Raw genomic sequence first — 57,671 nt, forward strand, 5'->3', positions numbered from 1 at the left:
CTCGTCCGAGATCACCGACCTGCTGAACGAGTACGGGGACCCGTCATGAGCGTGAATCTCCAGTCAGCGCCCGCCGCCGTCAGGGACAACGCTCCCGCCCGGCGGGAGGGCCCGCGCAAGGCCCGTGGCCTGTCCCGTGTGGGCGCGCTGTTCGTGTCGCCCTACGTGCTGTTCCTCGTGGTGGTCTTCGCCGTCCCGCTGGTCTACACGGTGTGGATCTCCTTCCACCGCTTCTACTTCACGGCTCCGGGCACCGACGTCGACTCGCCCTGGGTGGGCCTGTCGAACTACAAGGACGTCTTCACCGATCCCGTGGTCGGCCGGGCATTCCTCAACATCGTGATCTTCCTGGTCATCAACGTGCCGCTCACCGTGGGCGTCGCGCTGGTCCTGGCCACGGCACTGAACGCGAAGATACGGGGCCGCGCGTTCTTCCGCGCCGCTTTCTACCTCCCGTACGTGACCGCGAGCGTCGCACTGGTCGCGGTGTGGCAGTTCCTGTTCGGCTCGGACGGGTTCGTCAACCACCTGCTGGGCTCGCACGCTCCCGATCCGTCGTGGCTGGTGAACTCGCATCTCGCGATGCCGATGATCGCCGTCTTCGTGACCTGGAAGCAGCTCGGCTTCTTCGTGATGCTGTACCTGGCTTCGCTGCAGAACGTCGGCAAGGAGCTGTACGAGGCGTCCGCCATGGACGGCGCGGGCCGCGTGCGGCAGTTCTTCTCGGTGACCGTGCCCGGTGTGCGGCCGGCGACGACGCTCGTCGTGATCTACGCGATCATCACCGGCGCCAACCTGTTCAGCGAGCCCTATCTGCTGACCGGGGGCGGCGGTCCCGACCATGCCTCCACCTCGCCGGTGCTGCTGATGTACCAGAAGGGCATCGAGCAGGGGCACCCCGACTTCGCGGCCGCGCTCGGCGTCGTCCTCGTCGCGTTCGTCATGGTCGTCTCACTCGCCGCCCGCAAGCTCACCGAGAGGGGCAACTGACATGAGTGACACCCTGGAGACCCGCCACCGCGGAGGGAGCGCGGTCCGCTACATCCTGCTGTCGCTCGGTGCGGTCGCCTTCCTGTTCCCCTTCTACTACATGGTCGTCGGCTCGCTGCGCGGGACGACGGTCGGTGATCTGTCCGCCGCGGTCCCGTCCGGGCTGACCGGCGCCAACTACACGGCCGTCAACGGCGCGATCTCGCTGGGCCGTTCCCTGCTCAACTCGGGGATCATGACCATCGGCGTCCTGGTCTGCACGCTCATCTTCGGCGTACTCGCCGGATACGCGCTCGCCCAGTTGCGCTTCCGCGGCAAGGGCGCCGTCTTCGCCGCACTGCTCCTCGTACAGATGATCCCGTTCCAGCTGCTCACGCTGCCGTTGTACGTGCTCGTCGTCCGCGACTACGGGCTCGGCGACAACTACCTCGGCATGATCCTGCCGTTCGCGATCAACTCGACGGCTGTGTTCCTCTTCCGCCAGTTCTTCTCCCAGCTGCCGCAGTCCCTCTTCGAGGCGGCGCGGATCGACGGGGCGAGCGAGCTGCGGATCCTGTGGCAGATCGCACTGCCGATGGCACGTCCGGCGGTGCTGACCGCGCTGCTGCTGACCTTCATCGGGCCGTGGAACGAGTTCCTGTGGCCGTTCCTGGTCACCAAGAACGCCGATATGCAGCCGCTGGCCGTCTCGCTGGCCAGCTTCCTCTCCAACCTCCAGGGCACGGTCGCCAACCCGGCCGGTGCTCTGCTGGCCGGCGCATGTGTGCTGGCCGTCCCCGCGGTGGCCCTGTTCCTCCTGTTCCAGCGCCACTTCACCACTACCGACATCGACTCCGGAGTAAAGGGCTAATCGCCATGAGCAACACCACCGTCGCCACCGACATCCCCTACCGCATGGTGCGCAAAGGCGTGGTCATGTCCCCACTGGCCGGTGAGGCGCACGAGGTCGAGGGCGTCCTGAACCCCGCCTCCGGCCGCACCCCGGACGGCACGCTGCACCTGCTGCCGCGCCTGGTCGCCGAGGGCAATGTCTCCCGCGTCGGCCTCGCCGAGGTCACCTTCGACGAGACGGGCGTGCCCAGCGCCGTCGAGCGCCGCGGCGTCGTCCTCTCCCCCGACGAGGGCTGGGAGCGCGGCAAGAACAACGCCGGCGTGGAGGACCCCCGCATCACCTGGGTCCCCTCGCTCGGCAAGCACGTCATGAGTTACGTCGCTTACGGCCCGCTCGGCCCGAAGCCGGCGCTCGCCGTCTCCGAGAACCTCACCGACTGGACCCGTCTCGGGCCGATCCAGTTCCAGTACCAGGCCGACCTGGACACCGACCTCAACCTCTTCCCGAACAAGGACGTCGTCCACTTCCCCGAGCCCGTCCCGGGCCCGGACGGCGAGATGGCCTACGCGATGCTGCACCGCCCGATGTGGGACCTGGGCTGGTTCCGTCCGGGCGAGGGCGTGCACCTGCCCGCCGGTGTCACCGACGAGCGTCCCGGCATCTGGATCTCGTACGTTCCGGTCGCCGAGGTCGAGGCCGACATCCGCGCCCTGACCCGCCCGCGCGACCACCGTCTGCTGGCTCTGTCCGAGTTCCCGTGGGAGTCGCTGAAGATCGGGGGCGGCCCGGCCCCGATCCGCGTGCCCGAGGGCTGGCTGCTCATCCACCACGGTGTCTCCGGATCCATCGAGGACCCGTGGGCGCAGAACCAGAAGGTGTCGTACGCCGCCGGCGCGATGATCCTCGACCCGGCCGACCCGTCGAAGGTGCTCGCACGCTCCGACAAGCCGCTCATGGCCCCCGAGACCGAGGAGGAGATCTCGGGCACCGTCCCGAACGTCGTCTTCCCGACGGCGATCGAGGAGATCGACGGCAAGCTCTACGTCTTCTACGGCATGGCCGACGCGCACATCGGCGTCGCCCTCCTGGAGCGCACGGCATGACCGGCGGCGCCCTCGCACCTCTCGGAGTCGGCCTGGTCGGTTGCGGCGGGTTCGCCGAGTTCGTCCTGGACGCCGTCGCGGACCTGCCCGGCCTGCACCTCGCGGCCGTCGCCGACCCCTCGCGCGAACGCGCCGAGCGGCTCGGCGCGCGGCACGGCGTCCCGGCGCTCGCTTCCCTCGACGAGCTGCTCGAGCGGCACGACGTGGCGGCCGTGCTGATCGCCACGCCGCCTGCCACCCATGCCGCGATGGCCATCACCGCGCTGCGTGCGGGGCGCCATGTCTTCTGCGAGAAGCCTCTCGCCACCACGACCGAGGACGCCTCGGCGGTCGCCCACGAGGCGCGGCTCGCCGGGCGCGTCCTGGTCGTGGACCACGTGCTGCGCTACAACCCGCTGCTGCGGGCCGTGCGGCACCTGACCGAGCGGGGACTGCTCGCGCCCCCGCGCCGGTTCCTGTTCGAGAACGACGCCTCCGACGAGGACCTGGGACCCGACCACTGGTTCTGGGACCCGGCGCACAGCGGCGGCATCTTCGTCGAGCACGGTGTCCACTTCTTCGACGCCGCCCGCACATTGCTGGGCTCGGACCCCGTCAGCGTGCGGGCGACCGCCGTGGCCCGGCCCGGAGGCCCGGTCGACATGGTGAGCGCGGACGTCGTCCACCCCGGCGGCGTCCTCGCCTCCCACCTGCACTCCTTCACGCACGCCCACCGCGCCGAGCGTCAACTCATGCGTCTGGACCACGGGTTCGCCGAGGCGCGGATCAGCGGCTGGATCCCCGTGCGGGCGGAGATCTCGGCGTGGACCGACGAGGCGGGCGCCCGCCGTTGGGAGCAACTACCTGACGAACTGGGTGAGTTGCTGTCCGTCGACGGCTTCCGGCCGCACGGCGAGGAGCGGATCACCGTCCGCGTCGAGCGGGACGCCGGCTCCGCCGCCCCGGCCCGCGGGCGCGGCGAACAGCACACGGTCCCGCACCACGTCACCGCCGTCCTCGACCTGGGCGGTGAGGCCCGCAAGCCGTACGTGTACGCGCAGAGCGTGCGCGCCGCGATGGCCGATCTCGTCCGGGCCGTCCGTGAGGGCACCCCGCCGGTCGCGGACGCCGTCAGCGGATTCGCCGCGGTCGCCGTCGCCGAGGCGGCCACCATCGCCGCCTCCACCGGCACCGAACAGCGTGTCCCCTCCTCCGACCTGGCCGTCTCCGAGGGAGCCTCCGCATGAGCTGGTGGCAGGACATGGTCTGCTACGAGGTGTACCCGCGCGCCTTCGCCGACTCGGACGGCGACGGGATCGGCGACCTGCCGGGCCTGACCCATCGCCTCGAGCACATCAGGGATCTGGGCGCGGACGCCGTGTGGTGCACCCCGTTCTACCCGTCACCACTGGCCGACGGCGGCTACGACATCGCCGACCACACCGGCGTGGCCGCGGACCTGGGAACGGACGACGACGTCACCCAACTGACTGTCCGCGCACACGAGTTGGGCCTGTGGTTCATCATCGACCTGGTGCCGAACCACACCTCGGACCAGCACCCCTGGTTCCAGGAGGCTCTGGCCGCGGGGCCCGGTTCGGCGGAGCGGGAGATGTACCTGTTCCGACCCGGCCGGGGCGCGGACGGCGAACTGCCGCCCAACGACTGGCAGTCGGCGTTCGGCGGCCCCGCCTGGACCCGGGTCGCGGACGGCGAGTGGTACTGCCATCTCCACGCCGCCGAGCAGCCCGACCTCGACTGGCGCAACCCCAAGGTGCAGGGCGCCTTCACCGAGGTACTGCGGTACTGGCTCGACCGCGGCGTGGACGGCTTCCGCGTGGACGTCGCCCATGCCCTGTTCAAGGCGGAAGGGCTGCCCGACGCGGGCCCCGACCAGCACACCGACCCGCTGCGCAACCACCTGATGCCGTACTACGACCAGGAGGAGCTGCACCCGCTCTACCGCGAATGGCGCGCGCTGCTCGACACCCATCCCGCACCCGCCGGCGCGGTGGCGCCTCAGGACCGGGTGATGGTCGCCGAGTCCGCCGTCTTCGACCCGGCCCGCCTCAGCCGCTACATCCGGCCCGACGAGATGCACCAGGCCTTCAACTTCGCCTTTCTGGAGGCACCTTGGGAGGCGGCGGGGCTGCGCCGGGTCGTCGACGGCTCCTTCACCGTGCCGGGCAGCGCGGTCACCTGGCTGCTGTCCAGCCACGACGCGGTCCGCCCGGTCACCCGGTACGGCTCCCTGGCACGCGCCCGTGCGGCCGCGCTGCTGATGCTGGCCCTGCCCGGCTCCGCGTACCTCTTTCAGGGCGAGGAGCTGGGACTGCCGCAGGCCGACGTGCCCATCGACCGCATCCTCGACCCGCTGTGGGAACGCTCGGGCCACACGAAGCGCGGGCGTGACGGAGCGCGAGTGCCGCTGCCGTGGACCGGTGAGCACGCACCGTACGGATTCAGCACAGTGACGCCCGAGCAAACCTGGCTGCCCCAGCCGGACGACTGGTCGGGCCTGACTGTCGCCGCGCAGCAGCGGGACCCCGACTCGACGCTCACGCTGTACCGGGCGGCACTGCGCCTTCGCCGCGCCCATCCGGCGCCGGACCCGGCGACCCCGCCGACCTGGCTGTCCGCACCCGACGCCCCCTACCTCGCCTTCCGCCGCGGCGCGCTGGTCTGCGTCGTCAACCTGGGCGCCGAGCCCCTGCACCTGGCCCCACTTGGTCTGCCCGGCCGACCGACACTCAGCAGCGGACCGCTCGACGGCGACACGTTGCCGCCCGACACCGCGCTGTGGCTCCTCGCCCCGACCGCCCCCGCCCATCTCGCCGAAAGCGACACCGATGACACGCGCGACTGACGCAACGCACCGCACCGACCTGTCCGGACTCGTCAAGGCGTACGACGTTCGGGGCGTGGTCCCCGACCAGTGGGACGAGACGACGGCCGAGCTCTTCGGCGCCGCGTTCGTCCAGGTCACCGGCGCGGACGCGATCGTGACGGGCCATGACATGCGCCCCTCGTCCCCCGGCCTGGCCCGCGCCTTCGCCCACGGCGCGACCGCGCAGGGCGCCGACGTCACCGAGATCGGCCTCTGCTCGACGGACCAGCTGTACTACGCCTCCGGCTCTTTCGGCCTCCCCGGCGCGATGTTCACGGCCTCGCACAACCCGGCCCGGTACAACGGCATCAAGCTGTGCCGCGCCGGCGCCGAACCGGTCGGCCAGGACACGGGCCTCGTCGAGCTCCGCACCTTGGTCGAAGAGTGGACGGACAACGGCGCCCCGGCGACGGCCGACCGAACGGGCGCCGTCACCACCAGGGACACGCTCGCCGACTACGCCACGTACCTGCACTCCCTCGTGGACCTGTCGGCGATCCGCCCGCTGAAGGTCGTGGTCGACGCCGGCAACGGCATGGGCGGGCACACCGTGCCGACGGTCCTCGCCGGTCTGCCGCTGGACATCGTCCCGATGTACTTCGAGCTGGACGGTACGTTCCCGAACCACGAGGCCAATCCGCTGGACCCGGCCAACATCGTCGACCTGCAGGCACGCGTGCGCGCCGAGGGCGCCGACATAGGCCTCGCCTTCGACGGCGACGCGGACCGCTGCTTCGTCGTCGACGAGCACGGCGACCCGGTCTCGCCCTCCGCGGTCACCGCGCTCGTCGCCTCACGCGAACTTGCGCGGCATCCCGGGGCCACCGTCATCCACAACCTCATCACCTCCCGCACGGTCTCCGAGGTGATCCGCGAAGCGGGCGGCACCCCGGTCCGCACCCGCGTCGGCCACTCCTTCATCAAGCGGGAAATGGCCCGCACCGGCGCCGTCTTCGGCGGCGAGCACTCCGCCCACTACTACTTCCGCGACTTCTGGAACGCCGACACCGGCATGCTCGCGGCCCTCCACGTTCTCGCCGCCCTGGGCACACAGAGCGCCCCCCTGTCCGACCTGACCAGCAGCTTCGAGCGCTACGCCGCCTCCGGCGAGATCAACTCCGCCGTCGACGACCCGGGCTCACGCACCGCAGCGGTGCGGGCGGCGTGGACCGGCCGCCCAGACGTCACGCTCGACGACCTCGACGGCCTGACCGTCAGCGGCACCGACTGGTGGTTCAACGTCCGCCCCTCGAACACGGAGCCGCTTTTGCGACTCAACGTGGAAGCCCAGACCGAGTCGGCGATGCGCGCCCTGCGAGACGAGGTACTGGCGACGATCCGCACCTGAGCCCACGAAATCATGGAGGAGGCCCTGGCTATCCGGGCTCGCTTGTCAGCAGATTCGTTGCGGCTTCGTGTTCCGGGCGAAGCTCCGTGTGGAGGATGCCTCGCCTGCCACGGGTACAGGACCACGTCAGCTGTCTGGCCGTTGCCCCAGCAGGCGGGCCTGTTCCCTCTTCAGCTGGGCGAACCCCTTGCGCGCGTACGCGGCTATTTCCTCGCTGGGGAACGCGACGACTGAGAGGTGCTGGTCGTAGCTGCCCTGTGCCCATCGAGCGGCCGTGATCTCGTAGCCCGACACATGCGCGCACAGCTGAAGCAGGAGCGGCGGCATCGCTGGTTCGCTCAAGAGGTCGGCGTGTTTGATGACGAGGTCGCGCATGGCCCGGATGTTCGGGAGGAAGACAGTGATGACCCACAGTCGCCACTCGGCGAGTTCCTCCTCGGTGGGCGGCGTCTCATGGACAAAGGGTGACCTGCCGTCAGAGCGAGCATTGCGCTCCATGAACGCACCGAAGATGCGGCTGTTGGCTTCCGTGAGGGCGAACAAGGGGCCGTAGAAGTCGCTGAGCTGGCGATTCAAGCGGGCGAGGCGTTCTTGACGCTGCGACAGGCGCAACCCGTTGAGATAGGTGACGACATAGCCGGCGAACGCCAGCCCGATAGTGACAACCACTGCGATCATGAAGGGCGATGCTAATGGGCCTCGCGTTCCCTGGTCAGCCTGCGGTACCAGATCACCTACACTCCGACTCTTCGCTCAACCAGAAGAGCGTACGGGCCGTACCGGGACGCGGCGGCGGCTGGTCGTTCGACCCTCAGATGACCCTTCCCCCGATCCGGTTCACCACCGATGAGGCCGCGGCGACCGATGAGGCCGCGGCGCTGGCCGTGGCCCTCGCCGCGGCCGACGCCACCGCCCCGTACGCAGGCGCGGCCCGCACAGCAGCCCAGAAGATCGCCGCGACCATGACGGGCCCAGCCTCGACGGCAGCTCAGGAACTCGCCGCACGCATCGTCACGCTCCCGGCCCCACCGACACCACAGTCCGTACCGCCGTCGAACAAGCCCTCACCACCAACACGGTGCTACAGCTGACCTACACCGACGCAGCCGGGCACAAAAGCGACCGCACAGTCGAACCCGACGGACTCCTCACCGCCAACGGCCGCTGGTACCTCATCGGTTGGTGCCGCACGCGGCAAGCCGGCCGAGGCTTCCGACTCGACCGCATCACAACAGCAACTCCAACCGGCGAGCAAGCACAGCCCCATGACCTGACCGAACTACTACTCGGCTCCACCGCAGCCCATGCGGTGCAGCCCAACGCCCTCGCCGCGCTCACTCCCCCACCATGAAGGAACCCGAGCCCTCCACGATCGGCGTCGGGGCATGCTGGTCGACCATTACGTCACCGCCCGCGCGAAGACGTGGTCAGGCCGGCTGCCACAGCTCGACCCGATGGCCCTCAGGATCGGTGACCCAGCCGAACCGACCGACACCCTCCATGTCCTGCGTCTCCTCGGCCACGTCCGCTCCCTTGGCGCGCAACTGCGCGAGCATCGCATCCAGGTCGCGGACCCGGAAGTTGAGCATGGTCTGCTGATCGCGGGACCCGAAGTAGTCGGTGCCGGACTCGAACGCCGCGAACACCGTGGGCCCGGCTCCCTGACGCCACAGGCCGTTGTCATCGGCGTCCAGGCCGAGGCACTCGCGATACCACGCGCTCAGGGCCGCTGGGTCGTCGGCCCGCATGAAATACCCACCAATACCAAGCACACGTTCCATGCCGCCATCTTGCCAGGACTGCGATCGGGCGGACTGTCACCACACCATCGGCCGTATCACCTCTGGATGGGAATGACCTCTGATTCCCAAGACCCTTTACGGAGCGTTTTTGTGTGCGAAGTGCGCCAACTCCCCGGCGGACTCTGGGGTGAGACGGTAGAACCCTCGGAGGCTGATCGAGCAGTCGAGTCGGCCGTCCACCACGTGTTTCGGATTCCGGGTCCGCCCTCGGCGGTTGCGCCCGGTGAGCTCTGTCAGAAGTTCGCCAGGGATGACGTCTGCGGAGGAAAGAACTCGCTCAGTCCCCGGCGGACAGTCTCGCTGTCGTCGGCGACCAGGACACGGATCGCCATGGGTGACCACGGGTCGGAAACTCACGGTCACTCAGGGGCGCCTGTATCTCTTCACCAAGGCCACACACCCGCCGTCGCCGGATCCGCGCCCTCCCACGCCGCGCGCAGCAAGCCTCGTACGCCGTCGGCCGTGACCGGACGGGGATTGTCTGCCGGGGCCGCCTCGAGGATCGCCGGCACCGCGTCGTCGATGTCCGGTTCGGCGAGGCCGTAGTCCCGCAATGCCGTCGGCGCGTCCACGGCCCGGCGCAGCCGCTGCAGCCCCTCGAGCGCCGAGCCCGTGCCGAAGGCCTCCGCGATCCTGCGCTCGGCGTGCGGTGCGGCGGGGGCGTTGAAGGCGAGCACGTACGGCAGGACGACGGCGTGCGTCTGGGCGTGCGGCAGGTCGTAGCGGCCGCCGAGTACATGGCAGATCTTGTGGTGCAGGCCCGACCCCGCCGACGAGAACGCGACCGCCGACAGGTACGCCCCGTACAGCATCTGCTCGCGGCCCTCGATGGCGGAGGGGTCGGCGACGACCGGGGGAAGTCCGGCGGCGAGCGCGCGGATGCCTTCCCCGGCCAGTGTCTGGTCGACCGGGTCGGTGCGCGGGGCCCACATCGAATCGACGCAGTGGGCAAGGGCGTTGAGGCCGGATGCGACGCTCATCGGCACGGGAAGCGTGAGGGTGAGCGTCGCGTCGTAGACAATCGCGCGCGGCAGCACGCGGGCGTTCACGCCCGTCGTCTTGCGGCCGCCCTCGGTGAGCCCCCAGACGCTGGTCGCCTCCGACCCCGCGTATGTGGTCGGGACGGCCACGATCGGCAGCCCCGACGTGAGCGCGACGGCCTTGGCCAGGCCGGTCGTCGAGCCGCCGCCGACGCAGACCAGCACGTCCGCATCGTGCCGGGCCGCTGCCGCCCGGGCCCGTTCGGCCGTGGCGAGTGGGACGTGCATCGCCACGTCGTCGTGGTGCGCGACCACCGGGGCGTCCGACGTGACCGACTTGGCACCTTCGACGTCGCGGGTCGTCGCGATGACCATCACGCGGGTGCCGCCGAGCCGTTCGACCTCGGTGCGCACGGCCGCGCGTGCGTCGCCGGAGGCGAAGTGGACGCGCTGTGGCAGCGTCTCGTGCTCGAATCGCATGGGCCGGTCTCCTTCACGCTCCGGTTCCTGCTCTGATTCCTGCTCCGACGGTCGCGTCACGCGCGCCGCAGCACGATGTCGAAGCGGACGCGGGTCCAGCTCAGGTCGGTGAGAGTACGGCCGTCGGGGGCCGGTGTGCCGGGTGGCTGCCGGTCGAACCTCTTGACGAGGGAGTCCTTGACGCCGAACACAGCGTCCTGCGTGAGCAGTTGGTCGCCTTCGACGAAGATGTGAGTGATCACGGCGCGGTGGCCGGGGGCGGTCGCCTTGAAGTGCAGGTGGGAGGCGCGCAGTGGGGAGCGTCCGGTCTTCTCCAGGAGTTCACCGACCGGCCCGTCGTACGGGATCGGATACGGGGTGGGGGTGAGTCCCCAGAACGCGTAACGTCCTTGGTCATCGGTGAAGAGATGTCCGCGGCCCGCCGTGCGGTCCGGCCCGTACTGCACGTCGTAGAGGCCGTCCTCATCGGCTTCCCATACGTCGAGTCGGGCTCGCGCGACCGGTTTTCCGTCGGCGTCGGTGACGGTGCCCTCGACCCAGCAGGGCTCTCCCGGGGCTCCGCCCGCCAGGTCGCCGCCGATGGGGATCTCCGGAGCGCCGTCCACGAAGAACGGGCCGACCACCGTCGCCTCGGTCGCGCTCCCGGCGGCCTCATGGTTGACGTTGATGGTCTGCATGGAGGCCCCGAGCACGTCGGACAGGAGCACGAACTCCTGACGCCGGTCGGTGGTGATGTGCCCGGCCGCGGTGAGGAAGGCGACGGCCTGCTGCCATTCCGCCTCCGTCAGTCGCACGTCACGGATGAACCCGTGCAGGTGCCGGACCAGTGACTGCATCAGCTCCTTGAGGCGCGGGTCGGGTGTGTCACGGAACGACGCCAGGACCGCATCGATCAATTCGTCCTCGACCTGGCGCTGTTGCTGCGGCACGACGATGCGGCCTCCGGAACCGCCTTCGGAATGGCCTTCGGGTCGGGCTGCGGAACGGCCGTCGGAATGACCTTCGGGATGTCCTGCGGTATCTGCTGCGTTCTGCGGCGCGGACATGGAGCGGCTCCTCCTGCTCGTTCGGCGTAGTCTCCGTTCACACGGTGGCAGACCGATCGGCTTCGTAGCCGTAGATCCACCCACTGCTCACCGGCGGATCGGCCTCGGCCTCCACCGACACGGCGTCGCGGGCTCGCGGACGCCGGCCCGCGATCAGCCTCGCGGCTTCGGCGGGTCCAAGAGCGACACCAGCAATGCGGTGAACTCCATTGCCGCCCACGGCAGCCGTCGGCCCAGCATGGTCTGCACTTGCGCCTCGCGCTGGCGGAAGACCGGGTGGTCGACGCGTACATGGGTGACCCCCTCCGTCGCCGAGTCCTGGTGCAGGTCGCCGAGGTCGCCGACGAGTGCGACGCCGCCTCCGGAGCGGACGAATTCATACTGCGGAGCAAGTCCGTCACACACCAGTGCCGGACGGGCCGTCAGGCCCTCCAACTGCACACCGATATCGAAGAGTTCGCGCTGGCTGGTCCCGACCGAACCGATACCGAGGGGATATTCGCACAGTTCCGCCAGGCTGATCCGATCCCGCCCGGCCAGTTCGTGGTCCAGAGGCACGACGGCGGCCACGGGTATCACGACGGCGCATTCCACTCGTACGTCGTGTTGCGGACCCATCGTGTAGGTGGCCGCTACGTCGGCGATGCCCTCGACCACGCGGCGGGTTGCCTCCTGGCGGGGTACGACGTCGAGCCGGAAGGTCACCTCAGGGTGGTCCCGTCGGAAGGCCGCCATCGCGCGCGGCAGGATGCGACGCCCGAATCCCTCCGAGCAGACCACGTTGATGTGGTGGACATCGGCCCCACGTCCGGTCCTCAACTCGTTGACGAGCGCGGTGGATTCGGCTTCGCTGCGGCGGGCGTGAGCCAGGAGCCGGGATCCCGCGTCGGTCATCGTCATCCCTCGGGGATGTCGGACGAAGAGAGCCACTCCCGTCCCGGACTCGAGCTTAACGATCTGCCTGCTGACCGCGGAGGGAGCAACCTGCAGCTTCTGGGCGGCCTCGGTCACCGATCCCGTCCGGGCGACCTCGAGAAAGTACGCGAGGCTCACCGGCATGAGCTGCATCGTGCCTCCGGGATAGCTGGGTGGCGCCCTCTGACGTGGACGCCGGTTTGCCAAGAATAGAACGCAGGGTGCCACAAACGGCAATAGTCGCCGCCCGGAAACCGCCCTACGCTCCTGAGCCAGCACATCACCCACAACTGCTGCCACCATCAGGAGAAGCTTCAGTGATCCCCAAAAGCCTGGTCGAGAAGGCCGAGGAGTACGTCGACTCGGGCGCCTACTTCACCGACCTGAGCGCGATGGTCGCCTACCCCACCGAGAGCAGCCGGCCTGAAGGCCGCGTTGCCATTAAGGCATACCTGGATGAGGTTCTCGTACCGGACCTGACCGAACTCGGTTGCTCTGTCACCGAGTACGTCAATCCGGACTCCTCCGGCGGCCCGTTCCTCGTCGGCACACGCGTCGAGTCCCCCGAACTCCCGACACTGCTGTGCTACGGCCACGCGGACGTGGTGGACGGCCAGGCCGGCCGGTGGAGCGAAGGCCGGGATCCGTGGACCCTGACCGCGGAGGGCGACCGGTGGTACGGCCGCGGGTCAGCCGACAACAAGGGGCAGCACCTTGCCAACATCGCGGCACTGCGGCTGCTGCTCGCCGAGCAGGGGTCGCTCGGCTTCAACCTGACCTTCCTGTTCGAGACCGGCGAGGAGGTGGGCTCGCCCGGACTCGCAGAATTCGCCGCCGCACACCGCGCAGAGCTGCGGGCCGATGTCCTGATCGCCTCGGACGGTCCACGTCTGGATGCCACGACGCCGACGCTGTTCCTCGGGTCGCGCGGAGGTGTGGGCATCATGCTCGATGTCGACCTGCGGCCCGACGCGTACCACTCGGGCAACTGGGGTGGTGTCATCCGCAATCCCGCCACCACCTTGGCCGGCGCGATCGCGAGCCTGGTCGACGGACACGGCCGTATCCAGGTACCCGCGCTGCTGCCGTCCGAACTCCCGGCCGCCGTTCGCGAGGCACTCAGCGATGTCGTGGTCGCGAGCAGCCCCGGTGATCCCGCTCCGGACGAGGGCTGGGGTGACACGACGCTGACCGCCGCCGAGCGGCTCTACGGCTGGAACACCCTTGAGGTCCTGTCACTGGGTTCGGCCGACATCGACCGTCCCGTCAACGCGATCCCCGGCCGCGCACGCGCCGTCCTGCAACTGCGGTACGTCGCGGGCACCGATGTGAGCCGAGCCCGAGAGATCGTCACCGAGCATCTCACCGACCACGGATACCCGATGGTCGACGTGACCGTCCTCGGCAGCTTCGCCGCCAGCCGTACGGCACTGGACGACCCGTGGCTGCTCTGGGCCAAGGGAGCACTCGAACAGGTCACCGACAAACCCGTCGCCGTCCTCCCGAACATCGGCGGCTCCCTGCCCAACCACGTCTTCACGGACATCCTCGGCCTGCCGACCCTGTGGCTGCCGCACTCGTACCCGGGGTGCCTCCAGCACGCGCCCGACGAACACATGCTCTCCGCGATCGCCCGCGAAGGCATCGTCCTGGCAGCCACCTTGTTCCATGCCCTCGGCAATCCCTCGGCCGACCGTCCGCTCCCAGCACCCGCCGGGCTCGACCACCCTGTCCCCGCCGACCACTCCGCCTGACGCCCACCCGCCCTGCGCCCACCGGAAGGAACCCCGCGATGACGGCCATCTCGCGTCAGCACACCCCGCAAGGGAACTCGACCGACGCACCCCCACCCCCGAGACAGGTGTCCACCAAGCGAGCGGTCGCGGCGGCGACCATAGGCAACGCACTCGAGTGGTTCGACCTCGCGGTCTACGCCCTGATGGCGGTCTACATCGGCCGGACGTTCTTCCCCGCCGACAATCCAGGCGTCCAACTGGTCGAGGCGTACGCGGTGTTCGGCGTGACGTATCTGATCCGGCCCGTCAGCGGGCTGCTGATCGGCTCGTACGCCGACCGGCACGGGCGCAAGAAGGCCCTGATGCTGACGATCTGGCTGATGGTCCTCGGCACCTTCATGATCGCTTTCATGCCGGGCTACTCGACGCTCGGCTTCGTCGCGCCCGTGGGAGTCGTGATCGCGCGACTGATCCAGGGCTTCGGAGCCGGCGGCGAGTTCGGCGCCGCCACCTCGTTCCTGGTAGAGCAGAACGACAAGCGCAAGAGCTTCCTCGGCAGTTTCCAGTTCGCCAGTCAGGGGCTCGCGACGCTGATGGCCTCCGGGTTCGCCACGGGGCTGACAGCGACGCTGTCCGAGGAGCAGATGACCTCCTGGGGCTGGCGGGTGCCGTTCGTGTTCGGCCTCCTGGTCGGCCCGGCCGGCTACCTCATCCGCCGCTACGCCGAAGAGCCGCCGGCTACGACTCGGGCGAGCGCGTCGGAGAACCGCGACGAGAAGCCCTCACCGGTCCGGTCGGTGTTCCGGGACCACTGGGGCGGGCTGCTGATCGCGGGCGGAGCCATGGTGGTCTCGACCGCACTCAACTTCCTCCTGCAGTACATGCCCACCTTCGCCATCAAGGACCTCGGGGTGGACGACTCACTGTCGTTCGCCGCGCTGCTCATCACCGGTGTCATCCTGACCCTCGGCACCCCGGTCGTGGGCCTGCTCGCGGACCGGTTCGGCCGATTGAAGATCATGATCCCGGCCGCGGCGTTGATCGGGGTGTGCGCCATCCCGCTGTTCCTCTGGCTGACCACATCACCGTCCTTCCTGACCCTCGCACTGTGCATGACGGTCCTGGGCGTACTCAAGGCCACGTACTTCGGCGCGCTGCCGTCGGTGATGTCCGACGCGTTCCCGGCAGAGGCCCGCGCGACCGGGCTGGCGTTCAGTTACAACACGACGGTCGCCATCTTCGGCGGGTTCGCCCCCACGATCGCCGCTGCACTGGTCACAGCCACCGGCTCGCAGATCTCGCCGAGTTATTACCTGCTGGCTGTCGCAGCCCTGAGCATCGCCGCCCTGGTGGGCGGGTACCGGATCCGCGGCATCCGCTGAGTGCCCGCTTTCGACAGCCACTCCCAGTCATGTGCCCTCCGTACCTGGCGATCAGCCCGCCCGCCGCGCGGGTGCGGCTGCCTCGAGGGCATGGCCGAGCTCGAAGAGATGGTCCAACCGGTCGGGCCGCCAGCCCGGGCCGCTGGTTCGGCGATCCGAGGACGGCCGAAACCCCTCTCGGGCGCGCTCTGTTGCGGGACCTCGCCGAAACCGATCCGGTCGGCTACGCCGCCTGCTGCGACGCACTCGCCGCCTACGACCTGCGATCCGACCTGGCACGCATCACCGCTCCCACTCTCGTTGTCGGCGGCTCCCTCGACATCGCCACCCCGCTCGATCACGCCCGGGAACTCGCGGACGGGATCGCCGATGCCACCCTGGAGGCATGCGCCATCGGGCATCTCGCGGTCGAGCAGCCCGAGGCTGTCGGCGCGGCGCTCAGCACTCATCTCCGCGCCCCGAAAGCGCCGCAGTATTGAATGTGCACAACAGGGGCTATTCGCGCACAGAAAAGCGGCGGAACGCGCTTTCAGATTGGTGGTAATAATTCGATTCCGATACCGATATCTTCCGAATTACCACCGAGATCGGCTCAAATGAGTGCCTTTCCCGAACCGGACCGGCGCGCTGCATTCACGACCCTGACCAGCCCTGTATCTCTTCAACGTCACGCGAGGCGACGAAAGGCTGAAGACGATGGTTGGGCGACGGAGATTCCTCATGGCCGGTGCCATGGGCGGTGCGGCCATGCTCCCACGGGGTGCGGGCGGGCAGGCGTATGCATCCGACGGTCACGGTCATGGGTCAGCGTCTGCGAACACGCCGATTCCGCACACCCCCAAGCTGACGAAGTACCTTGACCCGCTGCCCATCCCGAGGACCGCCATCTCGGATCCCTCCGTCTATCCGGGCGCCGACTACTACGACATCACGATGCGGCCGGGCACGTGGCAATTCCACCAGGAGCTCGGGCCGGCCAAGGTGTGGGGCTACTGGGCCGCGAACCCGCACGACCCTCGCAACCCGATCGGCATGGGCTACCTGGGGCCGACCCTCAGCGTGACCAGGGACCACCCGACGGTCGTCAAGTACCGCAACGAACTGCCGACCACCCATCTGTTCCAGTTCGTGATCGACAAAATCCGCAAAGGGGACCCCCAGCTCACCCCGACCCCTCCACCCCCCTACAAGCCCATGCAGCCGTTTCCCGCGAATGTCAACGTGTGGAACGTCGTACACCAGCACGGTGGTTTCACCGCGCCACAGTCCGACGGCATGCCGCTGCAGTCGTTCAGCCCGGACGGCGTCCGCGCCGAGCCCTACAGCGGCCTGTTCCCGAACCAGGTCGAACCCAACGAGTCGATCTGCGCCTACACCAACCACGACCATTCGTGCATGCTCTGGTATCACGACCACGGCATGGGAATGACCAGCGTCAACGTCTACGCGGGCCTTGCCGGTCTCTACCGCGTCGGCGACCCCGCCGACGATCGGCTCGGACTGCCGCAAGGCGAATTCGAGGTCCCCCTCATCCTGCAGGACCGGACCTTCCACCCGGACGGCTCGCTCGCCTACACCATGACCTTGCGGGAAGGCGAGGACACCCCGGTCGTCAACGGGAAGGCGTATCCCTACCTGGAGGTCGAGCAGCGACGCTACCGGCTGCGCGTTCTCAACGCTTCGAACGAGCGCTTCTGGCGCCTGAGGTTCGACGTTCCCGAGGACGTACTGCCCCAGCCCGTCCTGCCGTTCTGGCTGATCGGCACCGACGGCGGCCTCCGCGCCCCGTTGCAGATGCTGAACTTCCTGATCTCGCCGGCCGAGCGGTACGACCTGATCGTCGACTTCACCCACATGCCCGTGGGCACGAAGGTCAAGCTGACCAACTACAACGCGCCCGTGCACTACCCCGGCGGCGGCGGACCGGAAATCTCGGAAATCATGGAATTCCGTGTCAAAAAAACGTTGTCCGGAGGCCGAGACAGGACAACGCCGCCCAAGAAGCTCGAGCTGCCGACGGCCGCCCCCATCGAGGTGAAGGCGCACACCCGCCGGCGGGAATGGGTTCTGTACCAGCACAAGCTCTTCACCACCATGACGTTCAACGCGGTGCCGTTCATGGAGCCGTCCGAGGACTTCATCAAGGCGGGCTCGACCGAGATCTGGGAGTACATCAATCCCAACCACGACGCCCACCCGATGCATGTCCACCTCGTCAACTTCCAGGTGTTGAACAGGCAGCCGATCGACGCGGCCGGCTACCAGGAACAATACGAAAAGTGGATTGACGGTGGCCGTAAACCGAAGGACAGGCCGGTGTTGGCGAACTATCTCACCGGTCCCCCGATTCCGCCGGACCCGGATGAAGCACTGTCCCGCAAGGACACGGTCAAGTCCTATCCGGAGACGGTGACCAGAATCGTCATCAATGAATTCGACCCGCCGACGGAAAGGATCGCGGGGCTACCGGGAAGCGGCACCGAGCTGCCGGCGACGTACGTCCAGCACTGCCACATCCTCGAACACGAAGACGACGACCTGATGCGACCGTGGACGATCGTCGGCGACGACCACCACAGCGGTGGTGACCACGCCGGTGGCTACGGCAACCACCACTGACGGGATCGACCGACCGACGGCTCGCCGCCCCTACCTCCGGGGCGGCGAGCCGTCGTCGGAGGCTGCGGCTGCCCGTTCGGCGCCGACTCAAGCAAGTACGGGACCAGCACTTCGCCGCAGGCCAGGCACCCGGTGTCCGGGGCCGGGATGCCATAGGCGTTCCCTATAGCACCTTCTGATATTTCGTCTTTGCCTCTCGCTCTTTTCCGGACCTACCGTGAAACAGCTCGATGAGGTGCTCACCGCGATTTCTCCGAGAATTCGCCCTCTGCGCATCGATCCTTCTTCCGTCGAGCGGACGAACACGCAATAGAGAGGACCGGTGGCATGACCACGATCGAGAACGGGTCGGGAACGCGAGAACTCGCGGGAAAGCGAGCCCTGGTCACGGGCGGTTCCAGCGGCATCGGAGCGGCCGTCGTGCGCCAACTCCTGGACGCGGGCGCCGAGGTGGTCACGACCGCCAGGACGGCGACGAGCACGGTGCCGGAGGGAGCCACCTTCGTGGAGGCCGACGTACGGACACGGGCTGGAGCGCAGGCGCTCGCCGAAGCCGCGCAGGAGGTGCTCGGCGGGGTGGACGTCCTGGTCCACAACGCGGGTGGGGCGCGACCGCACGAGGGCAGCGCGGCCATCCCGGACGAGGAGTGGCAGGACGCGCTGGACCTGAACTACCTGGCGTCGGTGCGGCTCGACTCTCTGCTGGTGCCGGGGATGCGGGAACGGCGTTCGGGAATGATCGTGCACGTCTCCTCGGCCGCTGTCCTCACTCCGGTAGCACCGTTCCTGCACTACACGGCGGCGAAGGCGGCGCTGGAGAACTACAGCCGGGGACTGGCGTTGGAACAGGCCCCGTTCGGAATCCGGGTCAACACCGTGACCCCCGGCAGAGTCGCCACCCCCGGCGGCGAACGAACACGGGAGCAGTGGGCGCGCCTGGACCTGGCGCCGGGCCAGAACGACACCCCCACCGTGCCGCTGGGGCGCGATGGTGAGCCCGAGGACATCGCCCACGCCGTGCTGTTCCTCGTGTCCGGCCGAGCGAGCTGGCTGACCGGGAGCAATATCGTCGTGGACGGCGGCGAATTCCCCAGGGGTTGACGCCGACGGAATTCCGGAACGCCGGCTCCGACAAAAGGGGTTCAGCGGCGCCCGCTTCCTTCTCGCCCGTCAGGACACCGGTGAGAGGGAAGCGACTTCGGACCAGGTCTCCTTACGCAGGAGTTCGAGCAGGGCCGTCTCCGCCGGCCCGGCGCCTGGCCGGACCACGGCGATGACGGGCTGGGACACGACGGGGAACACCGGGCGAACGAGGTGCTCGTGACCATGGGGCACCGCGGAGGCCGGGACGAGCGTCACCCCCAGCCCCTGGGCGGCCCAGCGCACGGCCGTCGCCGTCTGGGACACGCGGGCGGCCGTGGTCGGGGTCAGATCGTTGTTCCGCAGCACGTTCAGGAGCACGCCGTCGAGCGCGCTGTCGCGGTCGAACCTCACCCACGGCTCCCCCTCCAGTTCGCTCAGCCCGACCCGGTTCGCGCCAAGCTGCCGGTGCCCGGCGGCAAGCACCACGACGAACTCCTCGTCGCCGAGATGGTGCGCGTCGGCGGGGCTCCGCTCGCACGCCGCCATCAGGGCGAGGTCAAGGACGCCCCGGCGGCACAGCCGTTCCAGTTCGGCGGAGCTCGGCTCCTCGAAGACGGTGACCTCCAGCCGCGGGAAGCGGCGCCGCAGCGCGCCGAGGGCGCCCGGCAGCTGCCGCGTGCCGAAGCCCATCTGCACCGCGACGACCAGCTCGCCCACCAGCTCATCGGCACCGGCTCGCGCCGTCGCCCTCGCCCGCCGCGACGCGCTCACCGCGACCTCCGCCTCCCGCAGGAACGCGCGGCCGACCACGGTGGGCACCAGTCCGGTCGGTGTGCGGGCGAACAGCTCCACGCCGAGTTCCCGCTCCAGGCCGCGGATCTGCTGGGACACCGATGGTTGAGCGACGTGCAGCAGCTCCGCCGCCGCTGTCACCGAGCCCGCCTCGGCAATAGCCAGGGCGTACTCGTACTGACGAAGACTCATCGGGTCCCGCTCCCTCCCTGCGGCGGACCACGGCCCACCTGTTGTCATCGTTGCAACAGTTGGCAACTCAGTTCCGCTGACGGAGATTCCCCGGGGAGAGCCAGGGGTCGGCCCGTACGCAGATGGGGCGTCGAAGGTGTCCGGTCTCGGCTCGGCTACTCTCGGCGCCACTGGTGATCACTCTGCGATCCGACGATCCGGGCAAAGTGCCACCGCCTCGTACTCAGGAGACGCCAGCACATGAATACGCCACCATCGCCACTTGCCGCGGAGCGGACTGACGGATCATCCGTCCGGATCGGCGCCCTCGCGCCGCTGACTCGGCCCGGCTGGGTCGAGGCGGGCCAGCACTTGCTCGCTGGACTCGAGTTGGCCGTTCGCGAAGTCAATGACGCCGGCGGGATCGGCGGACGACCACTCGAGCTGGTGGTCCGGGACACCGCAGCCGATCCGCAGAGGGCCGCGGCTGCCGTCGATGAATTGGTTCGCATGGGCGTGACCGCCCTGGCGGGCGAATATCACAGCGTCGTCGCCCGCGCCGCTGCTGCCAGGGCCGACGCCCTCGGCCTGCCGTTCCTCTGCTCGTCAGCGGTTCTCGACGCGCTCACCGACCAGCCGACAGAATGGGTCGCGCGGCTCGCCCCACCGCAGTCCCGTGGCTGGCAGATCTACGCGGACTTCCTCCTCGGCGCGGGCCACAGTCGCATCGCCGTAGCGGCGCAGCCGAGTGTCTACTGGGCATCCGGGACCCGCGTTCTGCGGGACTTCTTCGCTGCACGCGGTGGCACCGTCATCGAACTCGACATGGGCGAGCTCGACCCCGCGGCTGTGTGCGACGAACTCGTCGGGAATGGCGCGACAGCCCTCCTCCTTCTGGCCGGCCACCCGGAGCCGGCGGTGTCGGTCGTCAAGTCCGTCCGCCGCGACCAGCGCCTCGCCGAGATCTTGATCGGTGCCCCGGCCGGGCAACCGGAGTTCACCGAATGGGCGAAGTTGCTGGGCGACGACGGCACCGCGATCCCGTTCCTGCGCTACCTGCCCGAGCGCCTCAGCCCCCTCGGCGCACGAGTCGAGACAGCTCTGCGTGAGCGGCTGGGCGAAGCGCCCTCCTTCGTCGCCTTCGAGGGCTACGACACGGTCACCGTCCTCGCCGACGTGCTGCGTTCTCACGGCGCGGACCGGGCGCGCATCGCCGAATCCTGGCCGCGCGTTGCCGTCGAAGGCACCCGCGGACAGATGCAGTTCTCCCGCACGCCAGGCATCAGCGTCTGGCAATGGGCTTGGACGCCGGTGCAAGTCGTTGACCGGGATCCGGCAGCACCCGATCGCTTCCGGACCCTCCACACCGGCTGAGAGAGCACGGGGGTTCCGCCGCGTGACGCGGTCAGCCGCCACGTCACGCGGCGACGGTTCAGGCACGGCAGAGCGCAGCATTTCCAGCGCCGGGTTCGCGAGGATGTCCGCCCAGAAGTCCTCGCCGAACTCACGGATGCCGGCCTCGGACACCTGCAGCGGAACCCACTCCACCGCACTGGATCCGGCCGCCCGCGGACAGTCCTCGCAGGCCTCGCGACGCGGGGCCGTGCTGACGATGGTGATCGGCTGAGGGGCGAGGAGAGCTGTGACGCGCACGCGCGGACCCGTCTCGGTTTCCTCGCCGGTCGGCTCGCAGCGGAACCCATACTTGTACCAGGGATACGCAGTCGAGCCCGTAGTCGGGTTCTGGGCGAGAGACCGCCGTACTGGCAAATGGCACGAAGACGTTGGCCGAGTGCCCCTCCAATCACCCAACACCGTTTGGCCAATTCGACGCATTGACCACCGAGCACTGCCTCCCGGGGTGCCACGCCAGGGATGTAGGGTCCCGGTCACGAGGTGGGAGGGGAATCGGGATGCGGCGGTGGCGTGCGGCAACTTCGGCGCTGGTGATGGCACTTGCGGTGGCCGGTTGCGGAGGCGGAAGCGAAGCCGGCGAGCCCACCACGGCTCCCAGCGGGCATCCCGTCGCCTGGACCTACAGTCATCTGACCAAAGATCTCTCCTCCTCCGTCGTCAATGTCGCCGCCGTATCCGCGCACGATGCCTGGGCAGTGGCCCTGACGCCGGTCGTGGGGAACATCGGCAAACAGCGAGTGACCCTGTTGCGCTATGACGGCTCGTCCTGGCGTCCGCAGGCATTGCCGCCCGGGATGGAGCCGGCCCCCATCGCCGCGTACCGCCTCGAGGCATCCTCACCACGCGACGTGTGGCTGTTTCGCAGCGGCCCCAATACTGGCATGTACGCCGCGCACTTCGACGGGACACGGTGGCAGCAGACACCTGCCCCAGGCGGCGTCAGCGATGTCGCCGTCCTCGGCCCGGCCGACGTCTGGGTTGTGGGCGAAAGCACCACCGCCTGGCACTGGGACGGCTCCCGCTGGACTTCGGTGCCACTGCCGGCCCACGTGGTGCAACTCGCGGGAGTGGCCGGGGACGACGTGTGGGCGTCCGGGCTGACGACAGGCGAGCAGGAAGGCCTCGCCTATGGCGCCCCCGTGGTGCTCCACTGGGACGGAGAGGCCTGGAAACGGGAACAGCTCCCCGCCGTCGAACCCCCTTCCGCCCATAAATCGAACTCGATGGGTGCAAGTCCCATGGCGCTCTACGCGCCGGCCGCGGACGACGTCTGGGCGATCAGCCGCCTCGTCGGGGACGACGACAACGGGGATGCCGTTTACACCGCACCCTTCGCGTTCCACTGGAACGGCACCGGCTGGAGCAAGACGTCGCCCGATGCCTGCCGCCGCTGCGGGATCCCGGCCGGTGACGGCGTCATCACGGCCGACGGGATGGAAGGGGACAACGCCGGCAGCAGCATGCTGCTCAGCTCGATTCACCACCGCGCCACGCACGGCAGGCCCCGTAAGATCGGCTCCCCGCCGGCCACCGCGGGCCGAAGTGGCAAAGTCAGCGCCGCCGACCGCAAGCAGAAGCTCCGGCTGGTGGAGATCACAGCCATCCCGGGCACCGACCGGGTCTGGGGCGTCGGCTCCGTGACAGTGGAGGCACACGGCGACGCGAACTTCAGCCGCGGCGCCATCGTCCAGTACGACCCGCACTCCAGGGACTGAACGGGCTGAACGGGTTCCGCATCGTCTGGCCCATGCCCATCTCCCCCGCTTCTGAAGGGAGTTGTCAGGGGTTCTGCGTGCCGAGCCCTTCCAGCATCTGTCGCTGGTGGCGGTGGCCGATCGTCTCGTAGCCGACCACGGTGACGAAAGGAGCCAGCATCACGATGAGGAGGCACGCCGCGGTGGCGACGCCGGCTGCGGACAGGAGCACCGCCGCGAGCAGCACCGCCAGCGTGAGCGAGATCAGCAGCACGTGGAAGGAGTCGGCCACGGACAGCAGCAGCGTGTGCAGCAGATACACCATCAGCAGGTACAGGCCGACCGGGATGGCCAGGGACAGCACGACGGCGACGTCACTGATCTCCGAGCGGTGCTCCAGGTGCAGGCCGGCCACGTGCAGACCGGCTCCGGCTCCGGCCACTCCGATGAAGAGCGGGATGTGCCCGTAGCCGAAGAGGTAACCGCGGCTGCGGCGGTGCACCAGGATGTCACCGAAGGGGGTGGAGAAGTACACCCACCACATGCCGAAGGTCAGTCCGACGCCGGCGACGACCACGGCGATCGCGTTGCCGCTCCATTGGGTGCCGTCCGCGCCGCCGAGAAGGTCGCCCGAGGACGCGACGGTCCCGACGACGCCTTCCCCGAGAACGATGATGGCGAACAGGCCGTACCGCTCGGCGACATGGTGAGGGTGCCAGGGGGTGCCGCCCGCGTTGCCCTGGGTGAGGACAGGCAGTACGAGTTCGAGCGCGCCGAGCACGATGAAGGCGACGAACGCCGCGGTGAGCGGCAGATGCGCGAAGGCGACCGCGACCCAACCGGCCTGGGCGATCACCGTCCAGCGGATGTTCGCCCTTCCGACGTCCCGGAATTCGGGGGACTCCCGCGCGGCGCGCCACCACTGCAGCACCATCGCGATCCGCATCACCACATATCCGAGCACCATCACTCTCAGTTCGAGGTGGCCGCCCTCGTCGACCGAGTGGAACATCGCGGGCAGGCCGAGCGAGAACACGACGACGCCGGTCATCTGCAGCATCGTCAGAGCCCGGTAGAGCCAGTCATCCGTACCGAACGCCGACGCGAACCAGCTGAAGCTGATCCACGCGACACTGATCGCGAACATCGCCAGCACGAACGCGGTGACGGCCTGTCCGGGATGCCCCTCGGCGACCATGTCGGCGAACTGGGAGGCGGCGGTTCCCACCGCGACCACGAACGTCAGGTCGAACAGCAGCTCCAGCGGTGAAGAGACCCGACCGGGTTCTTCCGGATCGCGGCCGGTCATCGGCACCCGACTGTGCGCCAGGTTGCCGCCGGCACTGTGGGTGCGGTGGGAGTCGCTCATGCTGAGCATGATGCCGCATGGGTGCGCGTCGAGCTGAGTGATGCGGGACCGGCGCGTGAGGTGCGTCGATCACGGTCGCTGTAGCGGTTGCTGTCGCTGTTGCTGTCGCTGTTGCTGTCGCTGTCGCTGTTGCGGGTCTCGCTCTCGCTCTCCCCCTCGGCTCAGGCCGCGACGCAGGTGTGGGCCCAGGCGTCAGCGCCACCCCTGTCCCCGAGCACGTCACCTCAGCCGGACAGAGCCTTGCCGAACGCTCCCGAACTCTGCTGCACACCACTGCAGTTGCTGAGCGCGTCGTCCGCCGAAGTGTCCGCAGAGGAGCACTGCTGGTCGCGGAACGTGGACCACATGGAGACCCACGCAAGGCCGTTCCTCTCCGCGAAGGAACGCAGTTGGGCGGCGTCGGAAAGGGTGAACGTCTCGTTGTCGACGTCATTCGTGCCGAGCATCGGCGTCACGGCGAGTCCGCGCCAGGCATTCCTGTCCGACAGCCCGAAAATGTCCGCGAGTTGGGCGTGGGCCGCCTTGGCCGATGTGATGGCGTAATCGCCCATGTCGCCGGTGTAGGACGTGCCGTAGTTCATCGTCATGATGTTGACACTGGCCACCTTCACGCCTTGGTCGTTGGCCGACTCCAGGAGCTCCACGCTGTCCGCGTCCAGGCCCGAGGGCATCACGGGAAGAGTGAAGGACACCGTGAGGTCGGTGCGCTTCTTCTGCAACAGGGCGATCGCCTTCGAACGCAGAGTCACCGAGTCGGAGTCCTTGAGCGCATCGCCCTCGATGTCGAAGTCGGCCTGGGTGGCGCCGGCGGCCTCGAGTGTGGCCGCGTAGGCGTTGGCCAGGGCGGACGCGCTGCCGCACGTCTCGGCCAGTTCCTTGCCGGAGGCCCCGCCGAAGGAGACGCGCACGGTCGCGCCGGACGCCTTGAGTGCCGAGATCCGCTTCTTCACCGTCGCGTCGCCGATGGTGTGTGTGCCGTTCCACGTGGGCGTGCAGGAGCTGCCGTCCGCGATGGTGAAGGCAAGGTTGTACGTGGAGGGGGACCCGGCCGCGTCCAGGTCCGAGGCGTCCGTGGCGCTGACGTAGGGGGCGAACGGACTCGACGACGCGGGTGCCGTCGCAGTAGGCGATGGTGCTCCGTGCGGTGACGCGTCCGCCGAATCCGAGTCCGATCCCGGGCTCCCCGATGAGCACCCCGCGCAGGTCGCTGCCGCCACCAGCGACACGATCGCGGCGGCCGGCCTCCCCAGAAGATTCCTCATCGCGCATGCACCCATTTCTTGTCGGTCCTGTCCCGGAACTGAAACACGGAAGCCTGTGATCCAGGTGTCATCAGGAAAATCACAGCGAACTGAGGGCCTTCTCAGGGTGCGCACAGGAATGACTGCGAGTTGCCACAAGAAGATCCCTTAGCGTCCCGAGAATGCATTTCGATTCCTCCGTCGAAAACCGTGCCAGTGGGCGCGGAAGCCACCGCAAGCGTGGAAAAGGGGCCGATGAAGGCCCTGTCTTCGTCGACAGCTCCGGGCGGCGGGCCAAGCTGCTGCGCCGGTTCGGCCTTGCCGTGGTCGTCGCCTGTCTGGGCTACGCGGTCGTCCTCGGCCTGTCGTTCATGGGGTGGGGCGTGTCCGTGAGCACGACCGACCTGCTGCCCTTCGGCGGTGGAGGTGGCGGCGCCGGCGCCGGTCGTGGACCGGCCGACGCCGGGTACGGCGCCCCTGGCGGCGCCGGTCAGCAGCAGGGAACGCCTCCGGCCGTCCGCCCCTCCGTCTCGCCCAGCCCTTCGCTGCCCACCCCCTCTGCGTCAGCCACCGCCGGCGCCACTGACGCGCAGTAAGGGAAAACATGACTCGCAACGCCTCCGCGCGGCGCCGTCGCCGCGCCGCTCCCTCCCGCTTCGAACGCGCCGGGCGTCGAGCAGCCGCTCTGCAGCGGCCACGCGTCGTCCTCGCGCTCGTTCTCGTCCTGGGACTGGTCAGCGTGATGCTGCTCGACGGATATCTGCGGGCCGAGGTCCTGGGCGACCACCGCGTCCGCACCGACGCGGCCTACGACAAGGTGCCGCAGCGCATCCTCGAGGGCGGCCCGATTCTGACCTCGACCAAAGGTTCCATGCGGGCGCAGTCCGTTCCGAAGAAGACCATCGTGCTGACCTTCGACGACGGTCCCGACGCCACGTACACCGAGCAGGTCCTCAAGATCCTCGCGGACAACGATGTGCACGGCACGTTCTTCCTCGTGGGTTCCATGATCGCCCGGCACCCCGGCATCGTGAAGAACATGGTCGGTCAGGGGAACGAGGTCGGCCTGCACACCTTCACCCACGTCGACCTCTCCTACCAGAGTGACGCCCGGGTCAAGCGCGAACTCACACAGACCCAGCTGGCCCTGGCGGGAGCGGCCGGCATCACCACGAAGCTGGTGCGCGCGCCCTACTCGTCCGAGGCCTCCGCGATCGACAACTACAGCTGGCCGGTCTACAAGAAGCTCGGCGCCATGGGCTACACCAGCGTCTTCGTCGACACCGACAGCGACGACTGGAAGAAGCCGGGCGTCTCGAAGATCGTCCAGTGGGCGACGCCCAAGAAGAACAAGGGCGCGTCGGTGCTCTTCCACGACGCCGGCGGCAACCGTGACCAGACGCTCAAGGCGCTGCCGAAATACATCAAGAAGATGAAGGCGAAGGGCTACACCTTCACGACGGTCAGCGGCGCCATGGCCAAGTCCGCGGCGCAGGGCAGCTCCGCGCGGAACGGATCCGCACAGAGCGGCTCCGCGCAGGGCGGCAGCGCTCAGGCCGGTGAGACGCAGGACGCAGGCGCTCAGGCCGGTGGGGCGCAGAGGTCCGGTCAGGTGCCGGGCAACACGGCAGCCCCGCAGGGGACCCCTCCTTCCTCCGGAACGAACGTTCCGGGCCGCGCCCGGAACGTCGACCAGGCCGCCCACTCCAAAGCCACCGGCACCACCCTTTACGAAGGCAAGGCGCTCATCGCCGCGGTGGCGATCGCCGAGTGGACCGTGCCGACGCTGGCCGTCTTCCTCGCGGTCGTCGGAGTCGCAGTCATGGCGCGATTCGCGATGATGCTGGTCCTCGCACGGCGCCACTACAGGCAGCGGAACAGACGCCGCTTCAGCTGGGGGCCGCCCGTCACCAGGCCCGTGAGCGTGATCGTGCCCGCCTACAACGAGAAGGAGTGCATCGCCAACACCCTCAACTCCCTCGCGCAGAGCACACATCCCATCGAGATCATCGTCGTGGACGACGGCTCCACGGACGGCACGAAGGAGATCGCCGAGTCCCTCGGCCTGCCCAACGTGCGGGTGATCCGTCAGGAGAACGCGGGCAAGCCCGCGGCGCTCAACAACGGTGTACGGAACGCCAGTTACGACATCGTCGTGATGATGGACGGCGACACGGTCTTCGAGCCGGACACGGTCCGGCAGCTGGTGCAGCCGTTCGCCGCCTCGGAGATCGGCGCGGTCGCGGGCAACGCCAAGGTCGGCAACCGCAACACGGTCATCGGCGCCTGGCAGCACATCGAGTACGTGATGGGCTTCAATCTGGATCGCCGCATGTACGACCTGCTCCGCTGTATGCCTACCATCCCCGGAGCGATCGGAGCGTTCCGGCGCCAGGCCGTCCTCGAGGTCGGCGGCATGAGCGAGGACACCCTCGCCGAGGACACCGACATCACCGTCGCGATGCACCGCGCCGGATGGCGTGTGGTGTACCAGGAGCACGCGCGGGCCTGGACAGAGGCGCCGGCCTCGCTCAAGCAGCTGTGGAGCCAGCGCTACCGCTGGTCGTACGGCACGATGCAGGCGCTGTGGAAGCACCGCAAGTCCCTGGTGGACAAGGGGCCTTCGGGCCGCTTCGGGCGGGTGGGCATGCCGCTCGTGGTGCTCTTCCAGATCGTCACGCCGGTCTTCGCACCGTTGATCGACGTCTTCACCGTCTACTCGATGATCTTCGTGGACTTCAAGGCGTCCCTGCTCGCGTGGCTGGCCGTGCTCGGCATCCAACTCGTGTGCGCCGCCTACGCGTTCCGCCTCGACGGGGAGAGGTACCGCTACCTGTGGATGCTCCCGCTCCAGCAGATCGCGTACCGCCAGATGATGTACCTGGTCCTCATCCACTCCTCCATCACCGCCCTCACGGGCGGCCGGCTGCGCTGGCAGAAACTCAAGCGCACCGGCGAGGTCGGGACGCCGACGGGGGTGGGGCGGTGACCTCGGAGGCACAGGGGAATCGTCACAGAGCCGCTCGGCGAACGCGCGGAACGCCTGGAACACCGGGAACGCCTGGAACGCAAGCCCTGGATCAGGACACCACACCCCTCCGGGTGATCGGGCCGGACCGAGAGCTCGCGCCCGAGGCGCCGGCAGCCCGGGCAGGCGGCCGCGACCGGTACTTCGACACGCTGCGCGCCCTCGCACTCGTTCGCGTCGTCGCCTACCACACGTTCGGCTGGATGTGGGCCGGCCTCGTCTTCCCCTCCATGGGCGTCATGTTCGCGCTCGCCGGGTCACTGATGGCCAAGTCCCTTGAACGGCCCGCCGTTTCGGTGATCAGAAGCCGGATACGACGGCTGCTGCCACCCTTCTGGCTCTGGGGACTGTTCGTCGTCCTCGCGATGCTGCTGCACGGCTGGATGCCGGGGTGGCAGGTCGTGTACTGGGTGGTCCCCCTCGGCGACCCGCCGGGTAGCAGCTGGGGCATGCAGGCCTGGGAGATCCTCTGGTACCTGCGCGCCTACCTGTGGTTCGTCCTCCTGTCGCCGCTTCTCCTGAAGGTGTTCCGGCTCGCGCCGCCGGCGGTGCTTCTCGCTTCGCTCGCGCCGATCGTGGTGCTCCAGTTCGTGTGGCAGGCGCCGGACAACCGGTTCGGCAGCTGTCTCCTCGACTTCGCCACGTTCCTGTTCTGCTGGCTCGTCGGCATCGCGCACCGTGAGGGCGTCCTGGCCCGGCTGCGTCCGGGACCCGTCGTCGTACTGTCTCTCGCGGCCCTGGCCTACGCTGCCTGGTTCGCCCTCACCCACCAGGCGGAGTACGGGAGTTACGACCTGGACGACATCCCCCTGGCGCAGGCTTTCTGGTCGGCCGGGTTCGTGACGCTGCTGATGTACTCGAAGGCGTACTTCAAGGTCGACTTCGCGTGGCTGGCCCGCTTCAAACGGCTCGACCGGATCGTGTCGGTCTTCAACGCGCGGGCGATGACGATCTACCTCTGGCACGAGATCGCACTGATCCTCGCGGTGCCGCTGATCGACCAGTTCTGGAACGTGCCCGCGTTCGCGCAGTACCTGCCGCTGGAGAGCCAGTGGTTCATGTTCGGTGTGGGCTGGGTGCTGATCGCCGTGGCGATCCCGCTGGTGGGGTGGGTGGAGGACGTCGCGGCGAAGCGACGGCCTCGGCTGCTGCCGTGAGGGCCAGGCCTGCCTCCCGGAACAGAGGCAGGCCTGAGCGGCTGTCACCGACGGTGGCGCCGTGGCCTTGTTTCGGTTGGTTGAGCTTCGTCGGATCCGAACGAAAGGCCCTAGACCTCCCGGTATCGGTCCCGGATCTCGGGGAGTTGCTGGAAGCCGGCTGACCTGTAGGTGGCGACGGCGGCCGCATTGAGACTCGGGGTGCACACGCTCGCGCTCGACGAGCCCAGCTCCCGGAGTGCGGCCGCCGCGGCGATGGTGATCGCCCTGCCGTAGCCGTGACGGCGATGTTCCCGGTGCACGCCCATCGGCTCGAGTAACCCGGGCTTGCCCGGACCGGCCGACCACACCGTCACCGCCGCCACCGCGTTGCCCCGGTCGTCGTACGCGACCAGACACCGGGCGTCCGCGTACGGCAAGCCGGCCGCCATCGCGTGCCAGCGCTCCTCCGTGAACGGCGACCCGTCGAACGAAGCCCGCTGTACGGCCGTCCGCACGTGCGCCTGCTCCGGCCCGATCACCTCGATCCCCACGCCTGGGTCCCCCACCGGCTCGGTGAGGTCGCGGCGCAGCGGCGTCCACGGCTCGGCGGCGTTCCAGCCGTCCTCGAGCAGCAGGTCTTGGACCCGTGCGCCCGCCGGCGCGTCGACGTACGCCTTCCCCTCCATCAGTACGCCGCGCTCCGGCCCGGTCACGTCCTCGACCAGCCGATGCGCCAGTTCCTCGTCCCGCTGAGCGTCCGGCGCGATCGTGAGCCGCAACACCATGGGCTCGTCCAGCAGCCCGACGGCGAGAATCCGCCCGGCCCGGCTCCACGTCCGGACCGCCGCGGCCGTCGACTCCGCACCCGACCGCCAGAACCAGCCCAGGTCCCCCGGATGCAGTTGCATCGGCGCCCCGTCGTGCTGCCACTGCCGCAGCACGCCCACAACTTCGCTCAGCCCGCCAACTCCCGGCTTGCTCAACACAATCGCCATGCCCCGATCTCACACCACCGCACCGACCGTCCACACCCGGTTTCCGGCCGGTTCCGACCGCTCCGCAGCCTGAGCGCGCTCGTTCCCTGGTGACACAACCGGCTCGACCACAAGCCACGCAGGCCCGGCGCACTCTCTGGTTGCCCCGTGGCAGTCGGCGGGTTTGACTGAAAGGTGGCGCACGGGAGCCGTTCCCCGTCCCCGGCCCCTCTCCCCCGGCACGCTCCGGAGTCCGCCATGGTCACGCACACGAGCCAGGTCTTCGACCCGACGCGGGTCGCCCACCTCAGCGGATCGTTCGCCCCGGTGACGGCGGAGGTCGAGGAGGTCGGCCTGCGGGTGGACGGCAGGCTCCCCGACGGCCTGGACGGCACCTATCTGCGCAACGGCCCGAACCCCCGGTTCAGCCCGATCGGCTCCTACCTGTATCCACTCGACGGCGACGGAATGCTGCACGGCATCTGGATCTCCGGCGGCACAGTGCGCTACCGCAACCGGTTCGTGCGCACCCCCGCCGTCCTGGCCGAGGAGCGGGCCGGCCGGGCGCTCTGGGGCGGGCTCGAATCGATGATCATGCCGAAGGAGCCGGACGTACCGCCCGACCTGGCCGGCACCTTCAAGGACCTGCCGGACATCAACGTGGTGCGGCACGCGGACCGCCTCCTGGCCCTGGCGGAGTCGGCCTGTCCGTTCCGGATGTCCGCGGAACTGGAGACCCTGGGCCGCGAGACCTTCGGCGGCTCGCTGCCCGCCGGTATCACCGCGCACCCGAAGATCGATCCGCGCACCGGGGAGATGGTGGTCTTCTGCTACGGCATCGAACCGCCCTTCCTGACCTGGTCGGTGATCGGTCCCAGCGGCGAGGTGCGGCGCGGACCGACGACCATCGACGCCGTCGACGAGCCGATGATGATCCACGACATGGCGCTGACCGCCCGCTTCGTCGTCCTGGTCCTGGCTCCCGCCTTCTTCGACATCGAGGGTGCGATGGCCGGCACCGGGTCGTTCGTCACGTGGCGGCCCGAACGCGGTACTCGAATCCTGCTGGTCCCGCGTGACGGCGGACCGGTACGCCAGGCCGCCGACGCGGCCTACTGGATGTGACACACGGTGAACGCGTACGACCTGGACGAGGACCGGACAGGCGGTGGCGAACTCGGCGCCGGGGACGTCGTACTCGACTACGTCCAGTGGGACCACCTCACGCTGGGGCCCGCGATCGGAGGTCCCAACCCCGGCGGCCTGGTGCGCGCCGTGATCAGCCCGGAAGCGGGCACCATGCACCGCACCCCGCTCGACGACGCCGCCATCGAGTTGCCGAGGATCGACGACCGCCTCATCGGGCGCCACCACCGGCGGCTGGCCGCAGCGTCGGGCTCGGGCACACGGGACCTCCTTCCCGGCGAACACGACGCCCTGCGCTGGTACGACGTCGATGCCGGGGGCAGCGAACTGTGGCCGGCCGGCGACCTGTCCGTCGGGGAGCCGGCGTTCGCGCCCACACCGGGCGGGGCCGACGGCGAGGGACACTGGCTCACCTTGGCCACCGACCGTACGGACGGGACCAGCTGGTTCCTCGTCATCCCGGCGGATGACCCGGCGTCCGGCCCCGTGGCACGGGTCCGCATCCCGGTACGGGTCCCGCTGGGCCTGCACGGAACGTGGCTGCCCACCGAGGAACCTGCACCCGGTACGGGCCCCTGGCCTGCGGAAACGTAGAGCAATGCTCTCTCGTACTTGCACGATCCTCGCGCGCCCGGGAACCAAACTGCGCAATGGTGCCGCGATGGACGTATGTGCCTCGAAGCACGACACGACCGGCCAACTGCGGTTCCCGACCGGTGCCGACGCGGTCCGGCTCGCCGAGGCGAAGTGATCGACCCGCAGACAAGGTGACACCGGGCAAGGTGACGCCGCACCGGCGCCGGGATCCGGCCCCCGCACACACCCGAACTGGTCGTGGCCCAAGGCTTCCGAACCCGGTGGCGCCCATCCCTTCCGTCGCTGCCGACCGCCCCAGAAGGGCCGGCAGCGACAGCGGCGTTCCACCTGTTGGGCATCGCAGCTCAAGCGCAGCGCCGTGCGGCCCAATTGACGTAGTGTCGATCTGGATCAACGCTGATGAGGCGCCCGTCGACTCATCCCGGCGCCACGCATCGCCGCCAAGTGGGCCGCATGGCACTGCGTACCACTTCGGCCTTCCCTCTTGACCAGAGACAACGTAACCGTGCCGTCCGATTCCTCCCTACCAAGTCCGCTCCCGCGCCAGAGGAAGATGATGACCACCGTTTCGCCCTCAGCCGTTCCCTCCCATCTGGACGACGTCCTCGACGCGGTCCGACGTCGCAGCGCAGGCGAAGTCGTGTTTCAACAGGCTGTAGAGGAAGTCCTGCACACGCTCGGCCCGGTTCTCGACCGGCATCCCGAGTACGCCGACGCGCACGTTCTCGAGCGCCTCTGCGAACCCGAACGGCAGATCATGTTCCGGGTTCCCTGGGTCGACGACCGCGGCCGGATTCAGGTCAACCGCGGCTACCGCGTGGAATTCTCCAGCGCCCTCGGCCCCTACAAGGGCGGCCTGCGCTTCCACCCGACCGTCGATCTGTCGGTCATCAAGTTCCTCGGCTTCGAGCAGATCTTCAAGAACGCGCTCACCGGCCAGGGCATCGGGGCGGGCAAGGGCGGCGCGGACTTCGACCCCGCCGGCCGCAGCGACGCCGAAGTCATGCGCTTCTGCCAGTCGTTCATCACCGAGCTCTACCGGCACCTCGGCGAACACACGGATGTGCCGGCCGGTGACATCGGCGTGGGTGGCCGCGAGATCGGCTACATGTTCGGCCAGTACAAGCGGATCGTGAACCGCCACGAGGCGGGGGTGCTGACCGGGAAGGGCGTCGGATGGGGCGGCTCGCAGGGCCGGACCGAGGCGACCGGGTACGGCACCGTGTTCTTCGCCCGGGACATGCTCGCCACCCGCGGCCAGGACCTGACAGGCCGCACCGTCGTGGTGTCCGGTTCGGGCAATGTCGCGATCTACGCGATCGAGCAGGCCCACCGCCTCGGCGCGAAGGTCGTCGCCTGCTCGGACTCCGCCGGCCATGTCGTGGATCCGGACGGCATCGACGTCGCCCTCCTGCGTGAGATCAAGGAGGTGCGACGGGAACGGCTGAGTGCCTACGCCGCCGAGCGGCCGTCCGCCGAACACCACGCATTCGGATCGGTCTACGACGTGCCCTGCGACGTGGTGCTTCCCTGCGCCACCCAGAACGAGTTGGGCGAGGACCACGCCTCCGCGCTGATCCGTAACGGGGTGCTGGCGGTCGCGGAAGGCGCCAACATGCCCTGCACCCCTGGTGCGGTGGCCCGCTTCCGCGAGGCCGGGGTGCTGTTCGGCCCCGGCAAGGCCGCGAACGCGGGCGGTGTCGCTACCTCGGCCCTGGAGATGAGCCAGAACGCTGCGCGGGCGGCGTGGAGCCGGGACGAGGTGACGGACCGGCTGGAGAGCATCATGAGCGACATCCACGCCCACAGTCGCGCGACCGCCGACGCGTACACCGGTGACCCGGACGACTACGTCGCCGGAGCGGCCATCGCGGGATTCATCCGCGTCGCCGACGCGATGCTCGCCCAGGGCATCGTCTGATCCGTACGACCACCGGACACGTCGCCGCCTCCATGTGAGACGGCGACGTGCAGGTAACGGCGACCGGCTGCCGCACGGGGCGTGCTGCCGTCGCGCTTCGCCGACTACTGAGCAAGTACTCTCCTGGTGCGCCGAGTCGACGATGAATCACTTGGTGCCGAGGGCGTCGGCGAGGAACGTGACGGCCTGCGTGATGGCGGCCTCGGCGGCATGGGTGGCGCGCAGCGCGTTGATCATCACGAAGCCGTGGATGATGCCCTGGTGGCGAACGGCCGTGACCGGCACTCCGGCCTCGCGGAGCTTGTTCGCGTAGGCCTCGCCCTCGTCACGCAGCACGTCCGCTTCGCCGGTGATGACGAGGGCCGGGGGCAGGCCGCGGAGCCGGTCGACGGTGGCGCGCAGCGGTGATGCGGTGATCTCGGCCCGCTGGGCGGCGTCGGCGGTGTACTGGTCCCAGAACCACTGCATGGCATCGCGCCGCAGGAAGTAGCCCTCCGCGAACTGGTGGTAGGAGGCGGTGTCGAAGTTCGCGTCGGTGACCGGGTAGAACAGCACCTGCCCGAGCAGTTGGACGCCGCCGCGCTCCTTGGCCATCAGCGTCAGCGCGGCGGACATGTTGCCACCCACGCTGTCACCGGCCACCGCGATGCGGGTGGCGTCCAGGCCCTTGCCCGCGCCATCGGTGGCCACCGAGTGGGCGACCGCGTAGTTCTGCTCGATCGCGACCGGGTAGCGGGCCTCGGGCGAGAGGTCGTACTCGGGGAAGACCACGGCGGCGTTCGCGCCGACGGCGAGTTCGCGGACGAGGCGGTCGTGCGTGTGGGCGTTGCCGAAGACCCAGCCCGCGCCGTGGATGTAGAGGATGACGGGCAGGGTGCCGGTGGCACCGACGGGCTTGACGACCCGGACGCGTACGGAGCCGGTGGGGCCGCCGGGGACGGTGATCCACTCGTCGTCGACCGCGGGCTTGGCGATCTCGCCGGACTGGACCTCGTCGACCGTCTTACGGCCCTCCTCGGGGCCGAGGTCGAAGAGGAACGGCGGCTTCGCGGTCGCGGCCGCGAACTCCGCGGCGGCCTGCTCCAGCACTGGCGCGGTAGGGATGTACTCGGAGATGGCGAACTCCTCCGCTGCAAGGAGCCCGGCGGGCCCCGCCTGGCAAGAAGGCTATGCCGCGATGACCGGGGATCACGGCAACGGCCCGCTGGCATCCCTGGAGTTCTCCCTTGCCACGCCCAGTCAGGAGGGCCCGGCGTGGTGGTCCAGCAAGCGGTTGAGCAAATCCACGAACTGGTCGCGTTCGGCCGGATTCAGCGGCGCGAGCAGTTCGTCGTGGAGTGCGTCCAGGACCTTGTCGAGGCGGCGCAGTTGACGGCGGCCTTCGGCGGAGATCGTGATGATGTTGCGGCGCTGATCGTCGGGATCCGGCGCCCGCTCGACGAGGTCACGCTCGGCCAGTTCGTTGAGCACGCCGACCATGTCGCTGCGGTAGATGCCGGTGCGCCCGCTCAGCGCCGCCTGGCTGCCCGGCCCGAAATCCTGGAGTGACGCGAGCACGGCGTAATGCCATTTGCGGGCGTCGGCCTGGGCCAGACCGTCGTTGATCAGCCGGTCCGACCGCACAGTCAGCTGCGACAACAACCGGCTCGCCCGCCGACGTAGCCGGTCGGGCGTCCTGGGCGCGCCGACGTCGGGCAGGTCTGCGGCATCAGCTCTGATCATGTGGCCAATTCTACCCGTTGCGTTAGTTCGACTAACAATGTACGTTCACTCGCGCCGACACCGTTAGTGTCACTAACGTTAGTTGCGAACTCCAGGAAGGAAGATCCGCTATTCCCACCGAGACACTGCAGATTCCCACCCCTGACGGCCAGGCCGACGCCTTCGCCGCCTTCCCCGACGACGGCGAGCGGCACCCGGGGGTGCTGCTGTACCCGGACGCCTTCGGCCTGCGGCCCGAGATGGAGGACAAGGCCCGCGAACTGGCCGATCACGGCTACTACGCGCTCGTCCCCAACCTCTACCACCGGCACGGCGCGGCACCGGTGGTAGAACTTCCCGAGCACATCAGTGAAGAGGTCCGGCCCGAGGTCATCGGCCGGCTGATGCCCCTCCTCGAGGCACACACCACCGAACATGCCGAGCGCGACGCCGACACCTACCTCAGGTTCCTCACCGCCCGGTCCGAGGTCAGCGCCGGACCGGTTGCCGTGGTCGGCTACTGCATCGGCACCCTCTTTGCGCTGCGTACCGCAGCGGCCCACCCCGACCAGGTGGCCGCCGTCGCCGGATTCCACCCCGGCTTCGTGGTCACCGACACACCGGACAGCCCGCACCGCCTCGTCCCCAAGCTCAGCGCCGAGGTCCATCTCGGCCTCGCCGACGACCTGCCTCCGGAGGCCATCAGCGAGCTCAACGAGGCTCTGGACGCCGCAGGTTTGGGCCACACCGCCGAGATCTACCCCGGCACCGTCCACGGCTTCACCATGTCCGACACCGACGCTTTCAGCGCCTCCGGACTGAAGCGCCACTGGGACTGCCTGCTCTCCCTCCTCGACCGCACACTGGCCAACAGCTGAGGGCCACCCCCGTAAAGCCGCTCGGGACGGCTCCTTGCGGTGAGGCCGCCCCAAGTGCAGCTCGAGTTCGCTCCCCATGCCCCCTCCTCCGGCCTCGGGCGCCGAAGCTTCGCAGGGCCTTTGTCATGCACGACCTGGGCGGACCACCTCGGTCACGGGCTTTCCCAGCCGTGTCGACGTCGATGGCCCGCGCGAGAGCGCCCCGGTGGCGGATCCACATGCGGTGGGCGTACTCACTCAACGCGGGCGTGTTCCGCACGAGTTCGTGACGAAGGAGCCGAACCGGGGGGTCGCCTGAGTTCCCGTCAGCCGGTCCCGCGCGGCGGTCACACGCTGTGAGACGCGACCTTTGAGGGCGGGAACGGGACCTGCCGGACCGCCGTGCAGGGTGGTCAAGGGACTCCTCGATGGAGAGCGGACGCGGGACAGTCCGAGTACGACGCGTCGCACAGTTACGAGAGGCTGGGCAGGGAACTCAGCGGCGGGCCCGACCGGTGCCCACGATCGAGGCTCGACGGAAATCCGTCTGCCACACGTCGATCACCTCGCCTCCCTTGTCGGTGACGAAGTAGTCGGGCCAGCGGTCGAAGGCGGAGCAGGGGTGTGAGATTCCGACGTCGACGAGGTCGGCGACCTCGAGGCCGGATACTCCGGTGAGGACGGCGTGGTGGTCGTACAGGCTGCGGACGTGCCCTGAGATGTCGTGCCTGGGAGATCCGCCGGGACTGTGGGCACAGAGAAGTACTGGCAGGTCGGCGTCGTAGGGGAGGTCACGTTTTCCGGCTCCGACGACAGCCGTCCCGGCCTCGGGAACGGACAGTACGACGGCTCGGATAGACAGGGCCGGAACGAGCTGCGGGATGGGACTCACCCGTTGATAGGCGCCGTGATCGTGGGTCACGTAGCAACCGGACCGAAGGAGCCGCACGGTGCCGGGGACGGCGCTCGCGGTCGGCAGGAACTCGACAACTCGATCAGGGAAAGCCGACCCTCCCATCGAGTACACAGGGGTGTCGGTCTCGAAGAGATCGGCGACGTCGAGATAGACATCGCGCACCCGGCGGCAGTGCGCGTCGACCGCTGCGATCGTGTCGTCGCTCCGGGTGTTGGGGGCGACGCCTTCGTATCCGGCCACTCCGGCCAGACTGAGGCCCGGCGCCTGGCTGACCAGCCTCGCCAGCTGTCGTGCGTCCTCGGGATTGCGGATCCCTGTCCGACCACCGGGCGTTCCGACGTCGAGAAGAACCTTGAGGGCCGGTCCGCGCCCGGTGAAGATCTGCTCCGCCGCGATGACGCCTTCCGGCGAGTCGACGAAGCATCGGATTTCTCTGGCCGGATCCTCCGCCAGCAAGGACTTCAGACGCCGAAGCCCGAAACGGTCGACGACCTGGTTCGCGATGAGTACCGCGCCGTGACCCCAGCTCAAGATCGTCTGCGCTTGGTCCACCGTCGCGACCGTAACACCTGAAGCACCCGCGGCGAGCTGTCGCTCGATGACGGGTGCGGACATCGTTGTTTTGACATGGGGGGCGAGTTCCACATCTCGGGATCTGCACCAGGCGGCCATGATGCGAATGTTGTGATCGACGGCGTCGGCGTCGAGGCGCAATTGAGGGTATGCGGCTGAGATCACGAGAATTCCTTGAGATCGATTCGCTGTCCCGCGTGCGGCCAGGACTCGACGAAAACTGCCGGGGTTCGGTCACATCGAAACTCCGACGGCAATTCTCATGAACATCACCTGGAAATGCATCGTCATTCCGTACCAGTTTCACCCCGCGGCCTTGTTCAGAAGTGCGAACCGGCTCGGGATAGGGTGAGGGTGCGGCGCATGCCCGTTTCCTCACTCACCGACCTAGCTGAACGGTTTCGATGATGAATGGCCACGGAGCCCGGCTCGACAGCATCCTGAGCCACCTGGGCGGCACGCTGCTGGAGGAAGTGGCAGTGCGCATCGATCCGGCAGTCGTCGTCACCGACGTCGTCATCGATGAGCGCCACGGGGACGAACCGCTTCGGCCCGGAGCCGTGCTGCTGTGCGCCGGCGCCGATGCGGGAGACATTCCGACGCTGATCGAGCGAGGAGTCGCGGGCGGGGCCGCCGCCGTGGTCCTGCGTGGACCGCTCGACCTCGATGGAGGAGCCCGCACCGCTGTCGAGAACAGCGGGCTCGCCGTGCTCGCCCTGACGCGTGGGGCGAGCTGGGCACAACTCGTAGTGCTCCTCAGGTCGTTGCTGTCCAGCAGCATCGTCGGCGGGGCCGGCGAGGAACTGCTCGCGGGGTTTCCCGCAGGGGATTCATTCGCCCTGGCCAACGCGATCGGTGCACTTCTCGACGCGCCGATCACCATCGAGGACCGGGACTCGCAGGTGTTGGCGTTCTCGGGCCGCCAGAACGAAGCCGATGAAACCCGCATCCAGACAGTCCTAGGTCGCGTCGTGCCCCAACATGCTCGACATGCCCAGGAGCGTGCCGGAGTGTTCAAACGCCTCTATGCCGGCGAGAAGCCGATATTCGTCGATACACCGCTCATCGAAGGAGTGGCGGGGCTGCCACGCGTAGCAATGGCCGTGCGTGCCGGTGATCAGGTGCTGGGTTCGATCTGGGTGGCGGTGCCGAGCCCTCTCAATCCCGAGAAAGAGCAAATACTCGTTGACGCGGCGAAAGTCGTGGCGCTTCATCTGCTCCGTCGTCGGGTGGGTGTCGATGTGGATCGGCAGGTTCGCGCGGATCTCATCGCCACTGCTCTCGCTGAAGGCCCCGCAGCGCCGGAAGCGATCGAGCGTCTTCGACTGGCGCGCCGACCGGTCACCGTGATGGCCATGGCCGTTTCCGAGATGACCGCCACCTCCGCTGCGGGCACACCGACAAGCCGCCAGCTGCTGGAACGAACTGCCGACGCACTCTCGTTCCATCTCTCGGTCGTGACCCCGGGATCCATGGCAGCCCTGGTCGGCGACGTGTGCTACGCGATTGTCCCGAGTTCCGCACCGGACGCCGACTCCGACGATCTGCCCGAGAAGGCGCTGTCGACTGCGCGGGACTTCCTGCATCGGGCCTCGGACGGGCTGACAGGTGTGGTTCTCGGCATCGGCCGCGCCGTCGATTCGGCCAGCCCCGCCGACCTGGCCCGGTCCCGACACGACGCCGACCGGACACTGCGAGTGCTCCGCCAACGACCCGGACGTCGTGTCGCCCGGTACTCCGAAGTCCAGGTCGACGCACTGCTGTTGGAATTCGGGGATCTGCTGCACAACGAGGGCGGCCTTCTCGACGGACCGATCCAGCATCTGCGCACCTACGACCAAGACAACGGCACCACCCTGGTCGACACGCTGACCGCTTGGCTGGACAGTCTCGGCAACGTTCTGGGCGCCTCCGCCTCGCTCGATGTGCATCCGAATACCTTCCGATACCGGCTGCGGCGGGCTGCGGAGATCGCCGGGATGGACCTGAACGACCCCGAGAAGCGCTTCGCCGCGATGCTCGAACTCCGCATCATGCGAGCGACCTCTCCATGAGCTCACATCCCAGGCCGAACGCGCGGGCCCGCTGGACCAGTTGATCGTTCACCTGGTCGAGCGGGCCCTTCCACATCTCAGCCGGAGACGCCGGCCGCGAACCGGTCAGGACACCTTCGGGGCCGCCCGCACCCCGTAGTGCACGTACGGCTCGCCGGTGGGCAGCGTGTAGAACGTGACCGGGGTCCAGGTCCGGGATTCAGGCGCGCGGAAGACGAACAGGCTGTCGGAGACCGGTACCAGGTCGTACTCCTGCGTCGGATCCGGCGCGAGTTCGGCCAGTGGACCGGTGAGGGTCTGGCGCAGGCGCAGCCTTGTCCCGGTCAGGAGAACCTCGGCGCGCACCCCGGCCCGCTCGTACACACCGGCGTGCCGCCGCGCGTCCACGGCGGGAGGTTCGGCGGCCGGCTCGAGCGGGCGCGACATGGCCACCCCGGCCAGCTCCGCGAAGATCTCCCGGTACAGCCCCTCGTACAGGTCGCGTGGACTGCCGCCGTTGGTGAGCAGCACCACCGCGAGTCCTCGCTCGGGGAGCAGCCTCAGGAACGCCGCCTGGCCGATCGTGCCGCCGTCGTGGCCGATGACCTGGTGCCCGTCCCAGTCGAAACGTATCCAGCCCAGGCCCCAGGAGTCGCCGATGCTGTGCGGGTCGGGCAGATCGGTCTGCCTGTCGGCCATCGCGTCCACCGACGTCCGCGAGAGCAGGCGCTCGCCGTTCGGTGCCAGCCCGCCGGTCAGGTGCAGCCGGGCGAACGTGAGGACGTCCGCGGTCGCCGCGCCGACCAGACCGGCGGGACCGACCGAGCGCGGCAGCCCCCAGACCGGCGCGGACGTCGGCTCGCCGCCGCCGGGCGAGAGGTGGCCGACCGCCGCGCGGAACAGCAGCGCTTCCTCTGGGAGCGTGATCGTGTGGCTCAGGCCGAGCGGGGTGAACAGCCGCTCGCGCATCGCGACGTCCCAGTTCTTGCCGGTCAGTTTCTCGATGACCCGGCCGGCGAGGACGAATCCCGAGTTGCAGTAGGAGAAGGTCGCCGCGAGCGGGTGGTTCTGTCCGACGCCCGCGAGCTGGTCGACGTAGCGCTCCAGGCAGTCGTCGCCACGGCCGGTGTCGGTGAACACGTCGCCGTCTATGCCGCTGGTGTGGGTCAGCAGATGGCGCATGGTCACCTGCCTCGCCACGTCCGGATCGACCAGTCGCAGCTCGGGCAGGATGTCCGTGATCGGCGCGTCGAGGTCGAGCGCTCCCTCGTCGACCAGTTGCATCACGACGGTCGTCGTCCACACCTTGGTGATCGAGCCGATCTGGAACAGCGAGTCGTCGGTGACTTCGACGCCGGTGTTGGCACTCAGGACGCCGTGGCTCGCCTGCACCACCTCGTCGGCGCCGTCCGGGCCGATGCGCAGGATGCCGAGCGCCGCTCCGGGTACGCGGTGTGCGCGCGCCAGTTCGCTCAGCCGCCGCTGCCAGTGCGCGGCGTCGATGGGCACCCGCGCCGCGCTCCCCTTGGGCCTTGCGTGCCGCTCCACCCAGTCGACGACGCGTCGGTTGAAGTCCGCACGGTGCGACGGCCTGCCGTCGAGGATGAACAGGTGCGAGCTGCCGGGGTACAGCACCAGCCGGGCCGGGACGCCCCGCTCGCGCAGCGCGGTGAACCACTGTTCCGCCTGCCCCACGGGACAGCGCACGTCATCGGCACCTTGCACGATGAGCGTCGGTACCTGGACCTGGTCGACGTGGGTGAGTGGCGACTGCTGCGGGTACGGCTGTTCCTCGGCCCACGGGGTGCCGCCCAGTTCGCGCACGCTCATGTAGTGGCCTGCGTCCGAGGTGCCCGCCATGCTGGTCAGATCGCTGACCACCCCGCCCGCGACCGCAGCCGCGAACCTGTTGTCGCGGCTCGTCAGGTAGCAGGTCATGAAGCCGCCGTAGCTGTAGCCGGACACGGCCAGCCGGTCGGCGTCGGCGACCCCCTCGGCGACGAGGTGATCGAGCGGTTCGAGGAAATCGGGCGCGTCCGCCTGCCCCCACGCGCCGAGCGCCGCGGTGAGGAACTTCTCGCCGTAGCCGTCGCTGCCACGTGGGTTGAGCAGCAGCACCGCCCAGCCGCGCGCGGCGAGCACCTGGTGGTAGAGGTGGGTGGTGTCGGCCGTGCCGTTCCAGGCGTTGTGCGGGCCGCCGTGGATGTCCAGCAGCAGAGGCGAAGGGCCGGTGCGGGCCGGGTCACGTACCAGCCAGCCATGGACCACGGTGCCGTCGGAGATCGTGAACTCCCGCTCCTCACGGGCGAACAGCTCGGCGTCGGCGACGCTCTCGCCGTGGTGTGTGCGCGCCTCGACCGTCCCGTCGGCGAGGTCGACCGTCGTGATCTCGCCGAACGAGGACGGCGTGGCGAGGAGGATCGCCACGATGTCCCCCGCGACGGCCAGGTCGCCGACGGTATTCCCCGCGCCCCCCACGACCGGCCGCGGCGCGTTGCCGTCGAGACCGACCGAGTAGAGGTGGGTGCAGCCGCGCTCTCGCACGCAGAACAGCACACGGCCGTCCGCTGTCGGGCACGGCGCCGCGCCGGGATAGCCGGGGCCGCCCGGCATCACGTTCCGGTCGAGGGCAGCCGTCAGGTCGACGGTGTCACCTCCGTCCAGCGGCACCACCAGCAATTTGGTGTGCCCGATCTCGGTGTCCCCCCGCCCGACGACCAGCAGCGCCCGACCGTCAGGGGTCCAGGTGACCGTGGCTGCCGTGCCGTCGCCGGAGCCCGTCAGCTGCGGCTCGGCGGCGCGCTCGGTCAGGTCGAGGACGTAGGCGGCGGACCGCAGCGTGAGGTCGGCGTCGGGCTCCGGTGCGCCGGGGAACGCCAGCCGGGTGCCATCGGGCGACCAGGTGGGATCGCCCGCGTTCCAGTCCCCCGACGTGACCTGCCGGATCTCCCGCGTGCCCACGTCGAGGACGTGCACGTGCTTGCGCACGGTCCGCAGCAGGCCCGTGCCATCGGCTTTGAAGTCCAGCCTGTCCGCCACGACCGGGGCATGCGCCCGGCGTGCGCGTGCGGTTGCGTCCTCGCCGTCCGCCGCGGCGAGGTCGACCGGCGCCGCGAAGGCGATCTTGTTGCCGTCCGGGCTCCAGACCGGCGCGCCCGCGCCCAGCGGGAGTTCTGTCACCTGCTCGGCCTCGCCTCCGGCCGTGGGCAGGAACCACAGTTGCGGGGCCGAGTCCCGGGCGCGCAGGAACGCGATGCGTGCGCCGTCCGGCGACCATGTCGGTGCCGTGTCGGCCTTGCCCTGGGTGAGTTGCTGCGCCTCGCCGCCCGCGGCGGCGACCTGCCAGAGCGCCCGCACGTCCCGGTCGCCGTCGCGGTCGGCGGCGCGCAGCACGTACACGATCCGGCTTCCGTCCGGCGAAACGCTCGGCTGCTCTGGGAGTGTCAACTCGTACAGGTCTTCGATGCCAAGGCGTCGGGTCATCGCAGGAGGCCTCCTCGTGGGATTGCTGGCTGTTCGCTGGCGCTCGGGGAGAAGTGGCAGGCCGCTCGGTGCCGGCGGGTCGCCGCGTCGTCGGCCGGGTCGGAGCTGAGGCAGATGGTGCGCTCGGTGTGCGTGAGCGGGCCGATCGGGCAGCGGGGGTGGTAGCGGCAGCCGGTGGGCGGGTGGTGCGGGTCCGGCGGGTCCGTGTCGCCGATGCCGTCGCCGTCACCGGGGCCGTCGAGCAGGCTGGTGCGGGCGGACGGGGCGGCGGCGAGCAGGTCGCGTGTGTAGGGGTGTTGCGGGTCGTTGAGGACTTCCTCTGCGGGACCCATCTCCACGATGCGGCCGAGGTACATGACGGCGATCACGTCGCTGAGATGGCGCACCACGGCCAGGTTGTGCGAGATGAAGAGCATCGACAGGTCCAGTCGTCGCTGCAGTGTGCGCACCAGGTTGAGCACGGCGCCCTGCACCGACACGTCGAGCGCGGACGTGATCTCGTCGGCGATCAGTACCTGCGGCTTCCCGGCCAACGCGCGGGCGAGCGCGACACGTTGCCGCTGCCCGCCGGACAGGTGCTTCGGCAGCATCCCCGCCCGATCCGGGTCGAGGTTGACCAGTTCGAGCAGTCTCGCCACCTCGGCCCGTCTGCCCGCCGCCCCGGCGTGCGCACCGCGCGGCAGGGCCTCGGTGATCGACTCACCGATGCTCATCCGCGGGTCCAGCGAGGAGTACGGGTCCTGGAACACCATCTGCAGCGGACGCCTTCGCGGCAGGGTCTTCACGTCCACGCCGCCGAGCAGGACGCGGCCCGCGGCGACCGGTACAAGGCCCACCGCGGCCCGTGCCAGCGTCGACTTGCCCGATCCCGACTCCCCGACCAGCCCGACCACCTGTCCCTTGGCCACGCTCAGGCTGACCTGGTCCACCGCGGTCAGGCCGCCGCGCCGTGCGCCGTAGCGCACGCTCACCTCGTCAAACACCAGCGCGCTCATTCGGCACCTCCGTAGGCGGTTTCCCGGTCGGACTCCGGCGCGACGGCGCCGTTCGGGTGCCAGCAGGCGACCCGGTGTGCCCGGTCGACCCGCTCCAGGACCGGGTCCTCGCTCCGGCACCGGTCCGTCGCCGCCGGGCACCGGGCGGCGAACGCGCACCCCTCGGGCACCTGGTCCGGCTCGGGCGGGCGGCCGGGGATCACGGCCAGCGGCTCGTCGCGGTCGGTGTCCAGTTCCAGCGTCGCGGCCAGCAACGCCCGGGTGTAGGGATGTCTCGGTACGGACGTGAGGTCGGCGGTGGGAAGCTCCTCGACGACCCGCCCCGCGTACATGACGAGCATCCGGTCGCAGGTCTGCGCGACGACCGCGATGTCGTGGCTGATCAGGAGGATCGCCGCGTTCTCGGTCTCCCTCGTCCGCGCGAGCAGCCGCAGCACCTGGCGCTGCACGGTGACGTCCAGCGCCGTCGTCGGCTCGTCGGCGATGATCAGCTTCGGCTCGCCCATCAGACCCATGCCGATCATCGCGCGTTGCCGCATCCCGCCGGAGAACTCGTGCGGGTACTGCCGGGCACGTCGTTCCGCGGCGGGAATGCGCACCTCGCGCAACCGGTCCACGGCTCTGGCGAAGGCTTCGCGCCTGTTGAGTCCGTGGTGCTGCTCCGACGCCTCCGCCAGCTGGCGGCCGATCCGCCGGGTCGGGTTGAACGAGCTCATCGGATCCTGGAAGACCATCGCCAGCGACGTGCCGAGCAACTCGCGCAACTCCCGCTCCGAGGCTGTCAGAAGCGGAGTCCCCGCGAACTCCAGCCGGTCCGCGGTCACCACACCCGGCGTCTCGATCAGCCGGGAAACCGCCAGTCCGGTCAGGCTCTTGCCCGACCCGGACTCCCCCACCACACCGATCGCCTCGCCGCCGCGCACGGTGAAACTCACCCCGCGCACCGGGACCGTCCACCCGTCCGGACGCGGGAACGCCACCTGCAGGTTCTCCACCGACAGCACCAGTTCCACGCCGGGTTCCTCGGCCGCGGCGGGACGGGCGGGCGGCGCCGGCCGGGCCGGGGTCCGCGCGGTCGGGGTGCGCACGCCGACCACCGCGGCGACGGTCTCACCCACCAGGTTGAACGCAAGACCGGCGAGCACCACCGCCGCGCCGGGAGCGAGCGCGGCCGCCGGATTCACGTAGATCCCGTCCAGTCCCTCGCCGAGGAGCCGCCCCCAGTCGTATCGGGGTGCCTGGACGCCGATGCCGAGGAAGGAGAGCGAGGCGAACGCGAGCAGTGCCCCGCCCGCGCTGATGGTGGCGTTCACCATCAGCGGCTCGCCGATGTTGGGCAGGACGTGCCGGACGAGCAACCGGAGCCGGCCGACGCCCGCGATCCGCGCCGCCGATACGTAGTCCCGCCCCGCCACCGACGCGGCGAGTGTCTGCGCCAGCCTGGCGAAGCCCGGCGCCGTCGCGAACGCGATCGCAAGGACCGCGCCTCGGGTGCCCACGCCGAAGACGACCGCGAAGAACAACGCAAGAAGCAGCCCGGGGAACGCCACCGCGATGTCCACGGCGGAGGTGATCAGCCTGCCGGCCCGGCGCGGCAGCACCGACGGCAAGGTACCCAGCACGAGACCGACCGTGACGCCGACCGCCGTGGCGATCGCCGCAAGCTCGACCGAGAACCGGGTGGCCACGAGCGTGCGGTAGAAGATGTCACGGCCGAGCGAGTCGGTGCCCAACAGGTGTGCCCCGGAGGGGCCTTGGCCGATCGCGTTCGTGTCGATCGCGGCCGCCTGCTCGCCCCACAGCACCGGTCCCAGGACGGCGAGTGCGACCACCACGACCAACAGCGCCACGGAGCACGCCCCCACCGGGGTGCGTGCGGCCGCCGACCAGGCCGAGCCGCGCTTTTTCCACTGCGATGCCGACGTCATCAGCTCTCCCGGATCGTCGAGCGCGGGTCGAGCAGCGCCAGCAGCACGTCGACCGCCAGGTTCACCAGCAGCACCCCGATGCCGTACACGAGCACGATGCCCTGCACCGTCGGATAGTCCTTCGCGAGAATCGACTGCACGATCGTCGAACCGAGCCCGGGCCAGGCGAAGACGTTCTCCACCAGCACCGTCCCGGCGACCATCGCCGTGAGCATCAGCCCGCCCAGTGTCAGCGTGGCGGTCAGCGCACTCGGCAGTGCGTGCCGGACGTACACGAGCCGGGCGGGCAGCCGTTTCGCCCGGGCGGTGCGGACGAAGTCGTCGCCGAGCACCGACAGCATCTCCACCCGTACGATCCGCGCCAGCACCGCCGTCGCACCGGTCGCCAGCGCCGTCACCGGCAGCACGAACGCACTCGCGCCGCCGCTCCCGGCGACCGGGAACCAGCCAAGGCGCACGGCGAAGAACGCGACGAGGCCCACCGCGACGAGGAACTCCGGGACAGCGGCGAGGAACACGCTCACCGAGGTGAATCCCAGCTCGACGCCGCGCCGTCTGCCGCCCCTGGTCAGCACCGCGAACAGCACGCCGAGCGGAATCGCCAGGGCGACCACCACCACGAACGCCGGCACGGCCAGCGCGAGCGTCGCGGGCAGACGGTCGCCGATCACTTGCGACACCGGCAGGTTGCTCGTCATGGACGTACCGAAGTCGCCGGTGAACAGGTTGCCGAGGTAGTGGCCGTACTGCACCCACAGTGGGTCGTTCAGGCCGAGCGCCTGGCGCCGGGCCTCGACCAGTTCGGTGGGTGCGGTCATTCCCAGCGCCGCCCGGACCGGGTCTCCCGGGACCAGGTGGATCATCAGGAATGCCGTGGTCATCAGCACCCACAGCGCGACGAGGAATCGCCTCATTCTGCGGCGTGCGAACGTCAGCCATGGGCCGCCCCGGATTCCGGCACGCGAGGCGGCCGCCATCGCAGCGGTGGCCATCAGCCGTACATCCGTATCGACGACGGGGTGATGGAACCCCCGCTGACCTCGAACCGCGCTCCAGTGCCGAAGAACGGGATGACCGAGTGGACGTAGGGGACGACGTCGACGCGCTTGATCAGCGACGTCTCGGCCGCGACCCACGCGCGACAGCTGTCGTCGCCGACCAGCGCCGACGCCCGGCGCACCTGAGCGTCGTACCCGGTGTTCTCGATGTGCGCGAAGTTGGTGCCCTGCGGCGGCGTCTTGCCTGACACGAACTGCACTGCCTGGCTCGGCAGTTCGAGGCCGAACGGCGCCATCGAGACATCCCACGCACCGGTGCTGAACAGCGCCTGGTTGAGCCCGGAGCTGTCGACACCCTTCAGCTTGACCTCGACGCCGATGCTCTTCCAGGTCTGCTGCGCCAGCTCCGCGGTGGGCGCCATGGTCGGCCCGAGTTGCGTCGCGTAGATCATGGTGAGGGCGAGCCGCTTGCCGCCCTTGACGCGCACGCCACCCGGGCCCTCGTGCCAGCCCGCCGCGTCCAGGGCCGTCCTGGCCGCGGCGAGGTCGTGCGCGGGCAGGTTGCCCTTCACGGTGTCGCCCGAACAGGCACGGGGTTCGGCCGTGACCATCCCTGTGGCCGGTGTTCCGGTGCCACTGGTGAGCACCTTGCCGAGCTGTGTCAGGTCGAGTGCCTGGACCAGGGCGCGGCGGACGCCTTCGTCCCGGCCGGCCCGGCCGGGAGCCTCGTTGAAGAACAACTCCCCCATCGGGGCGAGGTAGTCGGCGTGGAACAGCTTCTGGGCGGAGAGCCGCTTCTTGTCGGGCCCGACCGTGGCGGCGGCGTTGAGACCACCGGACAGCAGCAGGTTCGCCGAGGTCGTGGCGTTCGGAACCACCCGCACGACCACCTTGTCGGGCAGCCCCGGCTGGGTCGTCTTCCACGCGCCCGGCCCCCACGTGTAGTCCTTGCGCCGGGTGAACGTGTAGTGGTCGTTGGGTACGGCCTCGGTGACGGTGAACATGCCGGTGCCCGCCCCGCCCTTGGCCAGCAGCGAACGGTCCCGCAGGCCGGCGGCGCACACCATCGGAAGCCGGCCCGCGTTGCGCAGCAGGAACGCGTCCGGCGCTCCGCTGGTGAGAGTGACGGTGCGGCTCGCGTTGTCGCCGGTCGCCTTCGTGCCGGGCGCGATGGTCACCCCCGCGAACGGGGACTTGTTCGCCGGGTCGCCCACGAAGTTGATGTTCGCCGCTACGTCCGCTGCGGTCAGCGGCGAGCCGTCGGCACAGGTGATGCCGCGTCGCAGACTGAAGGTGGCTTTCGTCGTCGTGGCCCGCCACTTGTCCGCCAGTCCTGTCACCGGCTTTCCGGCGGAGTCGACGTCGAGCAGCGAGTCGTAGAGGTAGCGGTCGGTCTGGATGGCGACCGAGAGGACCGTCATCTGCGGGTCGAGGCTTCCGGGGTCGGACGCGATCGCCTGCGTGAAGGTCCTGCCGTCCGCCAGTTCCTGGTGTGCAGCCCGCCCCTGCGTGGACTGCGAGACTCCCCCGCACGCGCTCACCGTCAGCGCCAGTGCGCCGAGCAGCACGACCGGGCGCCTCACGACGTCACTCCGTGACGGAGATGGTCCACGGCGAGCCGGGCGGCCCTGCCGATCGAGGCATCGACAGCAGGCCGGCGGTCCTCCAGGGAGTCCGCGCGGGTGAACACCGCGACGGCGTACTGCCTGCCGTCCGGGTAGGTCAGCACACCTGCTTCATTGCGGACCGCGGGAAGAGTGCCCGTCTTGGCCGCCACCTGGACCCCGGTGTCGAGGCCGGACGAGATCCGGTGCGGCCAGATCTGCCGTCCCATGATCGCGCGGACCTTCTCGCACGCCCCGGGATCGGCCGCGCGGTCGGTCCAGATCGCGTCGAGCAGCAGGGTGATCTCCCGCGGCGTGGACGACGTCGTCCTGGCCGGGTCGAGCACCGCCAGCTTCCACAGCTGTTCCGGGGTGGCCGCGGCGAGCACGGCCTCCACGTCGCCGTCTTCGCCGACACCGAGGTCGGACAGCAACGACGCGAACAGGTCCTCGCAGCAACCGCGGACACGCGTTCGGGACAGGCCGAGGTCGGTGAGCACCCGGTCCACGGCGTCCTGCCCGACCCGGTGGAACAAGACGTCTGTGGCGGCGTTGTCGCTCATGGTCAGCATGAACACCGCAAGGTCGCGCCAGCTCATCTCCACGTCGTCGGCGCACCCGGCCGTGCCGATCCCTCCGATGCGGTAGCGCGCGGTGACCCGTGTCCGTTCGGTCTCGTCCAGCCGTCCGGCGGCCACCTCGCGGGCGTAGGCGACCGCGACCGGGATCTTGAACACCGACGCAAGCACCACCGGTGCGTCCGCGCCGACGGCGACCTCGGGGCCGTCGGTCACGCCGACTTCACGGGCGTGCAGGAACCCGTGCGCACCTGCCTCGGCGAAGACCGCGGTGATCTCGTCAGCGACGGCATTCACCGGCTCACCCGCCGATCGGCCCGGCCGGTGTGCAGGAACCGCGCCCGCCCGTTCCCGTCGTCTCCGACGAACGCGTGCACCGTGTGCATGCCGTGCTGCGGCTTCGCCGGGATCAGCTTGTCGCCGTCGTACGCAACCAGTTCGATCCTTTCCGGGGGACCGCCGTCGAGCTCGGCGAACACCCCCTTCGGGATCCGCTCGACCCACAGCCGACCGTCGGCGTCCTCGCTGACCACGGTGTCGCTGACGGACGACGAGTACACCCCAACGAACCTCGCTGTCTCAATGCTCGGGGCTTCGGCGTGCGGCACCGGGGGCGCCGGCATCTCTATGCCGGCGAGCTCGCGCAGCACGCGGCCGACGAGTTCGACGTACAGCGGGAGCGGGTTGCCGCCGTTGGTCAGCAGTGCCACCGCGACGTCGTGTTCGGGAGCCACCCGCAGGAAGGCCGACTGGCCGAGCGTGCCTCCGTCGTGGCCGATCACCGCGCCACCGGGCCGGTCGAAGAGCGACCAGCCCAGTCCCCAGGCGTCGCCCATCAGTCCGAGATCCAGCAGTTCCACCTCGCGGTGCCGCATGGCGAGCGCGCTCTCCGGCGTGAGCACCGCCGTCCCGTCGGGCCCCCTGCCCCCGTCGAGATGCATCCGCGCGAACGTCAGCAGGTCCCGCGGCCGCATCGCCAGCATCGATCCGGCGGGCGCGTTCGACCGGGGCAGTGCCCAGACCTGCGCGGGCTGCGGCTCGGCGCCCCGCTCCGGCGTGAGGTGCCCCGACGCGGCACGGAACCTGACGGCCTCGTACGGGCTGGGGGCGACGTGGGTCAGCCTCAGCGGCGTGCACAGGTGGTCGCGCAGGCAGTCGTCGTACGACTTGTCGCGCAGCACCTCGACGATGCGACCGAGTACACAGAAGGCCGCATTGTTGTACGAGAACATCTCGCCCGGTGCGAACAGCTGGGGCACGTCGGCGAGGAGGGTGACGAGCTTGTGCACCGCGTCGTCGCCGCGCCCGGTGTCGAGGAAGATGTCGCCCTCGAACCCCGAGGTGTGGCACATCAGTTGGCGGACGGTGATCTTCGCGGAGGCCGTCTCGTCCCCGACGGCGAATTCGGGCAGGTACGCCCGGACCGGCGCGTCGATGTCGAGCGCGCCCTCGTCGACGAGCTGCATCGCCAGCGTGGTCGTCCAGACCTTGGTGATCGAACCGATCTGGAAGACGGAATCCGCCGTGGCCTCGACGCCGGTGTTCTTGTTCAGCACCCCGGCCGCACGGTCGATCATCTCGCCGTGTGCGTATACGGCGATCGACGCGGCCGGCACCTTGTGTTCGGCCAGCAACTCGGGAAGGCGACTTTCCAGCCAGCCACGGAGTTCATTGAGTTCGGACATGTGCACCTCTTGTCTCGGCGAGGGAGAACGGGTGATTCCGGGAGGGTATGACCTGCGCGCTCATGGCCGATTCGTGAGAAACGACGAGAACTGGCGAAACCTTCATCGCGGCCGACGAAACACCCGGCCGCCGGTATGGGTTACCGCCTGAGCCAGTCCACCGCCCGGGCGGCGGCGAACCCGATGAATGCGTCACGCTCGGGAACTCTCGAACGGGCGTCGACGGCCCTGGTGAAGACGCCGACCGCGTACCGGCCACCGTCCGGGTACTCCACCACGCCGATCTCGTTGCGCAGCGAGGGCAGCGTTCCGGTCTTGCCGCTGATCCTGACGTCGTCGTCCGCGAAGCCGGAACGCAGCCGGTGCGGCCACACCTGCAGTTCCAGCCAGCGCCGCACGTCGGCGCACGCCGCCGCGGGCGCTGCTTCGTCACGCCAGATCAGGCCCAGCAGGCGGGTGCTTTCCGCGGCGGTGGTCCGGCAGGTCTCTTCGGGTGTCAACGCCCGCAACTTGGCGAGTTGTTCGGCCGGCAACGCGGCCAGGATCCGTTCGTCGTCCTGGTAGTCGATCCCCAGGTCCTCCCCGATCGTGCGCAACAGCTCCCCGCAGTCGTGGGGGACAGCCGTGTACGGGAGGTCGAGCCGCCGCAGTGACTCGGCGACCGCGGCCTTGCCCACCTTCTTGAGGATCAGGTCCGTGGCGACGTTGTCGCTGATGCCGATCATCAGAACGGCCAGGTCGTACCAGGACATCGTGACCTCGTGTCGAAACGTCGCGAGGCCGTACGGGCCGGCGGTCGGATGTCCCGGTGCCACCGTGATCCGCTCGGCGAGGTCGAGTTCACCCTCGGCCGCCTGCCGGGCAAGTTCCACTGCTACGGGAACCTTGAACACGGACGCGGTGACCACCGCCTCCTCGCCGTCGATGCCCACCTGTCGTGGGCTGTCCAGATCGGCCGCGTGCAGCCATACCTGGACACCGACTTCCGCCGCCCGGCCGGTGATCGTCTCGACCAGCTCCGCTTCGGTGACCATGGGGTGATCCCTTCTGTCTGTCGGGTGTGGAATCTCTGTCCGGACTGGATCCTTTTGCTGGGCGCACCGGCCGACTACTTGGTGCCGGTCGACGGGAAGTTGAACTGTTCGGCTCGCTGCGGTACCCAGAACGCGATCACCGCGGTGAGCAGCGTGGTGCAGATCAGGAAGCCGAACGCCGCGGTGTAGGAGAATGCGTCCGCCAGCCAGCCCATCGCCAGCGGCGCGATTACGCCGGCGACCTGGCCGCCGAAGTTGTTAATCCCGGAAGCGAGGCCGGCCACCGCCGTGGGAAGCACCCGCAGCGGAAGGCCGAAGACGCACATCGTCGCCATCCCGAACACTCCGACGGCCAACGTCTCGTAGAGAGTGAATGTCGCCGCGCTGCCCGCCGACACCATCAGGACGAGCAGGACCGCGGTCACCGTCGCGATGGACACCAGGTACCACCTGGCCTTGTCATGGAAGTACCGGTCGAACAGCCAGCCGCCGAAGATGGTCGTCGCGAAGCCCACCAGACTCGGGATCGCCGACAGCACGCCGGTCTCGTTCAGCGACAGGTGTCTGGCCTCGAGCAGATAGCTGGGCACCCAGGTGACGAGGCCGTAGCTGAGCATGTTCATCGCGCAGAACAGCACCGCGAACTTCCACACCGCCGGGGATTTGAGTACTTGTGCGCGCGAGACTTCGGGCGTCGTCACCGTCGTTTGCGGGAGCCGGCTGAGCCGGTCCGGCAATGCCTTGGGCAGGAGCGCCCACAGACCGATGCCGATGGCCGCGCCGCAACCCGCCATCCACAGGAAGGTGTGCCGCCAGCCGATGCCCGTCAGCAGCGGGGCGACGAGCAGGGGTGCAAGGCCGGCGATCCCACTGGCGGACAGCATCACGCTGGTGGCGGTCCCCCGTCTCTCCGGTGTCGTTCGTTCCGCGATGGCTTTGAACGACGCTGCCGGGAAGGCGCCCTGACAGGCACCGAACAGGCCACGGAACAGCAGGAGCAGACCGAAGGTGCCGGCCATCCCGGTCAGAGCGGTGAACAGCGACCAGAGCACGAGCGTGATCAGCATCGGTTTGCGGGAGCCGTACCGATCGGCCAGGAAGCCCGCCGGTATCTGGCAGATCATGTAGACCAGCGCGAAGACGGTGACGAGCGAGCCCTGTGCCGTCTTGCCGAGATGGAACTCCTCTCCGATCGACGGCAGAGCCATGCTGATGGAGAAGCGGTCGATGTAGTCGATCGACCAGGCGCACAGCATGACCACCATCGTGATCGTGGCTGTCCGGTTGACCAGCTTCGGTGTCCAGGTGTCCTCGGTGACCACCGCCGTCATGGCTGCCTCCGTACCGGTGCGTCGGGGTTGATGGCCCATCCTGGACATCAGGTGACGCAGCGGGTTCGTGCAGTTCCACAAACCTTCAGGTGGTGTTCGGGCGGTGGGGACGAACGTCGTGTCGTTGCGATGTCCGGCTTCTACGCGCGGTGGTGGGCCGGGTGGAGCCGGAGTTGCAGCATCGCCGCGAACCGCTCGCCGGGGTCGTCGAGGTTGATCTCACCGACCTCCGCGACCCGTCGCAGCCGGTACCGGAAGGTGTTGGGGTGCACGTAGGCCGCAGCGGACGCGGCGGCCACGTCACCGAAGGCGTCCAGCCAGCACGAGAGTGTGTGGACGAGCTGCGACTGGTGGCGGGCGTCGTAGTCGAGCAGGCGGGCGACGGGCCCGGTCGCCACGTCCCCGCGCGCGGCGGCCAGATCGGCGAGGTCCAGCATCAGTGCGTCGACGTGGACCTCCTCCGCCGTGGCCACGCGCCGGGCGCCCCCGTGGGCGAGCAGCACTCTCAGTGCCCGGTCCGCGCCGTCACGCGAGCGGCTGAGCACGGAGCCGTCGAGAGCGGGCGGGCCGATGCCGATCGCCGCGTCCACGCGCTGCCCGGTGCGTTCGAGGAAGGTCGACGCGACGCGGATCGACCGTTCCTGGCAGTCCGCCTGGCTCCCCGGCATCGGCACGATGCCGTAGGCCACGTCGCCCACCAGTGCCACGGCCGAGCGCGCCTGGACCGCACTCAGGTGCATGGCCAGCGCGTCCGCGACCCGCTGGCGGTCCGCGACCCGGCGCAGACCGTCCTCCGTCGACGGATCGGCGTCCGAACCGCCGAACAGACCCAGGGCCAACACGATCGCGGGCTGTCCCACGAGCCCGAGCCTCGCAATCGCCTCCGGTGCCCCGGTGCCGCCCTCGAGCGCGGTGCTCACCAGCTCGGCCCGCAACCGGCGTTCGACATCGGCACCCGCACGCAGGCGCAACATGTGGAGCGCGACGAGCTTGCCGGCGTCGATCAGCGCCTGCGTACGCTCCTTGGACAAGGGCCCGGGCACCGCCGCCCAGATCGAGCCGAGGATCTCGTCGCCGGCCCGCACCGCGAGCGCCACCCGGGGAACGGTCATCGACTCGTCATGGAGCGGATCGACGTACACAGGCACATGGCCGCGATGAAGCCGCTCGAAAACGCCGTTGCGCGCCAGGCCGAGGGTGAACCGTTCCGGTACCTGACGGCCCAGGATCGTCTCCACACGGGACTGGTCGGCCTCGTCCTGGCGGCCGGAGAAGGCGAGCACCCGTGAGCTGCGGTCCTCGATGGTGACCGGCGCGTCCAGGAGCGCGGCCACCGCGTTGGCCAGCGCGAACAGGTCACCCGACGGCATGCCCCCCAGCGTCTGCGGCGAGATGTCGCCGATATCTCCCTCGACGAGCAGGGTGCGGAGCATGGCGGCGACCTGCGCCCAGGAGGCTCCACGGGTGAGTCCGAGCAGGGCGACGCCGGACTCGTCGGCGGCCCGTCGGATTTCCCCGGTCGAGGTGAACGGTGACCGGACGACGAGCGCCGCCGCGCCCTTGCGGCCGAGGTCGCACAGGAGGCGGACCACGTCGCCCGGTTCGTGGACGCCCACACCCAGGACGACGGCCTGCGCGGGGAACTGCGCCTCGTCGAGCGGGTCGTGGATGACCACGCCGCTCAGTTGCCGGCGCGTGCTCCCGCCGCCGGCAATCGACTCCAGCAACACGTCCCCGAGGTCGTCGAGAACGCGCGCCAGGCTTGTGTGTGGCTTGCCAGACGTCGGTGTCAGCACCGCCCAAGGGTAACTCCGGCCGCACCGGAACCTGTTGGTCCGATCCGACCGGATTTCACGGCGAATTCGTCGCGTGCTACCGGGATTCATTCGCAGTGCGTCGGGCTTCAGCCCGGTGGTGTAGCGAATCTGAAGCCCGCGACGCAGAGCGTCGCGGTGCCTCTCCCTGCGGAGCAGGGCGGTGCGGGCACTGGAACTGCCGGTGCGGAGCACCGTGGCACGTCCCGGCGGAGCCGGGTTCTGCTCATGTGGGGCGGTTCTGCTGCTCGATGTACTGCCGGACGATGCTCAGGGGTGCGCCGCCGACGGTGCCGGCGAAGTAGGAACCGGACCAGAGTTTATTGGCCCGCCAGTAGTGCCGGACGAGGTCGGGAAACTCTTGGCGCAGGCGCCTGGAAGAAACGCCCTTGAGGGAGTTGACCAGTTTGGTGACGGCGACCTTGGGCGGGAAGTTCACCAGGAGGTGCACGTGGTTGTCCTCGCCGTCGAACTCGACCAACTCGCACTCGAAGTCGCTGCACACCGCCCGCATGATCTCCTCCATACACCGCAGATGAACATCCGTGAACACGTTGTGCCGGAACTTGGTCACGAAAACCAAGTGGACATGCATCCTGAAAGCACATGCCGACCCGTCCTGATCTTCTGCATTTCGGCCATAACCCAAGTATGTAGGGTGACATTCATGCAGCTTCGGTACGCCTTCAGGTTGTACCCGGAGCCGGGTCAACGCATGGCGTTGGGCCGGGCGTTCGGGTGCGCGCGGGTCGTATTCAACGACGCGGTGCGCGCCCGGAAGGACGCCCACGCGGCGGGTCTGCCGTATCCGAAGGCCGCCGAGCTGTCCCAGACTCTGATCACCCGCGCCAAGCAGAGTCCCGGGCGTGCCTGGCTGGGCGGGGTGTCCTCGGTGGTGCTCCAGCAGTCCCTGCGCGATGTCGAGGCCGCCTATAAGGCGTTCTTCGCCTCCCTCAAGGGCGAGCGCAACGGCGCGAGGGTGGGTGCGCCGCGGTTCAAGTCACGCAAGGATTCGAGGCAGTCGGTCCGGTTCACGGCCAACGCCCGCTGGTCCATCACCCCGGGCGGCCGGCTGAATCTCCCCAAGATCGGTGAGGTGCGGGTGAAGTGGTCGCGCACCCTGCCCGTGGTGCCGTCCTCGGTCACCGTGATCAAAGACAGTGCGGGCCGGTACTTCGCGAGCTTTGTCATCGACACCGACCCGGCCGCCGACACCGGCCGGATGCCCGCCACCGAGGCCATCGGCATCGACCTGGGCCTGACCCACTTCGCGGTGCTGTCCGACGGCACGAAAATCGACTCCCCGCGGTTTCTGCGCCGGGCGGAGAAGAAACTCAAGAAGGCCGGGCGGGAGCTGTCCCGCAAACAGAAGGGCTCGAAGAACCGGGCCAGGGCCCGGCTCAAGGTTGCCCGCGCGCATGCGCAGGTCGCCGATGCGCGCAAGGAGTTCCACCATCAGCTCTCCACCCGG

At 69.2% G+C, this 57,671-nt stretch carries 47 protein-coding genes and 1 pseudogene (2 of these 48 cut by a window edge); 25 read left to right on the forward strand and 23 right to left on the reverse strand.

What is annotated here, in order from left to right:
• The 7 genes in view from ACWFR4_RS32915 to ACWFR4_RS32945 are tightly spaced (at most 5 nt apart) and all read left to right on the forward strand, a layout consistent with a single transcriptional unit that may run on beyond the window.
• Positions 1 to 49 carry the final stretch of an extracellular solute-binding protein gene (locus ACWFR4_RS32915; protein ID WP_453655773.1) on the forward strand. Its footprint begins 1,244 nt before the window's first position, so only the last 49 of its 1,293 coding nucleotides appear in the window; the start codon falls outside the window, past its left edge; the stop codon is at positions 47 to 49.
• Positions 46 to 990 carry a carbohydrate ABC transporter permease gene (locus ACWFR4_RS32920; protein WP_453655774.1) on the forward strand — a complete coding sequence of 315 codons (945 nt, stop codon included), beginning with the start codon at positions 46 to 48 and terminating at the stop codon, positions 988 to 990. The genes ACWFR4_RS32915 and ACWFR4_RS32920 overlap by 4 nt, the downstream gene beginning before the upstream one ends.
• Before the next feature lies 1 nt (position 991).
• Complete coding sequence (locus ACWFR4_RS32925) at positions 992 to 1,840, forward strand: carbohydrate ABC transporter permease (protein WP_453655775.1); 849 nt, start codon at positions 992 to 994, stop codon at positions 1,838 to 1,840.
• Between the two features lie 5 nt (positions 1,841 to 1,845).
• A complete protein-coding gene (locus ACWFR4_RS32930; RefSeq protein WP_453655776.1) occupies positions 1,846 to 2,925 on the forward strand; it encodes a glycoside hydrolase family 130 protein in 1,080 nt (359 codons plus the stop codon).
• Positions 2,922 to 4,151 (forward strand): Gfo/Idh/MocA family protein, encoded by a 1,230-nt coding sequence (locus ACWFR4_RS32935; protein WP_453655777.1) that lies wholly within the window; start codon positions 2,922 to 2,924, stop codon positions 4,149 to 4,151. Before ACWFR4_RS32930 ends, ACWFR4_RS32935 begins: the two co-directional genes overlap by 4 nt.
• The gene (locus tag ACWFR4_RS32940; protein ID WP_453655778.1) at positions 4,148 to 5,770 is read left to right on the forward strand and encodes a glycoside hydrolase family 13 protein; all 1,623 of its coding nucleotides are present in this window, start codon (positions 4,148 to 4,150) and stop codon (positions 5,768 to 5,770) included. Before ACWFR4_RS32935 ends, ACWFR4_RS32940 begins: the two co-directional genes overlap by 4 nt.
• Positions 5,754 to 7,139, forward strand: coding sequence for a phosphomannomutase/phosphoglucomutase (locus ACWFR4_RS32945; protein WP_453655779.1), 1,386 nt, complete (start codon positions 5,754 to 5,756; stop codon positions 7,137 to 7,139). Before ACWFR4_RS32940 ends, ACWFR4_RS32945 begins: the two co-directional genes overlap by 17 nt.
• Before the next feature lie 126 nt (positions 7,140 to 7,265).
• On the opposite strand, the gene ACWFR4_RS32950 is transcribed toward ACWFR4_RS32945, so the two are convergent.
• On the reverse strand, positions 7,266 to 7,817 hold the full coding sequence (locus tag ACWFR4_RS32950) for a hypothetical protein (RefSeq protein WP_453468844.1): 552 nt from the start codon (positions 7,815 to 7,817) through the stop codon (positions 7,266 to 7,268).
• Positions 7,818 to 7,954: 137 nt separating this feature from the next.
• Between ACWFR4_RS32950 and ACWFR4_RS32955 the strand changes: the two genes are divergently transcribed.
• Together ACWFR4_RS32955 and ACWFR4_RS32960 are read left to right on the forward strand one after the other, a co-directional pair.
• Positions 7,955 to 8,230 (forward strand): hypothetical protein, encoded by a 276-nt coding sequence (locus ACWFR4_RS32955; protein ID WP_453655780.1) that lies wholly within the window; start codon positions 7,955 to 7,957, stop codon positions 8,228 to 8,230.
• Positions 8,218 to 8,490: a WYL domain-containing protein gene (locus tag ACWFR4_RS32960; protein ID WP_453655781.1), complete on the forward strand. Its 273-nt coding sequence runs from the start codon at positions 8,218 to 8,220 to the stop codon at positions 8,488 to 8,490. The genes ACWFR4_RS32955 and ACWFR4_RS32960 overlap by 13 nt, the downstream gene beginning before the upstream one ends.
• A gap of 76 nt (positions 8,491 to 8,566) precedes the next feature.
• On the opposite strand, the gene ACWFR4_RS32965 is transcribed toward ACWFR4_RS32960, so the two are convergent.
• The 4 genes from ACWFR4_RS32965 to ACWFR4_RS32980 all read right to left on the reverse strand — a co-directional run bounded on the left by ACWFR4_RS32965 (position 8,567) and on the right by ACWFR4_RS32980 (position 12,515).
• Positions 8,567 to 8,920, reverse strand: coding sequence for a VOC family protein (locus ACWFR4_RS32965; protein WP_453655782.1), 354 nt, complete (start codon positions 8,918 to 8,920; stop codon positions 8,567 to 8,569).
• Between the two features lie 404 nt (positions 8,921 to 9,324).
• Positions 9,325 to 10,401 carry a maleylacetate reductase gene (locus tag ACWFR4_RS32970; RefSeq protein WP_453655783.1) on the reverse strand — a complete coding sequence of 359 codons (1,077 nt, stop codon included), beginning with the start codon at positions 10,399 to 10,401 and terminating at the stop codon, positions 9,325 to 9,327.
• 56 nt (positions 10,402 to 10,457) lie between these two features.
• Positions 10,458 to 11,330 (reverse strand): dioxygenase family protein, encoded by an 873-nt coding sequence (locus ACWFR4_RS32975; protein WP_453655784.1) that lies wholly within the window; start codon positions 11,328 to 11,330, stop codon positions 10,458 to 10,460.
• A gap of 270 nt (positions 11,331 to 11,600) precedes the next feature.
• Entirely contained in the window at positions 11,601 to 12,515 is a 915-nt protein-coding gene (locus tag ACWFR4_RS32980; protein ID WP_453655785.1) for a LysR family transcriptional regulator, read from the reverse strand.
• Between the two features lie 164 nt (positions 12,516 to 12,679).
• Between ACWFR4_RS32980 and ACWFR4_RS32985 the strand changes: the two genes are divergently transcribed.
• The 5 genes from ACWFR4_RS32985 to ACWFR4_RS33005 all read left to right on the forward strand — a co-directional run bounded on the left by ACWFR4_RS32985 (position 12,680) and on the right by ACWFR4_RS33005 (position 19,200).
• Entirely contained in the window at positions 12,680 to 14,116 is a 1,437-nt protein-coding gene (locus tag ACWFR4_RS32985; RefSeq protein ID WP_453655786.1) for a M20 family metallopeptidase, read from the forward strand.
• A 38-nt stretch (positions 14,117 to 14,154) separates the two neighbouring features.
• A complete protein-coding gene (locus tag ACWFR4_RS32990; RefSeq protein WP_453655787.1) occupies positions 14,155 to 15,480 on the forward strand; it encodes an MFS transporter in 1,326 nt (441 codons plus the stop codon).
• A 191-nt stretch (positions 15,481 to 15,671) separates the two neighbouring features.
• Complete coding sequence (locus ACWFR4_RS32995; protein WP_453655788.1) at positions 15,672 to 15,959, forward strand: alpha/beta hydrolase; 288 nt, start codon at positions 15,672 to 15,674, stop codon at positions 15,957 to 15,959.
• Between the two features lie 241 nt (positions 15,960 to 16,200).
• Complete coding sequence (locus ACWFR4_RS33000; RefSeq protein ID WP_453655789.1) at positions 16,201 to 18,099, forward strand: multicopper oxidase family protein; 1,899 nt, start codon at positions 16,201 to 16,203, stop codon at positions 18,097 to 18,099.
• A 327-nt stretch (positions 18,100 to 18,426) separates the two neighbouring features.
• Complete coding sequence (locus tag ACWFR4_RS33005; RefSeq protein ID WP_453655790.1) at positions 18,427 to 19,200, forward strand: SDR family oxidoreductase; 774 nt, start codon at positions 18,427 to 18,429, stop codon at positions 19,198 to 19,200.
• Positions 19,201 to 19,269: 69 nt separating this feature from the next.
• Here ACWFR4_RS33005 and ACWFR4_RS33010 read toward each other — a convergent pair whose 3' ends face one another.
• Positions 19,270 to 20,166 (reverse strand): LysR family transcriptional regulator, encoded by an 897-nt coding sequence (locus ACWFR4_RS33010; protein ID WP_453655791.1) that lies wholly within the window; start codon positions 20,164 to 20,166, stop codon positions 19,270 to 19,272.
• Between the two features lie 240 nt (positions 20,167 to 20,406).
• Between ACWFR4_RS33010 and ACWFR4_RS33015 the strand changes: the two genes are divergently transcribed.
• Positions 20,407 to 21,519, forward strand: coding sequence for an ABC transporter substrate-binding protein (locus tag ACWFR4_RS33015; protein ID WP_453655792.1), 1,113 nt, complete (start codon positions 20,407 to 20,409; stop codon positions 21,517 to 21,519).
• 572 nt (positions 21,520 to 22,091) lie between these two features.
• Positions 22,092 to 23,276, forward strand: a complete 1,185-nt coding sequence (locus ACWFR4_RS33020) for a hypothetical protein (protein WP_453655793.1) — start codon at positions 22,092 to 22,094, stop codon at positions 23,274 to 23,276.
• A 64-nt stretch (positions 23,277 to 23,340) separates the two neighbouring features.
• On the opposite strand, the gene ACWFR4_RS33025 is transcribed toward ACWFR4_RS33020, so the two are convergent.
• Together ACWFR4_RS33025 and ACWFR4_RS33030 are read right to left on the reverse strand one after the other, a co-directional pair.
• Complete coding sequence (locus tag ACWFR4_RS33025) at positions 23,341 to 24,624, reverse strand: low temperature requirement protein A (protein WP_453655794.1); 1,284 nt, start codon at positions 24,622 to 24,624, stop codon at positions 23,341 to 23,343.
• Between the two features lie 224 nt (positions 24,625 to 24,848).
• On the reverse strand, positions 24,849 to 25,886 hold the full coding sequence (locus ACWFR4_RS33030) for a chitinase (protein ID WP_453655795.1): 1,038 nt from the start codon (positions 25,884 to 25,886) through the stop codon (positions 24,849 to 24,851).
• Between the two features lie 161 nt (positions 25,887 to 26,047).
• On the opposite strand from ACWFR4_RS33030, the gene ACWFR4_RS33035 reads away from it, so the two are divergent.
• The 3 genes from ACWFR4_RS33035 to ACWFR4_RS33045 all read left to right on the forward strand — a co-directional run bounded on the left by ACWFR4_RS33035 (position 26,048) and on the right by ACWFR4_RS33045 (position 30,050).
• Positions 26,048 to 26,461, forward strand: coding sequence for a hypothetical protein (locus ACWFR4_RS33035; protein ID WP_453655796.1), 414 nt, complete (start codon positions 26,048 to 26,050; stop codon positions 26,459 to 26,461).
• An 8-nt stretch (positions 26,462 to 26,469) separates the two neighbouring features.
• Positions 26,470 to 28,854, forward strand: a complete 2,385-nt coding sequence (locus tag ACWFR4_RS33040; protein ID WP_453655797.1) for a bifunctional polysaccharide deacetylase/glycosyltransferase family 2 protein — start codon at positions 26,470 to 26,472, stop codon at positions 28,852 to 28,854.
• Between the two features lie 113 nt (positions 28,855 to 28,967).
• Positions 28,968 to 30,050 (forward strand): acyltransferase family protein, encoded by a 1,083-nt coding sequence (locus tag ACWFR4_RS33045; RefSeq protein ID WP_453655798.1) that lies wholly within the window; start codon positions 28,968 to 28,970, stop codon positions 30,048 to 30,050.
• Positions 30,051 to 30,160: 110 nt separating this feature from the next.
• Here the strand turns inward: ACWFR4_RS33045 and ACWFR4_RS33050 are convergent, their stop codons facing one another.
• The gene (locus ACWFR4_RS33050) at positions 30,161 to 31,027 is read right to left on the reverse strand and encodes an N-acetyltransferase family protein (protein ID WP_453655799.1); all 867 of its coding nucleotides are present in this window, start codon (positions 31,025 to 31,027) and stop codon (positions 30,161 to 30,163) included.
• A 237-nt stretch (positions 31,028 to 31,264) separates the two neighbouring features.
• Here ACWFR4_RS33050 and ACWFR4_RS33055 point away from each other — a divergent pair.
• From ACWFR4_RS33055 to gdhA, 3 genes and pseudogenes are all read left to right on the forward strand, one after another.
• Positions 31,265 to 32,746, forward strand: a pseudogene (locus tag ACWFR4_RS33055) (carotenoid oxygenase family protein).
• A 4-nt stretch (positions 32,747 to 32,750) separates the two neighbouring features.
• Positions 32,751 to 32,903 (forward strand): hypothetical protein, encoded by a 153-nt coding sequence (locus tag ACWFR4_RS33060; protein ID WP_453469339.1) that lies wholly within the window; start codon positions 32,751 to 32,753, stop codon positions 32,901 to 32,903.
• 402 nt (positions 32,904 to 33,305) lie between these two features.
• Positions 33,306 to 34,670, forward strand: a complete 1,365-nt coding sequence (gene gdhA / locus ACWFR4_RS33065; RefSeq protein ID WP_453655800.1) for an NADP-specific glutamate dehydrogenase — start codon at positions 33,306 to 33,308, stop codon at positions 34,668 to 34,670.
• A 147-nt stretch (positions 34,671 to 34,817) separates the two neighbouring features.
• Here gdhA and ACWFR4_RS33070 read toward each other — a convergent pair whose 3' ends face one another.
• Positions 34,818 to 35,786, reverse strand: coding sequence for an alpha/beta hydrolase (locus tag ACWFR4_RS33070; RefSeq protein WP_453655863.1), 969 nt, complete (start codon positions 35,784 to 35,786; stop codon positions 34,818 to 34,820).
• 123 nt (positions 35,787 to 35,909) lie between these two features.
• Positions 35,910 to 36,392 (reverse strand): MarR family winged helix-turn-helix transcriptional regulator, encoded by a 483-nt coding sequence (locus tag ACWFR4_RS33075; RefSeq protein WP_453469334.1) that lies wholly within the window; start codon positions 36,390 to 36,392, stop codon positions 35,910 to 35,912.
• 110 nt (positions 36,393 to 36,502) lie between these two features.
• Here ACWFR4_RS33075 and ACWFR4_RS33080 point away from each other — a divergent pair, with 110 nt between their 5' ends.
• Positions 36,503 to 37,249, forward strand: coding sequence for a dienelactone hydrolase family protein (locus tag ACWFR4_RS33080; protein WP_383005525.1), 747 nt, complete (start codon positions 36,503 to 36,505; stop codon positions 37,247 to 37,249).
• Positions 37,250 to 37,724: 475 nt separating this feature from the next.
• Here the strand turns inward: ACWFR4_RS33080 and ACWFR4_RS33085 are convergent, their stop codons facing one another.
• Positions 37,725 to 38,858 carry an alanine racemase gene (locus ACWFR4_RS33085; RefSeq protein WP_453655801.1) on the reverse strand — a complete coding sequence of 378 codons (1,134 nt, stop codon included), beginning with the start codon at positions 38,856 to 38,858 and terminating at the stop codon, positions 37,725 to 37,727.
• A gap of 266 nt (positions 38,859 to 39,124) precedes the next feature.
• Here ACWFR4_RS33085 and ACWFR4_RS33090 point away from each other — a divergent pair, with 266 nt between their 5' ends.
• Positions 39,125 to 40,771, forward strand: a complete 1,647-nt coding sequence (locus ACWFR4_RS33090) for a PucR family transcriptional regulator (RefSeq protein WP_453655802.1) — start codon at positions 39,125 to 39,127, stop codon at positions 40,769 to 40,771.
• Positions 40,772 to 40,876: 105 nt separating this feature from the next.
• On the opposite strand, the gene ACWFR4_RS33095 is transcribed toward ACWFR4_RS33090, so the two are convergent.
• The 11 genes from ACWFR4_RS33095 to tnpA all read right to left on the reverse strand — a co-directional run bounded on the left by ACWFR4_RS33095 (position 40,877) and on the right by tnpA (position 56,795).
• Positions 40,877 to 44,233 carry a serine hydrolase gene (locus ACWFR4_RS33095; RefSeq protein ID WP_453655803.1) on the reverse strand — a complete coding sequence of 1,119 codons (3,357 nt, stop codon included), beginning with the start codon at positions 44,231 to 44,233 and terminating at the stop codon, positions 40,877 to 40,879.
• Entirely contained in the window at positions 44,230 to 45,228 is a 999-nt protein-coding gene (locus ACWFR4_RS33100) for an ABC transporter ATP-binding protein (RefSeq protein ID WP_453655804.1), read from the reverse strand. Before ACWFR4_RS33100 ends, ACWFR4_RS33095 begins: the two co-directional genes overlap by 4 nt.
• Positions 45,225 to 47,156, reverse strand: a complete 1,932-nt coding sequence (locus ACWFR4_RS33105) for a dipeptide/oligopeptide/nickel ABC transporter permease/ATP-binding protein (RefSeq protein WP_453655805.1) — start codon at positions 47,154 to 47,156, stop codon at positions 45,225 to 45,227. Before ACWFR4_RS33105 ends, ACWFR4_RS33100 begins: the two co-directional genes overlap by 4 nt.
• Positions 47,156 to 48,148, reverse strand: a complete 993-nt coding sequence (locus ACWFR4_RS33110) for an ABC transporter permease (protein ID WP_453655806.1) — start codon at positions 48,146 to 48,148, stop codon at positions 47,156 to 47,158. The genes ACWFR4_RS33105 and ACWFR4_RS33110 overlap by 1 nt, the downstream gene beginning before the upstream one ends.
• On the reverse strand, positions 48,148 to 49,737 hold the full coding sequence (locus ACWFR4_RS33115; protein WP_453655807.1) for an ABC transporter substrate-binding protein: 1,590 nt from the start codon (positions 49,735 to 49,737) through the stop codon (positions 48,148 to 48,150). Before ACWFR4_RS33115 ends, ACWFR4_RS33110 begins: the two co-directional genes overlap by 1 nt.
• On the reverse strand, positions 49,734 to 50,633 hold the full coding sequence (locus tag ACWFR4_RS33120) for a serine hydrolase (RefSeq protein ID WP_453655808.1): 900 nt from the start codon (positions 50,631 to 50,633) through the stop codon (positions 49,734 to 49,736). The genes ACWFR4_RS33115 and ACWFR4_RS33120 overlap by 4 nt, the downstream gene beginning before the upstream one ends.
• Positions 50,630 to 52,021, reverse strand: coding sequence for a serine hydrolase domain-containing protein (locus ACWFR4_RS33125; RefSeq protein ID WP_453655809.1), 1,392 nt, complete (start codon positions 52,019 to 52,021; stop codon positions 50,630 to 50,632). The genes ACWFR4_RS33120 and ACWFR4_RS33125 overlap by 4 nt, the downstream gene beginning before the upstream one ends.
• A gap of 140 nt (positions 52,022 to 52,161) precedes the next feature.
• Positions 52,162 to 53,055, reverse strand: a complete 894-nt coding sequence (locus ACWFR4_RS33130; RefSeq protein ID WP_453655810.1) for a serine hydrolase — start codon at positions 53,053 to 53,055, stop codon at positions 52,162 to 52,164.
• Between the two features lie 74 nt (positions 53,056 to 53,129).
• The gene (locus ACWFR4_RS33135) at positions 53,130 to 54,386 is read right to left on the reverse strand and encodes an MFS transporter (RefSeq protein WP_453468916.1); all 1,257 of its coding nucleotides are present in this window, start codon (positions 54,384 to 54,386) and stop codon (positions 53,130 to 53,132) included.
• Between the two features lie 140 nt (positions 54,387 to 54,526).
• Positions 54,527 to 56,182, reverse strand: a complete 1,656-nt coding sequence (locus ACWFR4_RS33140; protein WP_453655811.1) for a PucR family transcriptional regulator — start codon at positions 56,180 to 56,182, stop codon at positions 54,527 to 54,529.
• Between the two features lie 244 nt (positions 56,183 to 56,426).
• Positions 56,427 to 56,795, reverse strand: a complete 369-nt coding sequence (gene tnpA, locus ACWFR4_RS33145) for an IS200/IS605 family transposase (RefSeq protein ID WP_453468918.1) — start codon at positions 56,793 to 56,795, stop codon at positions 56,427 to 56,429.
• Positions 56,796 to 56,867: 72 nt separating this feature from the next.
• Here tnpA and ACWFR4_RS33150 point away from each other — a divergent pair, with 72 nt between their 5' ends.
• Positions 56,868 to 57,671: the 5' portion of an RNA-guided endonuclease InsQ/TnpB family protein gene (locus ACWFR4_RS33150; RefSeq protein WP_453655864.1), read on the forward strand. Its footprint extends 417 nt past the window's final position; the window shows 804 of its 1,221 coding nt (coding positions 1-804); it begins with the start codon at positions 56,868 to 56,870; its stop codon lies beyond the right edge, outside the window.

It is taken from the genome of Streptomyces sp. NPDC055140 (assembly GCF_053607285.1).

Coding starts and splice junctions, on each gene's coding strand:
- ACWFR4_RS33100 (WP_453655804.1), bottom strand. CDS start 45,228: ATGAGCGCGCTGGTGTTTGACGAGGTGAGCGTGCGCTACGGCGCACGG.
- ACWFR4_RS33010 (WP_453655791.1), bottom strand. CDS start 20,166: ATGAGTCTTCGTCAGTACGAGTACGCCCTGGCTATTGCCGAGGCGGGC.
- ACWFR4_RS33015 (WP_453655792.1), top strand. CDS start 20,407: ATGAATACGCCACCATCGCCACTTGCCGCGGAGCGGACTGACGGATCA.
- ACWFR4_RS33005 (WP_453655790.1), top strand. CDS start 18,427: ATGACCACGATCGAGAACGGGTCGGGAACGCGAGAACTCGCGGGAAAG.
- ACWFR4_RS33040 (WP_453655797.1), top strand. CDS start 26,470: ATGACTCGCAACGCCTCCGCGCGGCGCCGTCGCCGCGCCGCTCCCTCC.
- ACWFR4_RS33110 (WP_453655806.1), bottom strand. CDS start 48,148: ATGGCCACCGCTGCGATGGCGGCCGCCTCGCGTGCCGGAATCCGGGGC.
- ACWFR4_RS33125 (WP_453655809.1), bottom strand. CDS start 52,021: ATGTCCGAACTCAATGAACTCCGTGGCTGGCTGGAAAGTCGCCTTCCC.
- ACWFR4_RS33105 (WP_453655805.1), bottom strand. CDS start 47,156: ATGACGTCGGCATCGCAGTGGAAAAAGCGCGGCTCGGCCTGGTCGGCG.
- ACWFR4_RS33135 (WP_453468916.1), bottom strand. CDS start 54,386: ATGACGGCGGTGGTCACCGAGGACACCTGGACACCGAAGCTGGTCAAC.
- ACWFR4_RS32925 (WP_453655775.1), top strand. CDS start 992: ATGAGTGACACCCTGGAGACCCGCCACCGCGGAGGGAGCGCGGTCCGC.
- tnpA (WP_453468918.1), bottom strand. CDS start 56,795: ATGCATGTCCACTTGGTTTTCGTGACCAAGTTCCGGCACAACGTGTTC.
- ACWFR4_RS33075 (WP_453469334.1), bottom strand. CDS start 36,392: ATGATCAGAGCTGATGCCGCAGACCTGCCCGACGTCGGCGCGCCCAGG.
- ACWFR4_RS32920 (WP_453655774.1), top strand. CDS start 46: ATGAGCGTGAATCTCCAGTCAGCGCCCGCCGCCGTCAGGGACAACGCT.
- ACWFR4_RS32950 (WP_453468844.1), bottom strand. CDS start 7,817: ATGATCGCAGTGGTTGTCACTATCGGGCTGGCGTTCGCCGGCTATGTC.
- ACWFR4_RS32955 (WP_453655780.1), top strand. CDS start 7,955: ATGACCCTTCCCCCGATCCGGTTCACCACCGATGAGGCCGCGGCGACC.
- ACWFR4_RS33090 (WP_453655802.1), top strand. CDS start 39,125: ATGAATGGCCACGGAGCCCGGCTCGACAGCATCCTGAGCCACCTGGGC.
- ACWFR4_RS33030 (WP_453655795.1), bottom strand. CDS start 25,886: ATGAGGAATCTTCTGGGGAGGCCGGCCGCCGCGATCGTGTCGCTGGTG.
- ACWFR4_RS33060 (WP_453469339.1), top strand. CDS start 32,751: ATGCTCTCTCGTACTTGCACGATCCTCGCGCGCCCGGGAACCAAACTG.
- ACWFR4_RS32970 (WP_453655783.1), bottom strand. CDS start 10,401: ATGCGATTCGAGCACGAGACGCTGCCACAGCGCGTCCACTTCGCCTCC.
- ACWFR4_RS32980 (WP_453655785.1), bottom strand. CDS start 12,515: ATGCAGCTCATGCCGGTGAGCCTCGCGTACTTTCTCGAGGTCGCCCGG.
- ACWFR4_RS33035 (WP_453655796.1), top strand. CDS start 26,048: ATGCATTTCGATTCCTCCGTCGAAAACCGTGCCAGTGGGCGCGGAAGC.
- ACWFR4_RS32990 (WP_453655787.1), top strand. CDS start 14,155: ATGACGGCCATCTCGCGTCAGCACACCCCGCAAGGGAACTCGACCGAC.
- ACWFR4_RS32945 (WP_453655779.1), top strand. CDS start 5,754: ATGACACGCGCGACTGACGCAACGCACCGCACCGACCTGTCCGGACTC.
- ACWFR4_RS33000 (WP_453655789.1), top strand. CDS start 16,201: ATGGCCGGTGCCATGGGCGGTGCGGCCATGCTCCCACGGGGTGCGGGC.
- gdhA (WP_453655800.1), top strand. CDS start 33,306: ATGACCACCGTTTCGCCCTCAGCCGTTCCCTCCCATCTGGACGACGTC.
- ACWFR4_RS32930 (WP_453655776.1), top strand. CDS start 1,846: ATGAGCAACACCACCGTCGCCACCGACATCCCCTACCGCATGGTGCGC.
- ACWFR4_RS33130 (WP_453655810.1), bottom strand. CDS start 53,055: ATGGTCACCGAAGCGGAGCTGGTCGAGACGATCACCGGCCGGGCGGCG.
- ACWFR4_RS33050 (WP_453655799.1), bottom strand. CDS start 31,027: ATGGCGATTGTGTTGAGCAAGCCGGGAGTTGGCGGGCTGAGCGAAGTT.
- ACWFR4_RS33025 (WP_453655794.1), bottom strand. CDS start 24,624: ATGAGCGACTCCCACCGCACCCACAGTGCCGGCGGCAACCTGGCGCAC.
- ACWFR4_RS32965 (WP_453655782.1), bottom strand. CDS start 8,920: ATGGAACGTGTGCTTGGTATTGGTGGGTATTTCATGCGGGCCGACGAC.
- ACWFR4_RS32940 (WP_453655778.1), top strand. CDS start 4,148: ATGAGCTGGTGGCAGGACATGGTCTGCTACGAGGTGTACCCGCGCGCC.
- ACWFR4_RS33095 (WP_453655803.1), bottom strand. CDS start 44,233: ATGACCCGACGCCTTGGCATCGAAGACCTGTACGAGTTGACACTCCCA.
- ACWFR4_RS32935 (WP_453655777.1), top strand. CDS start 2,922: ATGACCGGCGGCGCCCTCGCACCTCTCGGAGTCGGCCTGGTCGGTTGC.